Genomic DNA, 42,520 nt, shown 5'->3' on the forward strand with positions numbered 1-42,520 from the left:
CGCTTCTCGCGCACCCGCACCGAGATATGGATCGGGGTGCCGTCGAAGCTGAACTCCTCACGCAGCCGGCGCTCGATGAAGCGGCGGTAGCCCGCCTCGATGAAGCCGGAGGCGAAGAGGACGAACCGCGGGGGCTTGGTGCCGGCCTGGGTGCCGAAGAGAATGCGGGGCTGCTTGCCGCCACGGACCGGGTGCGGGTGGGCGGCGACCAGCTCGCCGAGGAAGGCGTTCAGGCGGCCCGTCGGAACACGGGTCTCCCAGCCGGCCAGAGCGGTCTCGATCGCCGGGACCAGCTTCTCCATGTGACGGCCGGTGCGCGCCGAGACATTGACCCGGGGCGCCCAGGCGACCTGGGCGAGCTCGGTCTCGATCTCCCGCTCCAGGTAGTAGCGACGCTCCTCGTCGAGGGTGTCCCACTTGTTGTAGGCGACGACGATCGCGCGCCCGGCCTCGACGGCCATCGTCACGATCCGCTGGTCCTGCACCGAGATGGACTCGGAGGCGTCGATCAGGATGACCGCGACCTCGGCCTTCTCGACAGCGGCCGCGGTGCGCAGCGAGGCGTAGTAGTCGGCGCCCTGCTGGAGGTGGACGCGCTTGCGGATGCCCGCCGTGTCGACGAACTTCCAGGTGACGCCGCCGAGTTCGATGAGCTCGTCGACCGGGTCACGGGTGGTGCCCGCGAGTTCGTTGACGACGACACGCTCCTCGTTGGCCACCTTGTTCAGCAGGGAGGACTTGCCGACGTTCGGACGGCCGATGAGCGCGATGCGGCGCGGACCGCCGAGAGCGGTGCCGAAGGTCTGCTCAGGCGCCTCCGGCAGGGCCTCCAGGACGGCGTCCAGCATGTCGCCGGTGCCGCGGCCGTGCAGCGAGGAGACCGGGTGCGGCTCTCCGATGCCGAGGGACCACAGAGCGGTGGCGTCGGCCTCGCCGCTCTGGCCGTCGACCTTGTTGGCGCAGAGCACCACGGGCTTGTTGGCCTTGCGGAGCAGTCGTACGACCGCCTCGTCGGTGTCGGTGACGCCGACCTTGGCGTCGACGACGAACACGACGGCGTCGGCGGCCTCGATCGCGTACTCGGCCTGCGCGGCCACGGAGGCGTCGATGCCGAGGACGTCCTGCTCCCAGCCACCGGTGTCGACGACCTTGAAGCGACGGCCCGCCCACTCGGCCTCGTAGGTCACGCGGTCGCGGGTGACGCCGGGCTTGTCCTCGACGACGGCCTCGCGGCGGCCGATGATCCGGTTCACCAGAGTCGACTTGCCGACGTTCGGGCGGCCGACGACGGCGAGCACGGGCAGCGGCCCGTGGCCGGCCTCCTCGATCGCGCCCTCGACGTCCTCGACATCGAAGCCCTCTTCCGCGGCGAGCTCCATGAACTCCGCGTACTCGGCATCGCCAAGCGCTCCGTGGTCGTGCTGCTCGCCCGAGCCGTCGGAGTGGATGTGGTCGTTCATGAAGTCCGTACCTCGTCGTTCATCGTGGTGATCGGTGGACCACCCGGTTTCTCCGGTTTGATCCACTACTTAGTGTCGCTCAGCGCCCGGTCAGGCGCCTGGCGTTTTCCAGGTGAGCGGTGAGCTGCTTCTGGATGCGCTCGGTCGCCTCGTCGAGCGCCTTGCGGGTACGCCGCCCGCTGCCGTCGCCCGCCTCGAAGGGGTCACCGAAGACCACGTCGACACGGCTGCGCAACGGAGGCAGCGCCTTTACCAACCGCCCGGGCCGGTCGGAACTTCCCAGCACGGCGACCGGGACGATCGCGGCGCCGCTGCGGACGGCGAAGTACGCGAGCCCGGCGCGCAGCGCGGCGAAGTCTCCCTCACCGCGGGTGCCCTCCGGGAAGATCCCGAGGACACCGCCGGCCGAGAGCACGTCCAGGGCCTGGGTGATGGCCGTGCGGTCGGTGCCCGACCGGTCGACCTTGACCTGTCCGATGGCGAGCAGGAACGGGTCGAGGGGGCCGATGAACGCTTCCTTCTTGATCAGGAAGTGCGTCGGCCGGGGCGCCACGCCCATGACCATCGGGCCGTCGATGGCATGGGAGTGGTTGACGGCGTAGATCACCGGGCCGGTCGCGGGCACCTTCCAGGCGCCCAGCACGCGCGGCTTCCACAGCCCGTACATCAGGCCGACGCCGATGCGCCGCCCGACCTCTGCACCCCGCTCCGAAGGCACGGTCACTTCCCGGCCCGCTTCTCCTCGACGAGGGTGACGACGCACTCGATGACCTGCGTCAGCGTGAGCTCGGTGGTGTCCACCTCGACCGCGTCGCCGGCCTTGGCGAGCGGCGAGGTCTTCCGGCTGGAGTCGGCCGCGTCCCGCTTGACCAGGGCCTCGCGGGTGGCGTTGACGTCCGCGCCCTTCAGCTCACCGCTGCGGCGGGCGGCACGCGCCTCCGGGGAGGCGGTGAGGAAGATCTTGAGGTCGGCGTCGGGCAGCACGGTCGTACCGATGTCGCGGCCCTCGACGACGATGCCCCGCTCCGCCGAGGCGGCGATCGAGCGCTGCAGCTCGGTGATCCGCGCCCGCACCTCCGGCACCGCGCTCACCGCGCTGACCTTGGAGGTGACCTCCTGGGTGCGGATCGGCCCGGCGACGTCGGTGCCGTCGACGGTGATCGTCGGGTCGGCCGGGTCGGTGCCGGAGATGATCTCCGCCTTGCCGGCCACGGCGGCGATCGCGGTCGGGTCCTCGATGTCGATCCCGTTGGTCACCATCCACCACGTGATCGCCCGGTACTGGGCGCCGGTGTCCAGGTAGCTCAGACCGAGCTGCGCCGCGACGGCCTTCGACGTGCTCGACTTGCCGGTGCCGGAGGGACCGTCGATGGCGACGATCACGGGCGGGGCGGCGCCGTTTTCCACGGGAGGACACCTTCCTGGTGCGGTGTGGTGGGGAGTGCGGGGCGCGATGGGGCCCCGCACAAGGGTACTGGCTCGTCGGCGGCCTCTTTACTGGCGGATGGCCCAGCCACGCTCCCGCAGTGCCGCCGTCAGGACCGGCGCCGTCTGCGGCTCCACCATCAGCTGCACCAGACCCGCCTGCTGCCCGGTCGCGTGCTCGATGCGCACGTCCTCGATGTTGACCCCGGCCCGTCCCGCGTCCGCGAAGATACGGGCCAGCTGACCGGGCTGGTCGTCGATGAGGACGGCCACGACCTCGTACGTGCGCGGGGCGGACCCGTGCTTGCCGGGTACCCGCACCTGGCCCGCGTTCCCGCGCCGCAGCACGTCCTCGATACCCACGGCTCCCTCACCGCGCTTGGCCTCGTCGGAGGACTGCAGGGACCGCAGCGCCCGCACCGTCTCCTCGATGTCGGCGGCGACGTCGGTGAGCAGGTCGGCGACCGGCCCCGGGTTCGCGGAGAGGATGTCGATCCACATCCGGGGGTCGGACGCGGCGATCCGGGTCACATCACGGATGCCCTGGCCGCACAGTCGTACGGCGGCCTCCTCGGCGCTCTCCAGCCGCGCGGCGACCATGCTCGACACCAGGTGGGGCATGTGGGAGACCAGCGCGACGGCGCGATCGTGGGCGTCGGCGTCCATCACGACCGGTACGGCACGGCAGTGCGAGACCAGTTCCAGGGCGAGGTTCAGCACCTCGGTGTCGGTGTCCCGGGTCGGCGTCAGCACCCAGGGGCGGCCCTCGAAGAGGTCGCCGGTCGCGGCCAGCGGGCCGGACTTCTCGCGGCCGGACATGGGGTGCGTGCCGATGTACGAGGCGAGGTCGACGCCGAGCGCCTCCAGCTCGCGGCGCGGTCCGCCCTTGACGCTCGCCACGTCGATGTAGCCGCGGGCCACGCCCCGGCGCATGACGTCGGCGAGCACCGCGGCCACATGGGCGGGCGGGGCCGCGACGATCGCGAGGTCGACGGGCCCCTCGGGCTCCTCGTCGGTGCCGGCACCGAGCGCGGCGGCGGTGCGGGCCTGCTCGGGGTCGTGGTCGGCCAGGTGGACCTGGACGCCCCGGCTGACCAGCGCCAGCGCGGCGGACGTGCCGATGAGGCCGGTGCCGATCACGAGTGCGGTTCTCACTGGGCGATGTCCTTGCGCAGGGCGGCCGCGGTGCCCAGGTAGACGTGGTTGATCTCGGTACGGGACCGGTCGGACTCTATGTGCGCGAGGATCCGCACGACGCGGGGCATGGCGCCCTCGATGTCGAGCTCCTGGGCGCAGATCAGCGGGACGTCCACGATGCCGAGCTTGCGGGCCGCGGCCGCGGGGAAGTCGCTGTGCAGATCCGGTGTGGCCGTGAACCAGATGCTGATGAGGTCGTCCGCGGTGAGGTCGTTCCGCTCCAGGACGGCGGTGAGCAGCGCTCCGACCTGCTCGTCCATGTGACCGGCTTCGTCCCGTTCGAGTTGGACGGCGCCCCGGACCGCTCGTACCGCCACGGCTCTGCTCCTTGCTGATGTACGGCTCTTGGTACATCCAGCCTAGTCAGCCCGCGTCGGGCCGGTGTGCGCCGCCCGCCCGCTGAGACACCTACAGGTTCCGCTGCCCGGCGGGCTCGTCGAGGTCGGCCGGCAGCTGTCCGTCCGGCGTCAGCGTGTCCACGGCCCGCGGCAGCACCTGGGCCAGCTCGTCCGCGGCCCTGCCCGTGGAGACTCCCGTCTCCTCGGCGACCTGCTGGAGGGTCTCGTCGGGCAGCGCCTGCTGGATCTGCGCGCCGGTCACGGACTGGTTGGCGCCGGTGCCGACCCAGGAGTCCTTCTGTTCGGCGAGGCCCGACTTGGCGAGCGTGTCGAGCAGTCCGCCCAGCGGGTGGTTGCCGTGGCCGCCCTGTTTGCCGAGCGCGGAGAGCAGCGCGCCGAGGATGTTGCTCCCGCTGGAACCGTTGCCCGAGCCGAGGAGTCCTCCCAGAAGACTGCCGACGTCGTTACCCGCCATGGTCGTGCCTTTCGCGAGGTCGGCCGAGCCCGGGGGACCCGGCGCCGAACTCTGCCAATGTCACCCAGATTGCCCTGTTCCGCTACTTGTGGTGAGAACGCGCCCGTGCGCCTCTGGACGCAAGGCCCCGGGTCCGCTCTCATGGCAGGAAGCTCGCCTCGGGGGAGGCCCGTATGAAGCGTTCCGGACCACTGCTCACCCTTCTCGCGGGTCTGCTGGTAGGCCTGTTCATGCTGTCGCTGAATGCGACGACCGGCGAGAAGACCACCTCGTCGTCGGTGCGGGAGTCGCCGAGCACGAAGGCGTCACCGAGCCCGACCCCCACGCGGACGACCCCGTCCGCGTCCCCCTCGCCGTCGAAGGTGCCCGTCCCGGACGCCGACTACGCGGGCCGCACCGACGACGACTCCTCCGCGATCGCCGTGTCCCTGCGCGACGGCCGGGCGATCGCGTACTTCTGCGACGGCCGGGACAAGGAGTCGTGGCTCAAGGGCGACGTCGAGGACGACGGCACCATGAAGCTCACCGCCAAGGACGGCTCGAAGCTGAACGGCACCCTCAAGGAGGGCGTGGGGGTCCCCCCGCTCGAGCGGAGCCGAGAGTGGGGGAGGATCAGCGGCACGGTCGACATCGGCGGCGGGCACTACACCTTCACCGCCGACAAGGCGATCAAGCCGTCCGGCCTGTACCGGGCGACCGCCACCGTGCGCGACGCGAAGTTCGACGGCGGCTGGATCGTGCTGAAGGACGGCAGCCAGGTCGGCATCCTCAAGAAGGACGGCAAGCCCTCCCCCGCACCCGAGATCGACCCGGAGACCGGCGTGGTGACGGTCGACGGACAGCAGCTCACGGCCCGCCCCGTCACCCCCTGAACTCCAGTCCGTACGAGGGAGCCGACATGACCGCCGACCCGAACGCCGCCACCCAGGGATTCCCCTCTCCCCAGCCCTCCGAGCCGCGGCCGAGCCCGGCGCGCTATCTGGTCCCCGCGCTGGCCGCCGCCGCGGTGGCGGTCGCCCTCGGTGTGTACGGCAAGGTCCACGACCCGGCGGGGACCGCCTTCAACCTCGCCGGTTTCAGCAGCACGGGCGCGGTGAAGTCCTGGCTGGCGACGGTCGCGATCTTCTTCGCCGTCGTCCAGTTCTCCTCGGCGCTGATGATGTACGGCAGGCTGCCGGGCCCGAGCTGGTCAGGGGTGCTGCACCGCTGGTCGGGGCGGGTGGCGTTCCTGGTGTCGGTGCCGGTGGCGGTGCACTGTCTGTACGCGCTGGGCTATCAGACGTACGAAACACGCGTTTTCTGGCACTCCCTCCTGGGTTGCTTCTTCTTCGGAGTGTTCAGTGCCAAGATGCTGCTGCTCCGCTCGGAGCGACTCCCCAACTGGCTGCTGCCGATCGTCGGCGGGCTCGTCTTCACCGCGCTCACGATCGTCTGGCTGACCTCCGCCCTCTGGTTCTTCCGCACCTTCGGAGTGACTACATGACGACTCACGGCCCGACGCGACGCACGGTCCTCCTCGCGACGGGGGCCGCGGCGTTCACCGTCGGCTGCGGCGAGTACGGCAACGAAGGCGACAGCGACTCCGGGTCCGACACCGTCGAGGCCTCCGCCGGTCAGGAACTGGCGAAGACCAGTGAGATCCCGGTCGGCGGCGGCAAGATCTTCAAGGACGAGAAGGTCGTCGTCACCCAGCCGAAGAAGGGCGAGTTCAAGGCCTTCACCAACATCTGCACCCACCAGCAGTGCCCGGTGGCCAACGTCGACGGCGGCACCATCAACTGCACCTGCCACGGCAGCAAGTTCAGCATCACGGACGGCTCGGTGGCGAACCCCCCGGCGACCCAGCCGCTGGCCGAGAAGAAGATCGCGGTGCAGGGCGACTCGATCAAGCTGGCCTAGTCCCAGAGGGCGCCGAGCGTCGCCAACTCGCTCTGGTACTCGATCCGGTCCGCCCACTCGGTGGGCCATACCTCGGCCCCGTGGTACGCCCCCGCGAAGGCCCCCGCCAGAGCGGCGATCGAGTCGGAGTCCCCGGCGGTGCAGGCGGCCCGCCGCAGGGCCGTCACCGGCTCGTCGACGAACAGCAGGAAGCACAGCAGCCCGGTCGCCAGCGCCTCCTCGGCGATCCACCCCTCGCCGGTCGCCAGACACGGATCGGTCTCCGGGGACACCGAACGGACCGCCGCCTGAAGGCGCTCGAGGATCTCCAGGCACTCGTCCCAGCCGCGCGCGATGAAGTGCTCGGCCGTCGGGTCCTGGCTGCGGGTCCACAGGTCTCCGAGCCAGCGGTCGTGGTAGCGGGTGCGGTTCTCGACGGCGTACGACCGCAGCAGCCCGACCAGTCCGGTCGGCTCGGCACCCTGGGCGAGCAGCCGTACGGCGTGCGCGGTGAGGTCGGACGCGGCGAGCGCGGTCGGGTGCCCATGAGTGAGCGCGGACTGCAACTGGGCGGCGCCGGAGCGCTGTTCGTCGCTCAGGCCGGGGACCAGGCCGACGGGGGCGACGCGCATGTTGGCGCCGCAGCCCTTGGAGTGGATCTGACTGGCGTCCTGCCACAGCCGCCCTTCGCTCTTCAGCAGATTGCACGCGACGAGACAGGTCCGGCCCGGCGCGCGGTTGTTCTCCGGCGACTGGTACCAGTCCACGAACTCCTCGCGCACCGGACGCTCCATCCGCTTGGGCGCGAGCAGCCCACGGTCCATGGCCGTCCGCAGCCCTCGTCCCAGCGCCAGCGTCATCTGCGTGTCGTCCGTGACGATCGCCGGCTTCGGCAGCTCCATCTCCCGCCACGGCCCGCACTTGGCGAGGATCGACGGCACGTCGTTGAACTCGGTCGGGAAGCCCAGCGCGTCCCCCAGGGCGAGCCCCAGCAGGGCTCCCGTGGCGGCGCGCTTCCTGACGGTCGTGGCGGTCATGCGGGACGTCCTTCCCGAGGCGTTCGGAGCAGAGGCGGATGGAGCGTGGTGGCCGTGCCCGCGCGGTAGAGCGCGGCCGGTTTGCCGCGGCCGCCGGTCAGTCGCGCGGCGCCCGGGACCGGTTCGACGAAGCCGGGTGTGGCGAGCACCTTGCGCCGGAAGTTGGGGCGGTCGAGGGCGGTGCCCCACACGGCCTCGTAGACCTGTTGCAGCTCGCCGAGCGTGAACTCGGGTGGACAGAAGGCGGTGGCGAGGCAGGTGTACTCGAGTTTGGCGCCGACGCGTTCCCGGGCGTCGGCCAGGATCCGGTCGTGGTCGAAGGCCAGGGGTCGCGCCGAGGCGTACGGCACCCAGCGGGCGTCCGCGGCGTCGCTGCCGCCGTGCGGCTCGGGCGGGTCCGGCAGCAGTGCGGCGAAGGCGACGGACACGACGCGCATCCGGGGGTCGCGGTCGGGCTCGCTGTAGGTGCGCAGCTGTTCCAGGTGCAGCCCGGAGACGTCCGAAAGGCCGGTCTCCTCGGCGAGTTCACGCCGGGCGGCCGTCTCGGCGGACTCGTCCGGCTGCACGAAGCCGCCGGGCAACGCCCAGTGCTCGGCGTACGGCTCCTGTCCGCGCTCCACGAGCAGGACGCGCAGAGCGCCCTCGGTGACGGTGAGGACGGCGAGATCGACGGTGACGGCGAAGGGTTCGTAGGCGTACTTGTCGTATGCGTCCACGTGCACCCACCCCTTTAATAGTCACTACGACTATAAAGTCGCCGGATGGGATCGCACAACCCGGGTAACCGCACCGCATGAGCGAGATCCTGGTGGGCACGTGTTCGTGGACGGACCGGGCGTTGACCGGCAGCGGCTGGTATCCGCCGGGGCGACGGGACGCCGAGGGACGGTTGCGGCACTACGCCGAGCGATTCCCGGTCGTCGAGGTCGACTCGGCGTACTACGCGCTGCCCGGCGCCCGCACCAGCCGGCAGTGGGCCGAGCGGACGCCCCCGGGCTTCGTCTTCGACGTGAAGGCGTTCTCGCTGCTCACCGGGCATCCGACACGGAGTTCCGCGATGCCGGGCGGGCTGCCCGCCGAGCCTGGGAACCCGGCGGTGCTGGACGAGGTGTGGGCGCGCTTCACCGAGGGGATCGAGCCCCTTCGGACGGCCGGACGGCTCGGCAGCGTGCTGTTCCAGTTCCCGCCGTGGTTCCGCCCCGGACAGCGGGCCGGGGAGTTCCTGCGGGAGTGCGCCGAGCGGACCGCCGGGTGGCCGGTCGCCGTGGAGTTCCGGCATCCCGGCTGGTGGCGCAGGGAGTGGGCGGACGTGACCTGCGCGCTGCTCACCCGGTACGGCATGACCGCCGTGGCCGTCGACATGACCCAGACACTCCCCTCCTCGATCCCGCCCGTCGCCCCCGTCACCTCACCGCGGCTGTCCGTCGTCCGCTTCCACGGTCGCAGCGCCGCCTGGGGATCGGGGAGCAAGGAGGACCGCTTCCGGTACGAGTACGGCGAGGACGAACTCGCCGAGTGGCTGCCCCGGTTGCGCTCGCTCGCCGAGCGGGTCGAGCAGCTCCACGTCCTGTTCAACAACTGCTGCGGCACCGCGTCCGTCCGTGCCGCGGAGACGATGCGGCGCCTGCTGGCCGGCGCCGGTCGGTCCCGGGCGCTCGACGACGGTGAGCCCGCCCGGAGCGCGGGCCCGCGGCCCTCAGGGCAGGCGGCCCGGAAGTCCTAGCCTCCGAGGAACCCACCGGACTCATCCCGGGAAGGGATCGCACCGCCCCAGGAAGGCCAGGAGCCGGGCGTCGGGCGGCGCGCAGGGCGGGACGGCGGCCGGCTCCGCGAACCGCACCCCGCGGTCCTCCTCGGTGACCACGCACCGCGCGATGGGCAGCAACTCGGCCGCGAGAGCGACCGGAAAGGGCCGCGACCGTCCACAGGCCTGCGCGACGTCCCAACCGTGCACGGCGATCTCGACGGCGCCGACCGCGCCCATCACCCGTACGTCCAGCGGCCGTTCTGCGACCTGGACCAGATCACGAGGGCCGGCCGCCCAAGCACCGAGCACCGCACACGCGCGCGTACGGAAGCCGCACACGCGGTCGCTCTGCGGCAGTAGTCCGATCCGCCCGCCGGTCAGCCCCTCGTGCAACGCGTCCAGGGAATCATCGAGATGCTCGAGCAGCTCCCCCAGATCCCACGCGGCACAGGGCGTCGCCCGGCCCGGTCCGGCAGACCCCACCAAGGCCACGCTCCCCAGCGCGTACGCAAGCGAACGCTCCAGCAGCTCCCCCGGATTCATGACAGCACCCCGTCCCGCAACCACCCGAGCGACTCGGCGGCCTCAGGCATCCGCCCGGCCGGCCACGGGACCCCCGCAGCGACCCTCAGTGGCTTCTCAGGCGCCTCTGACGGCCCGCCGGGCCCGGAGGGCAGCGGACGCCGCGCGTGGCTCTCCAGGGTCGTCAGACGCGTGCTGGTGGCGCTCGGATGCGGCCCGGTCCGCGAGGACGCCCGGCCCTCGCCCTCGTCGTGGCCCCGCCGGGCCCGCAGATCCGTCGTCGCGGTCATGCCCACTCCCCTCGTCCGTGTGGGATGAAGACCGGCGGGAGCGCGAAAACGAATCGGCCGGCCCCGGAAAGAGTCCGGAACCGGCCGTCGTACGGACGAAACGGCGAGACCTAGAGGTCGACTTCCTTCATCAGCATCCCGACCTCCGTGTTGGACAGCCGCCGCAGCCAGCCCGACTTCTGGTCGCCCAGGGTGATCGGGCCGAAGGCGACCCGCACCAGCTTGTCGACCGGGAAGCCGGCCTCCGCCAGCATGCGGCGAACGATGTGCTTGCGGCCCTCGTGCAGGGTGACCTCGACGAGGTAGTTCTTGCCGGTCTGCTCGACGACCCGGAAGTGGTCCGCCTTCGCGTACCCGTCCTCCAGCTGGATGCCGTCCTTCAGACGCTTGCCCAGATCCCGCGGGATCGGGCCCACGATGTGCGCGAGGTAGACCTTCTTCACGCCGTACTTGGGGTGGGTCAGCCGGTGCGCCAGCTCGCCGTGGTTGGTGAGCAGGATGACACCCTCGGTCTCGGTGTCGAGCCGACCGACGTGGAAGAGCCGCGTCTCACGGTTGGTGACGTAGTCGCCGAGGCACTGACGGCCCTCGTTGTCCTCCATCGTGGAGACGACGCCGGCCGGCTTGTTCAGCGAGAAGAACTGGTACGACTGCGTCGCGACCGTCAGGCCGTCGACCTTGACCTCGTCCCTCTCCGGGTCGACGCGCTTGCCCTGCTCCAGGACGATCTCGCCGTTGACCTCGACCCGCGCCTGCTCGATGAGCTCCTCGCAGGCCCGCCGGGAGCCGTAGCCCGCGCGCGCGAGGATCTTCTGCAGCCGCTCGCCCTCCTGCTCGGCGCCCGGGAAGGTCTTGGGCAGCTTGACGTCCTTCTTGTTCGCGTACCGCTCGCGGTTGCGCTCCTCGGCCCGCGCCTCGTACTCGCGGGAGGTGGCGGGGACCCAGCGGCCGCGCCCGGTGCCCTGGCCCTGCTTGGGCCCGCCCTTGGCACCGCCGCGCGCGGAGGCGCCGCGCCCGGACTTCGGGCCCTCGTGAGACCCGCCGGGGCCCACGTCGTAGCGCCGCTCCTCGGGGCGGGGCTTGCTGGGACGGCCGCCCTGCTTGTCGTCGCGGTTGCCACCGGCGCCACGGGGATTACCGCGGCCACCGCTGCTCCCGCCGCGGCCGCCGCTGTTGCCACCACGGCTCCCGCCGTTGTTTCCGCTGCTGTTCCTGCCGCTGCTGCTTCGCATCAAAGTTCCGTCTTGTCGTCTGCGTCCTCGGAATCCGGAGCGTCCGGATCGAACGACGGGACCCCTTCCAGCGTCTCGGCCTCGATCGCCTCCGCCTCGGGGAGAAAGGGCGCGAGCTCCGGGAGCTCGTCCAGGCCTCGCAGGCCCATCCGCTCCAGAAAGTAGTTCGTCGTCACGTACAGGATCGCACCTGTTTCGGGTTCCGCGCCCGCCTCCTGGACCAGACCGCGCTGGAGGAGGGTCCGCATGACCCCGTCACAGTTGACTCCTCGTACGGCCGAGACCCTGCTGCGGCTCACCGGCTGACGGTAGGCGACGACGGCCAGGGTCTCCAGCGCCGCCTGGGTGAGCCGGGCCTGCTGGCCGTCCAGCACGAAGCCCTCGACGGCCGCCGCGAACTCGGGCCGGCTGTAGAAACGCCAGCCCCCGGCGATCAGCCGCAGCTCGAAGCCGCGCCCCTGGACGGTGTACTCGTCGGCCAGTGCCCGCAGCGCGTCCGCGATCTGCCGTCTGGGCCGCTGGAGGATCTTCGCGAGGTGTTCCTCGGTGGCGGGCTCGTCCACGATCATGAGGACGGCCTCCAGGGCGGGCTTGAGATCGAGGTCGGCGACGGTGCGCGGCCCGGCCGGAACGTCGGTGGTCTCCTCGCTCACGCCTTGTCCTCCTTGGGCGGCTCGGGCGGTCGGTCGAACTCGTCGGTCACCATCGGTTCGGCGTCACCCTCTCCGCCGGTCCACCGCACGATGAGGTCACCGAGGGCCGTCTCCTGGTCCAGCGCGACGGCCCTCTCCCGGTACAGCTCCAGCAGCGCCAGGAATCGCGCCACTACGGTGAGGGTGTCGTCGATGTCCTCGACCAGCGTCCGGAAGCTGGCCTCGCCGAGCTCCTTCAGCCGGGCCACCACGATCCCGGCCTGCTCCTGCACGCTGACCAGCGGCGCATGGATGTGGTCGACGTACACCTGCGGCTTGGGCTTGGGCTGCATCGCCTTCACGGCGAGCTTCGCGAACCCCTCCGGGCCGATGCTGATGACGACCTCGGGCAGCAGTTCGGCGTGGTGCGGTTCGAGGCCGACGGTACGGGGGTAGCGGCGGGCCTCCTCGTCGAGGCGGTGGTTGAAGATGTCGGCGATCTGTTTGTAGGCGCGGTACTGCAGCAGCCGCGCGAACAACAGGTCCCGCGCTTCGAGGAGCGCGAGGTCGGCCTCGTCCTCGACCTCGGCGGAGGGCAGCAGCCGGGCCGCCTTGAGATCGAGGAGCGTGGCGGCGACCACGAGGAACTCGGTCGTCTGGTCCAGATCCCAGTCCGGCCCCATCGCCCTGATGTGCGCCATGAACTCGTCGGTCACCTTGGACAGGGCGACCTCGGTCACGTCCAGCTTGTGTTTGGAGATCAGCTGGAGGAGGAGATCGAAGGGGCCTTCGAAGTTGGAGAGACGGACCTTGAAGACACCGTCGCCGGGTTCCTGGGGTTCGGTGGGGGTCTCACGAGGCGGGGCCTCGGGCTCCGGTTCGGGTTCCGGTACGACGACCTCGGGCTCCGCGACCTCGGGCTCCGGTTCCGCCGCGACCGGTACGGGTGGGTACAACGGCCCACCGGCCTCGGCCTCAGCCACCGACGCGCTCTCCGGCTCACCCCGCAGAGCGCCCCGCCCCAGCACACGCCGACGGCCGGCAGGTGCGCCGGGGGTGGGAACGTCGTTCGAGGTCATGGCCCTCGCAGGCTACCGCTACCGCCCGCGCAGTCGGCGTACGAGGATGCTCGCGTCTCCCCGGGACTCCAGATCGGCCAGCACCACGGCGACCGCCTCGCGGACGATGCGCCCGCGGTCGACGGCCAGCCCGTGCTCGCCGCGGAGCACCAGACGGGCGTGCTCCAGATCCATGAGCTCCTCGGCGGAGACGTACACGGTGATCTTCTCGTCGTGCCGCTCACGCCCGCTGGGCCGACGTGAGGCCGCCCGGCCCCCACCACGCTGCTTGCGCGGCGCGGCAGAACCTTCCTGCGCGTCCTGACGTCGCCCGGAGCGCTCCGCGTCCCGGCTGCGGGACTCGCCGGCCGCGGCCGGTTCCGTGGCCACATGCTCCGCCCCGTCGCCGTCACCGCCCTGCGCGGGCACCGACTGCGGCGCGTCCTCGGACGACCCGGCCGCGGCGCCGTCGCTCTCCCCCGCGGGTGCGGGCACCCGGGCTTCGCCGTTGGCCCCCCGCCGCGGAGTGGACGGCTGGAGCGCCATTCCCCCTGTCGTACGGAAGAGTTCGTCGGCCCCCGGCAGACTCACTCGGCGTGACACCGGGCGAGCACCTCCCTGGCGAGCTGGCGGTAGGCGGCGGCGCCGACGGAGTTGGAGGCGTACGTGGTGATCGGCTCACCGGCGACCGTGGTCTCCGGGAAGCGGACCGTGCGCCCGATGACCGTGTGGTAGACGTGGTCGTCGAACGCCTCGACGACACGCGCGAGCACCTCACGGCTGTGCACGGTGCGCGAGTCGTACATCGTGGCGAGGATCCCGTCGAGCTCCAGATCCGGGTTGAGCCGCTCCTGGACCTTCTCGATGGTCTCCGTCAGCAGGGCGACACCACGGAGGGCGAAGAACTCACACTCCAGTGGCACTATCACCTTGTGCGCGGCCGTCAGGGCGTTGACCGTGAGCAGACCCAGTGAAGGCTGGCAGTCGATCACGATGTAGTCGTAGTCGGCCATGAGCGGCTTCAGGGCCCGCTGCAATGTCGACTCGCGCGCGACCTCGGAGACCAGCTGGACCTCCGCCGCCGACAAGTCGATATTGCTCGGCAGCAGGTCCATGTTGGGGACCGCGGTCTTCAGCAGGACCTCGTCGGCCGCCATGCCCCGCTCCATGAGCAGGTTGTAGACGGTGAGGTCGAGCTCCATCGGGTTGACACCGAGGCCCACCGACAGCGCGCCCTGCGGGTCGAAGTCCACGAGCAGCACGCGACGTCCGTACTCCGCGAGCGCGGCACCCAGGTTGATGGTCGACGTCGTCTTGCCGACGCCGCCCTTCTGGTTGCACATCGCGATGATCTTCGCGGGTCCGTGATCGGTCAGCGGACCCGGGATCGGGAAGTACGGCAGCGGGCGACCGGTCGGGCCGATGCGCTCACGGCGCTGGCGGGCAGCGTCGGGAGCGAGCGTGGCCGCGTACTCCGGGTCGGGCTCGTATTCGGCGTCGGGGTCGTAGAAGTGCCCCTCGGGCAGTTCGTCGTAGTCGGCGAACTGGCTGTGGGGCGCGCCACTTCCGTCGCCGGCCATGGCGTTCACGTGATGGCCATCCATGCTCTGGTGTGCTGACAGAGTCACCCTTCGGTTCAGGTGGCTCTGGTGGGCTGCGAAGGTGCGCACCGCGACGGAGCCGACAGCCTCGAACCCCGCGGGGCCCTCAGCCCGTGCAGGCGTTCCTGGTTGACCACCTCCGGGAGTAAATGTCGACTCATTCACAAGTCGTCTTACCTCCTTGGTGACCAGGAAACTTCTAGACAAGGTCAGCGTGGCACCATGCCGACGGTTGGCGACTCTATGGCGTGTCGGGTGTTCACAGCAACACAATCCGCCGGACCCGGCAGGATGTGTCGGCAATCAAACATCGCGCTGTCAAGGGCGTACGGCCGTCGCACAGCAGGTTTCACCGGTGTGCGAATCGACCAAAGGGTTACGTTCGAGGCGAGTTGACCGAGCGTCGCAAAGTGACCATACACACATGTGGCCGGACCTTGTCGGGCAAGGTCCGGCCACATGTGAGTGGTTGACGCGCCTTGTTGACGTATCGCCTTTACGAAAAGGTGACTTAGCCGATCAGGGCCTCGAGCTCCACGTGCTCCAGGCCGTGCGCCTCGGCGACCTCCTTGTAAACGACCTTGCCGTCATGGGTGTTGAGACCCCTGGCGAGCGCGGCGTCACGGCGCAGCGCCTCGACCCAGCCGTGGTCGGCGAGTTCGACGATGTACGGCAGCGTCGCGTTGGTGAGCGCGTAGGTGGAGGTGTTGGGCACCGCGCCGGGCATGTTGGCGACGCAGTAGAAGACCGAGTCGTGGATCTTGAAGGTGGGCTCGGCGTGGGTGGTCGGCCGGGAGTCCTCGAAGCAGCCGCCCTGGTCGATCGCGATGTCGACAAGGACACTTCCGGGCTTCATCCGCGACACGAGCTCGTTGGTGACCAGCTTCGGAGCCTTGGCGCCCGGGATGAGCACCGCGCCGATGACGAGGTCGGCGTCCAGGACGGCCTTCTCCAGCTCGAAGGCATTGGACATGATCGCCCGGACCTTGGTGCCGAAGACCTTGTCCGCCTCGCGCAGCTTGTTGATGTCACGGTCGAGCAGCGTGACGTGGAAGCCCATGCCGACGGCGATCTGCGTGGCGTTCCACCCGGAGACGCCGCCGCCGATGACGACGGCCTTCGCGGGCTGGGTGCCGGGCACGCCACCGGGGAGCACGCCACGGCCGCCGGCCGAGCGCATCAGGTGGTAGGCGCCGACCTGCGGGGCGAGCCGGCCCGCGACCTCGGACATCGGGGCGAGGAGGGGCAGCGCGCGCGAGGGCAGCTCGACCGTCTCGTAGGCGATCGCCGTGGTGCCGGACTCGATGAGCGCGTCGGTGCACTCCTTGGAGGCGGCCAGATGCAGGTAGGTGAAGAGCGTCTGGTCCTTGCGGAGGCGGTGGTACTCCTCGGCGATGGGCTCCTTGACCTTGAGCAGCAGGTCGGCGGTGGCCCACACCTCGTCGGCCGTGGCAAGGATCCGCGCGCCCGCGGCGACGTACTCCGCGTCCGGGATCGACGAGCCGAGACCGGCGTTCTGCTCAATGAGGACCTGGTGGCCGTGGCGCACCAGCTCGTGCACGCCGGCGGGGGTGATGGCCACCCGGAACTCGTTGTTCTTGACCTCGCGGGGGATGCCGACCTTCACGTCGATCACGGTCCTTGGCTCAGAGGGTATGGGGCAATACAACACATACCCGGGCACGCATGAGCACACCGGGATGCACCGCAGGAGAAGGTGCGGCAGAGCCAGTCTAATGAAGGTGTTCCCGCTGTCTAGCCTTTCATTGCATCAATCTTCAGTGGATGCACTACTGATTTCGCAGGCGTCAAGGCCTTGTTTCGCAGGATCAGGCTGTTCCGGTTCCGGTTCCGCCTCCGAAAACTCCTCTCCCAGCAGCCGCTCGGCGGCCCCTCGGTGCAGCCCCGCGGCGGCCGGATCGCCCAGGTGTTCCAACGTGTCGGCCAGCCTCAACTGGAGCGCGGCCTGCAGCCGTACGTCCTCGGCCCGCCGCGCCCATTCGACGGCCTCCTGGCAGGTGCGCAGCGACTCCTCGGGCCGCCCCGCGTACTCCTGGACGCGCGCGAGTTCGCTCAACGCCCGTGCGTGGGCGGCCACATCGCCGTTCTTGCGGTGCCCGGCGACCGCGGCCCGCCACCCGCGCAACGCCTCGCCGTAGCGGCCCGCATAGGTGTGCGCCGCGGCGATACGGCCGTACAGCCGCGCCGCGTCCGCTCGCTCGTCCCGGGCCAGCCGCTGGGCCAGGGCGCGACCGAACCAGTCGGCGGCCCGGTCGTAGTCCGCGAGCTCCAGATGCACGCCGCCTACGGATTCCATCGCGCGACCGGTCGCATACGGGTCATTCGCTTCGCGCCCGGCGTCCAGCGCGGCCCGGTACCGGCTCAGCGCCTCCTGCGTGCGACCGGTCTGCGCGTCCAGGTCCCCGAGGTTCAGCAGCGCCGCCGCCTTCTCCCGGGGCAGCTCCCGGCGCTCGGCCACATCCAGCACGAGCCGGTGCAGGCCGTACAGGTCGGCTGCCGCGGCCTGGGTGCCGAAGTGCGCGGCCATCGCCCTGACCAGCTGGGACATCAGACGGCGGGCGAGCGTGTCGAGCTCCCCGTCGGCGACGGCCAGGCGGGCCGAGGCCAGCAGGGCGGACCTGCGGATGCGCAGCCAGTCCTCGGCGGCCCGGGGGCTGGGGAAGCGCAGGGAGCGGGACATGCCCTGGAGCTTCTCGCGGGCCTCGGGGCTGTCGGTCTCGGTGATCGCGCGGGACGACTGCAGGAGCCGTACGGTCCGCTCCAGCATCCGGGCGCGGGCCAGCTGGACCTCGCCGGGGCGGTCCTGGGTCTCGGTGAGCGCCTTGAGCAGGGGGTGTAGACAGCCCGGCACCACGTACTGCGGCAGCGGCGACTCCACGGCGTGCAGCAGACCGAGTCCGACGAAGTCGTCCAGGGTGGTGCGGGCACCGCCCACCGAGCAGCCCGCGAGGGCGGCGGCGGTGTGCGGGTCGACCAGGCCCGCCGGGGCGAGGGAGAGCAGTCGCAGTATCCGGGCGGCGGGGCCCGGCAGGGCGGAGTAGGCGAACCGGAACACGCGGCTGAGCGGGGTTCCCTCGTCACCCTCCGTGTGCAGCTGCTTGGCGAGGTCGGCGACGGCGGCGTTGGGGCGGGCGGCGAGCCAGCCGCCGGCGAGCATCATGGCGGCGGGCTGGGCCTGGCACTCCTCGACGAGGCCTTCCGCGGCCCGCGGGTCGACGGTGATGCGGACCGAGCCGGTGGAGCGGCTCAGCAGCTCCAGGGCGGACTTGGTGTCGAGGCCGCCGAGCGTGCAGGGCCGGACGTCGGAGATACCGGTGAGCGGACCGCTGGAAACGGCCACGACCAGGCACTCCGGGGTCTCCGGCAGCAGGGCGTCGACCTGGTCCGCGCTCACCGCGTCGTCGAGCAGAAGCAGGGCGCGCCGGTCGGCGAGGGCGTCGCGGAGGGCTGCCGTCAGGTCGTCCTCGGAGGCACCGGCCGGCGTCGGAAGGTCCAGGGCGGCGAGGAGTTCGCGGGCGGTGTGCTCGACGGGGACGGGGGTGCCGTCGGGCTCGCTGAGCCGGGCGCGCAGCACTCCGTCGTCGTAACGCTCCGCGACCTTCCGTACGAGCTCCTCGGCGAGCGCGGTGCGGCCGGAGCCGGGTCTGCCCGCGATGAGCAGCACGCGCGCGCGGGGGGCCTTCTTCCCGGAGAGGGTGTCGAGGCCCGCTCGCTCGATGTCGGCGAGCAGCTCCTTCAACTCCCGTGTCCGGCCCAGGAAATGACCCTCGACCGACAGCTGAACGCCGCCTGTGTCCACCGCCTGATCCGTCACGGGCCACACTCCCGTCCCACCGCACGCGCAAGCCCGCCGGGACTCCGGTTCGGGCAGTTTCAGAGCCTAGTTCACGCTCTGCAACGTTCCGTGAGGAGCGCGGCGGACACGTCGCCCGATCGGATCAGCCGATGGTCACACCACAGGTGGTCTTCGTGTGTTCAGGCTTCGAACGGGCGTGCCGGCCATGGGGCATCCGCGGGCCGCAGGGCGTCGAGGCCGTCGCCGTTCTGCACGGCGATCAGTGAAAGCACGCCCACGACCAGGCAGTTGTTGTGCAGCTCACCGGCGAGTACACCCCGTACGAGCTCGTCGACGGGCACGCGCGCGTACTCCAGGTCGATCTCCTCGTGCTCGACCTCGAAGCGCTCACCGTCGGCCTCCGACAGACCGCGGGCGAGGAAGATCCGCACGGCCTCGTCGCAGCCGCCCGCCGTGGTGTAGACGTCGGTCAGCACCCGCCAGTCCTCGGCCTTGACGTGCGCCTCCTCGTACAGCTCGCGCTGCGCGGCGTGCAGCGGGTTCTCGCCGGGCACGTCGAGCAGACCGGCCGGGATCTCCCACAGCTTCTGGCGTACGGGATGGCGGTACTGCTTGATCAGCAGGACCCGGCCGTCGTCGTCCAGGGCGAGGACACCGACCGAGCCCGGGTGGACCTGGTAGTCGCGGCGGACGACCTTGCCGTCGGGCATGACCACGTCGTCCGTGCGGACGGAGGTCTTGTTGCCCACGAAGGGGGTCTCCGTCGCCCGGATCTCCCATTCCTCGGGGGTGTCCTTGATCGTCATGCCCTGCCCTTCCACACGTTCAAGAAAAAAACCGGGGTGCGACCTTGAAGGTACGCACCCCGGCAACCGTACAAGCTGGTGTGTTACTTGGAATTCTTTCGCTCGACCGAGGCCTTCACGAGCCCGGCGAACAGCGCGTGCGGACGCGTCGGACGCGAGCGCAGCTCAGGGTGTGCCTGCGTGGCCACCAGGTAGGGGTGCACCTCGCGCGGGTATTCGACGTACTCGACGAGCTTGCCGTCCGGCGAGGTGCCGGAGAACAGGATGCCCGCCTTCTTCTCGAGCTCCGCGCGGTAGGCGTTGTTCACCTCGTAGCGGTGACGGTGCCGCTCCTCGACGTACTCCTTGCCCTCGTACACCTCGCGCACGATCGAGCCCTCGGCCAGCTTGGCCGGGTACATGCCCAGGCGCATGGTGCCGCCCATGTCGCCCTCACCGGCGACGATGTCGAGCTGCTCGGCCATGGTGGAGATGACCGGGTGCGAGGTCGCCGAGTCGAACTCGGTGGAGTTGGCGTCCGGGATGTCGGCCAGGTTGCGCGCGGCCTCGATCACGATGCACTGCAGGCCCAGGCAGAGACCGAGCAGCGGGATCTTGTTCTCACGGGCGTACTTGATCGCGCCGACCTTGCCGAGCACACCGCGGTCGCCGAAGCCGCCCGGGATGCAGATGCCGTCGACGTCACCGAGCTGCGCCGCGGCGCCGGCCGGGGTCTTGCAGTCGTCGGAGGTGACCCACTTGATCTTCACGCGGGCCTTGTTGGCGAAGCCGCCCGCGCGCAGTGCCTCGGTGACCGAGAGGTAGGCGTCGGGCAGGTCGATGTACTTGCCGACCAGGGCGAGGGTGATCTCGTGGTCGGGGTTGTGGACGCGGTCGAGCAGGTCGTCCCACGTCGTCCAGTCCACGTCGCGGAACGGCAGGTCCAGCTTGCGGACGACATAGGCGTCCAGACCCTCGCCGTGCACGGTCTTGGGGATGTCGTAGATCGACTTGGCGTCGGGGCAGGCGACCACGGCGGCCTCGTCGACGTCGCACATCAGCGAGATCTTGCGCTTGATCGCGGTGGGGACCTCACGGTCACAGCGCAGCACGATCGCGTCCGGCTGGATACCGATGTTCCGCAGCGCCGCAACCGAGTGCTGGGTCGGCTTCGTCTTCAGCTCCCCCGACGGGCCGATGTACGGCAGGAGGGAAATGTGGACGACGAAGACGTTGTCACGGCCGACCTCGTGGCGGACCTGACGGACGGTCTCCAGGAACGGCAGGGACTCGATGTCACCCACGGTGCCGCCGACCTCGGTGATGACGACATCGACCTCGTCGGTCGCCATACGCCGGATGCGGTGCTTGATCTCGTTGGTGATGTGCGGGATGACCTGCACGGTGTCGCCCAGATACTCGCCGCGCCGCTCCTTGGCGATGACCGTCGAGTACACCTGGCCTGTAGTGACATTGGCACTGCCGTCCAAGTCGCGGTCCAGGAAACGCTCGTAGTGTCCGATGTCCAGGTCGGTTTCGGCGCCGTCGTTGGTGACGAACACCTCACCGTGCTGGAAGGGGTTCATCGTGCCCGGGTCGACGTTGAGGTACGGGTCGAGCTTCTGCATCACGACGCGCAGGCCGCGCGCCTTGAGCAGCATGCCGAGGCTGGAGGCCGTCAGGCCCTTGCCGAGAGAGGAGGCGACACCCCCGGTGACGAAGATGTGCTTGGTCGTCGTAGATTTCGGCGGCATGGCCAAGACGGGGCTCCCGTGGTCGCGATCTGGGGTGCGGGGCGGCGCGGCAACCGGAGATCTCCGGCGTCGCCGTCGCTGCGGTCGGGGGTTTTATCCACCACCGGTCCACGGGCTACCAGGGTATCAGCGCCTCAGCGAGATGGCTTCCGGCCACGCTCCGCGCACGCGTCGACACAGACGCGTACACGTCTCATGGTTCTCACCCGTTGCTCACCCGATCGGCCCATCCGCGTTGCCCGGAGCGGCACACAGATCATCTACGTGCGTCGTATCCTGCTCGGACATTCCCTGCCGAGCCCGGCCGGCCACACGGCACCACCCCCCGCCCGTAAGCACCGGAACAACGTGAGCTCGTCAGTTCGTTGAGTAAAGATTGTCGTTTTGCCTCGCAGCCGAACGGCTGCTTTGCTTCACCGCTCAACGACGCATTACAACGACCCCTTGACCGCAAGAGCGACAGCCCCCTTTTTTCCTCGGGGGGGCGACGTGGCCGTTCGACTGGAGTTGCACGTGGCCGGGCGCATCGAAGACTACGCACTCATCGGAGACATGCAGACCGCGGCTTTGGTCTGCCGGGACGGCACGGTGGACTGGCTGTGCCTGCCCCGCTTCGACTCCCACGCCATCTTCGCCGGTCTGCTGGGCACCGAGGAACACGGCTTCTGGAGACTGGGCCCCGCGCACGCGGCCGACGCGGAGCCGCCCACCGCGGCCCGGCGCACCTATCGCGGCGACTCGCTGATCCTGGAGTCCGAGTGGGACACCCCGCGCGGCACGGTCCGGGTCACCGACTTCATGCCCCCGCGTGACGGCGCCCCGCAGCTGATCCGCATCGTGGAGGGCGTCTCGGGCCGCGTCCCGATGCGCTCCGCGCTCAGGATGCGCTTCTCCTACGGCCGGGTCGTGCCGTGGGTGCACAAGCACGACGGTCGTACGGTCGCCGTCGCGGGCCCGGACTCGGTCTGGTACGACACCGAGTGCGAGACCTACGGCAAGTCGCTGACCACGTACTCCGACTTCACGGTCGCCCCGGGTGACCGGATCGCGTTCACCATCTCGTGGGAGCCCTCGCACAAGCAGCCGCCGCCGCTTCCGGAGCCGGAGCAGTCGCTGGAGGCGACCGAGGAGTTCTGGCGGGACTGGGTCGATCACTGTACGTACCACGGCCCCTACCGCGAGGCCGTCGTCCGCTCCCTGATCACACTCAAGGCCCTCACGTACGCGCCGACCGGCGGGATCGTCGCCGCCCCCACCACCTCGCTGCCCGAGGACATCGGCGGTGTCCGCAACTGGGACTACCGCTACACCTGGCTGCGCGACGCCGCGATCACGCTGTCCTCGCTGCTGCGCACCGGCTACCGCGAGGAGGCCCGCGCCTGGCGCGAGTGGCTGCTGCGCGCGGTCGCGGGCGACCCCGAGAACCTGCAGATCATGTACGGCATCGCGGGCGAGCGGGAGTTGGGCGAGGCCGAGCTGGACTGGCTGCCCGGCTACGAGAACTCCGCCCCGGTCCGGGTCGGCAACGGCGCCGCCCACCAGCTCCAGCTGGACGTGTACGGCGAGGTCACCGAGGCCCTGCACCTGGCCCACATGACGGGCCTGGCCCGCAACGACTACGCGTCCCTGCTCCAGCTCAAGCTCATCCGCTACCTGGAGGACCACTGGGACGAGCCGGACGAGGGCATCTGGGAGGTGCGCGGCCCGCGCCGGCACTTCGTGCACTCCAAGGTGATGGCGTGGGTCGCCGTCGACCGCACCATCAAGCTCATCGAGTCCGGCGACGCGGACGGCCCGCTGGAGCGCTGGCGCGAGCTGCGCGAGGACATCCACCGGGACGTGTGCGAGAGGGGCTACGACAAGGAGCGCAACACCTTCACACAGTCGTACGGCTCCAAGGAGCTGGACGCCTCCCTGCTGCTCATCCCGCAGATGGGCTTCCTGCCGCCGGACGACAAGCGTGTGATCGGCACCATCGAGGCGATCCAGCGTGAGCTGTCCACGCCCGACGGCTTCATCCTGCGCTACCCGACCGAGGGTGAGAGCGAGGGCGTCGACGGTCTGCCGGGTGACGAAGGGGCCTTCCTGGCCTGCTCGTTCTGGATGGCGGACGACCTGGCGATGATCGGCCGCGTGGACGAGGCCCGCAAGCTCTTCGAGAAGCTGCTGGCCCTGCGCAACGACCTCGGGCTGCTCGCGGAGGAGTGGGACCCGGTCCTGCAGCGCCAGGTCGGCAACTTCCCGCAGGCTTTCAGCCACGTTCCGCTCATCGACACCGCGCTGCGGCTGACGGCGTCGGGAGCGTACGGAGGCTAGACGCTCCGCCGGAGAAGCCGTGGAGGCCGTCGCGGTCCTCTGCGGTTTCGTGGTGGCTGGTCGCGCCGTTCCCCGCGCCCCTTCGGGGCGCTCAGCCTAGGCTGAGATGGAACAAATCCCTTCTCGGAAGGGGTGGCCATGGCTTCCCTCTCGAAGGCGGGCGCGGCCCTCACCGCGCTCCGCGAGGATCTGGTCGGCGACGTGTTCGCCCCGGGGGATCCGGGCTACGACGAGGCCCGAACGGTCTTCAACGCCATGATCGACCGCCGCCCTGCGGTGATCGCCCAGTGCGTGGACGAGACCGACGTCGTGCGGGCCGTGCGCTTCGGGCGTGATCTCGACCTGCCGATCGCGGTGCGCGGCGGCGGACACAGTGTGGCGGGCAGCGCGCTCAACGACGGGGGGCTGGTCGTCGACCTGCGGCACATGCGTGCCGTCGGCGTCGACCCCGCGACCGAGGCGGTACGGATCGCGGGCGGCGCCACGATGAGCGACCTGGACCGGGCCTGCGAGCCACACGGCCTCGCCACCACGGGTGGGCGGGCGTCCACCACCGGGGTCGGCGGCTTCGTCCTGGGCGGCGGCTCGGGCTGGCTGGATCGCTGGTGCGGACTCGCCGTCGACAACCTGCTCGGCGTCGAGCTGGTCACCGCGGACGGCTCGAAGGTCCATGCGAGCGCCGACGAGAACCCGGAACTGTTCTGGGCCCTGCACGGCGGCGGAGGCAACTTCGGCATCGCCACCGCACTCACCCTGAAACTGCACGAAATGCCCGAGTTCTCCATCGCCTTGCTGCTGTACCTCCCGGAGCACGGCCCCGAGGTCGCCCGCACCTATCGCGACCTGATCGCGGTGGCCCCGGACGAGGCGAGCGGCGGCGTGATCTACCTCACCGGCCCGCCCGAGGAGTTCTGCCCGCCTCAGCTGCAGGGCACCCTGCTGTGCGGCGCGCTGCTGACGTACGCCGGCCCCGAGGCGGACATGCGCAAGCTGGCCGAGCCGCTGCTCGCACTGCCGCACGAGGCGGAGATCGTCGGGGCGATGCCGTACGCCGACGTCCAGTGCATGCTCGACGATCCGCCGGGGATGCGGAACTGCTGGTCGGCGGAGTACCTGACCGGCGCCCCCGACGACTTCCTGGACGTCTTCTGCTCCCGGGCTCGGTCCATGCCCGTGCCGACCGGCAGCATCCACGTGCTGTTCCCGCTGGGTGGAGCGATATCCGCCGGTCCGCACGAGTACCCGGTGCCTTACCGGGACGCGCCATGGGCCGTGCACCCGTTCGCGATGTGGGAGGACCCGTCCGACGACGAGCGGGTCGTCCAGTGGGTACGGGACGTCCGCACCGATGCCCAGCCGTGGAGCACGGGCGCGGTCTACCTCAACTTCATCGGCGACGAGGGCACTGAGCGGGTCGTGGCGGGCCTCGGTCCCGAAAACGCGCGACGGCTGGCGGAGGTGAAGCGAGAGTTCGACCCCGACAACGTCTTCCGCTTCAACCACAACATCAGACCTGCCTGAGCTACGGAGCCTGACGGAGGGCGGCCGGTCAGCGGCGGTCGGGAGCGAGCGCCGTCAGCGTCCGCTGCCCTCCCGGGTCGCCCGCGGTCGCCGGGACCAGGGCGATCTCGTCGAGCCCCGCCTCGGCGTAGGCCTCGATCCGCGCGTGTACGGCGTCCAGGTCGCCGACCAGGCCGACCGTGGCGGCGGCTTCCGGCGGAAGGGCCCGCACCAGGGTGTCCCGGTCGGCGCCGGACGCGGCCAGCTCCACCGCCTCGCCGAACCCCGCGTCGGCGAAGACGTCGCTGTAGCCCGTCACGGTCAGGTATCCGGCGATGCTGCCCAGCACCTGCGCGAGCGACTCGGGTGCCGGATCGAGAGCCGCCGGCAGCCAGGCGGCCAGCGCGGGCGGCGTACGGCCCGCCTTCTCGGCCGCCCTGTCCAGCGCGCCGCGCAGTTCCCGCACCTGCTCCGGGGAGACGACGTCCAGCAGCATGCGGTCGGCGTGCGCGGCGGCCGTGTCGATGGCGCGGGGGCCGAACGCGGCCACGGTGAGGAGGCCGCCGGGCGCCGGCAGGCGGCGCCGGAAGGCACCGACCTGTGCGCCGGGCAGGGCGTGCAGATGACGCCGTACGGCCTCGGCGCTCTCCTCCAGCACCGCCGCGGGTCGCACGCGGGACCGCCCGTGCACTCCCTCCACCACCCGCTTGCTGGACGTCCCGAGCGCCACCCCGGCCGGGCGCCCGGTGACCGCGGCGACCGAGGCGGCGCCCCGGGCGATGGAGTACGGGTCGCGCACGTTCACCGGCACCGGCCCCGCCGTCACGGCGACCCGCTCGGTGGCGCCGCCGATGGCCGCGGCCAGGACGAAGGAGTCCCATGTCGGCCCCTCCCCCGCCCACACCTCCCGGTACCCGAGCCGGTCGGCGGTCACCGCCACCCGCACCGGCTCCTCGACCGGACTGTCGTCCTCCCGGGCCACGGCCACCACGCTGAAGTCCATGCACGCGCGCGTACCCGGTGATCGTCCCCGCAACCGCTCGGTGATGTCCTGGATGGTCGCGCGCGGGTAGCGTCCGGCTCATGGACAGCAGATTCGACAGCCAGGGCGCCGGTATCACCGTTCAGCGGGCGCTGGAGCTGCCCGGCCTGCGCAGCGGCCTCCCCGAGATCCTCGCGGGCGCCGACCGGCTGCAGCGGCCGGTGCGCTGGGTGCACGCGGGTGAGGTGCCCAACATCGCCTCCCTGCTGAAGGGTGGCGAACTGCTGCTGACCACGGGCTACGGGCTCGGTACCCGTCCGGCCGAACAGCGCGCGTTCGTCCGCACCCTGGCCGAGCGTGGCATCGCGGCCCTGGTCGTCGAACTCGGCCCGCGCTTCACCCGCCTTCCGGCGGCCCTGGTCGACACGGCCCGCACGACCGGGCTGCCACTGGTCCAACTGCACCGCGAGGTGCCGTTCGTGACGGTGACGGAGGAGATCCACACCGAGATCGTCAACGGCCACTACGCCCTGCTCCAGCGGGCCGAGGAAGTGCATCGCCGCTGTACCGAGGCCCTGTTGGGGGGCGGCGGGGTGCCCCAGGTGCTGGGCATCCTGGCCGACTTCAGCGACAACCCGGTCTTCCTGGAGACGACCGACGGCCAGCTGCTGTACGCCGCCGGGGCCGGCCCCGAGGGCGCGGATCCGCTCCAGGTGTGGGAGGGGCTGCGGAGCCAGCACAAGGACACCCCGCCGGCCGGTTCCGTGCTGGTGGACGTGCCGGGCGGCGGCCCGGGCACGGGTTCGGTACGGGCGCGGCTGGTCCTGCTCCCCGTACGCGCTCCCCTCGTCCCTGTGCACCGGATGGCGGCCGAGCGGGCCGCGGGCATCCTCGCCGTGGTGCTGATGCAGGCGCGGCAGGAGGAGGAGCTGGCCGCGCGGGGCCGGGGCGACTTCCTGACCGACCTCGCCGAGGGCCGTATCGCCGCCGAGGACGCGCCCGCGCAGGCGCGCGTGCTGGGCTTCAAACCGGGAACCAGTCCGTTGCTGCCGGTGGTGATGCGGCTCGGCGACGCCCTGTCCCCCGGCGGCGGCTGGGCGGTGCTGGCGCGGGCGGTGTCGGAGGAACTGGCCGCCGTGGGGGTTCCGGTCCTGCTGGGGGTACGACCGGTCGAGGGCCGCGTCCTGGTGCTGCTGGGCCTGCGCTCGGAGTCGGAGCGGGCGGCGGTCGCGGACCGGGTCGCGGCGGCGCTGCGGGCGGGGGTGGAGCGGGCCGGGATGCAGCGGCCGGGGGCACAGCCGCCGGTGGTGGTCGTCGGTGTGGCGGGCGGCTGGGCGGCGGCTTCGGCGGGGCTGCGGCACGCCGCGGAGACGGCGACCGCTGCGCAGGGTCTGTCGGACCGGCCCTGGTACGACGCCCGCCGTCTCGACATCGACCTGCTGCTGTGGCGGCTGCGCGACCATCCGGACCTCGCGGCCTTCGTCGACCGTGCGATCGGCCCGGTCCGCGATCACGACCACCGCTCCAGGCCACCGCTGCTGCCCACCCTGGAGACCTACCTCGCGCACGCGGGCCGCAAGGCGGAGACGGCACGCGAACTGCATCTGAACCGGCAGACGCTCTACAACCGCCTCGCACGCATCGGCGAGTTGCTGGGCACCGACCTCGACGACCCGCAGACGGTACTGGCGTTGAGCCTGGCGCTGAGAGCCCGCCGGCACGTCCTTTAGACGAGGGGCCGCGGCTGCGTCAACTCGTCGTAGACACTGAGCACTTGGGCGACGGTCTCGTCCTCGGACGGCCAGGTGGCAGCCTGGCGTACGCCCTTCGCCCGCAGCTCCTCGCACCGCTCGGGATCGCCGAGAAGGCGTACGACGGTGTCGGCGAGGGCCTCCGCGTCGCCGTACGGCACGAGTTCGGCGGCGTCGCCCACGAGCTCGGGCATGCTGCCGACGTCGGTCGCGACGAGCGGCACGCGCGCGTGGAGGGCCTCCTGGGCGAGGACGGAACGGGACTCCCAACTGCTCGACAGCAGCGCCAGATCGGCGGCCGCGAGCAGCTCGGTCACGTCGTCGCGCCGCCCGAGGAGCCGCACCGGCAGCCCTTCGTCCTCGATCCGGCGCTGCAACTCCGCGCGCAGCGGCCCCTCCCCCGCGATCACGACGAGCGGCACGGGGTCGAGCTCCCGCCACGCGCGCGAGGCGTCCAGCAGGGTGTCGTACCCCCGATGGCTGTCGAGGGAGCCGACGGCCATCAGCAACGGGCGCCCGGTGGCGCCGAGTTCGGCCCGCACCTTGGGCCGCGGCCGATCGGGGTCCTCGAGCCGCACGGACTTGCGGACCCCGGGCAGTGCGACGGCGGCGAGCCGCGCGTCCCGCGCACCCGTCGCCCGCGCCCGGTCGACCAGCGTCGAACTGGCCCCGAGGACCACGGAGGCGGCCTTCACGACCCGCCGCTCCAGCAGTCGCACCAGATGGGCCCGCGCGCCCTCGGCATGTGCCCGGTCGTGCCATGTGACGACGAGCGGAGTCCGCCGCCCGCTGAGCGCGAGCACCGCGCGGAACGAGGCGTGCAGCCCGTGTGCGTGGACGAGGTCGGCGTCCGCGCAGGCAGCCCGCAACGCGGCGACGGCCCCCGGGTCGCTGCTGCGCGGCACGTGCACATGTTCGGCGCCGGCACCGCTGAAGTCGTAGGTGCGATCGGCGTCGACAGGGGCGCATACGGTCACCCGCACGCCCCTCGCGGCCAGCCCGGAGGCCAGGGACCGCACATGCGCGCTGCTGCGGGCGTTGCCACCGCCGAGCACCTGAACGGTGCGCAGCGGCGACTGGCCGTGCGGTGAGTGGCTGCTCACGGGGGTCACGTGGCCGGGGCTCCTGGTTCGGGTCGGGCGGTCACGAGGAAACGTACAGAAGGTGTCGAGCGGAGGGGTGTACCGCGCGCTTCCTACGCGTACTGCGTTCTGGGCCAAGGATGCCAGCACGTACGGGTGTTCCGGGAACGCCGGGAGTGTGGGGGTTCTGGGAGGAGAGGGAGTGGGTCACTCACACGGGTGAGAAACGGGGCGTTTTCGGAGCGAGCGAGGTCACTCGGGGAGCCCGAGCGGCAGCGATCGCGCGACCTCACTGACTCTGTCCCCGTACACGGCAGCGGCCACGACAGCGGCGGCATGGGCGACCAGACCCGCCCGCCCGTTGCCCGCCACCACAGCGGCGCCCAGAGCCGCGCCCAGCGCGTGCGCCCCTGTGTCGCCGATCATCGTGCGCTCACCGAGATCCTCCGGCAGCACGGCAGCGGCGGCTCCCACGACCGCGGCGGCCAACTCTCCCCCGGGCCCCTTGCGCAGCATCCCCGGCACCCCGAACGCGACCACCGAACCGGCCGCCCGCCCCGGCCGCACATCCACGAGGTTGACGAAGTGCGCGGCCCCGGCGATGACCACCCCCGCCAGTACCTTGTCGACGGCCCGCTCCTTGAGGAACGCCCCCGCGACGAGCCCGGCGGCCGAGATGCCGAACAACTTGACGACGCCGCTGGTGACTTCGCCTTCCCGCAACGCGGAGAGATGCGCACGGAAGCCACGGCGCGGGTCGTCGGCACCGGCCACATCGTCGTACGCCCCACAGACCCCGGCGGCAGCCACGGCGAGCCCGGCGGCGGGGTGGACGCGAGCGGCGACGAGCGCGGCGCCCGCCGCGGAGGCGGGGCCGGCGTACAGCTCGACGGGGCGCCCGGCGTAGTTCTTCCGCTCCCAACGGTCACGTCCGCCAGGAGCCTGGGCCCGCAGGGCGCCGACGGCGGCGCGGGTGAGGACGGCGGCGAGAGCGAGGGAGACGGGGCGGCTGGTCATCCGGCCACCCTAGTCCGCACGTCCCTTGAAGGGCCCTGTGCGCGAAACGCCCTGCGCGTGAGGAGCCCTCTGCGCAAAGAGCCCTACGCGTCCGCCCGAGCCGCCTCCAGCAACTCCTCCGCATGCGCCCGCGCGGTCTCCGAGTCCTCCTGTCCGGCGAGCATCCGGGACAACTCCCGTACCCGCTCCTCGCCTTCGAGGACCTTCACACCGGAGCGCGTGACAGAACCGTCGTTGGTCTTCTCGACCAGCAACTGCCGGTCGGCGAAGGCGGCCACCTGCGGCAGATGCGTCACGACCACGACCTGCGCGGACTTCGCCAGCTTGGCGAGCCGTCGCCCGATCTCGACCGCGGCCTTGCCACCGACGCCGGCGTCGACCTCGTCGAAGAGATAGGTAGGCACAGGATCCGTCCCCGCGAACACGACCTCGACGGCGAGCATCACGCGGGAGAGCTCACCACCGGACGCGCCCTTGGCGATGGGCCGCGGCGGCGCCCCGGGATGCGGAGCGAGCAGCAGCTCGACCTCGTCGACACCGGACGGCCCGTACGCGACGGCTCGCCCGCCGACCTCGACACCCTCCGGATCCTCGGTCTGCCGGATGTCGAAGGACACGCGCGCGTGCGGCATCGCGAGCGAGGCCAGCTCCGCGGTCACGGCGGCGGCGAACCGCGAGGCCGCCTCCGAACGCGCATCCGTCAACGCCTGCGCCAGCCCGCCCAGTTCCGCCCGCAGCGCGTCCCGCTCGGCGGTCAGCTCGTCGATCCGCTCGTCGTCGCCGTCGAGTTCGGTGAGCCGCGCGGCCCCCTGCTCGGACCAGGCCAGCACCGCGGCGACATCCTCGCCGTACTTCCGCGTGAGCGCCGTGAGGGCCGCCCGCCGCTCCTCGACGGCCGCCAGCCGCAGCGGATCGGCGTCGAGGTCGTCGGCGTACCCCGCCAGCTCCCCCGCGACATCGCCCAGCAGGATCCCGATCTCCCCGATCCGGTCGGCGAGCGCGGCCAGCGCCGGGTCGTGCGACCGTACGGCCTCCAGGGCCCGCTGAGCGCCCGCGACGAGCGTGGCGGCGTCGATGCCCTCGGGGTCCTCGGGATTCCCGGCGAGAGCGGCGTGCGCGACCGTGGCGGCGGACGACAGAGCCTCCGCGTGCCCGAGCCGCTCGGCCTCCTCCGCCAGTTCGACGTCCTCCCCGGCACGCGGCTCGACGCCGGCGATCTCGTCGAGGCCGTAGCGCAGCATGTCGGCCTCCTGGGCCCGCTCACGCGCACGCGTGGTGATCTCGTCGAGCTCCACGGCCACGGCCCGCAGCCGCCGATAGGCCTCGGTGTACTTGGCCAGCGGCACGGCGACGGCGTCCCCGGCGTACCGGTCGAGCGCCTGCCGCTGCCGGGACAGCTTCAACAGCCCCTGCTGATCCGTCTGCCCGTGCACCGCCACCAGCTCATCGGCGAGCTCGGCCAGCACGCCGACGGGCACGCTCCGCCCACCCACATGCGCCCGGGACCGCCCCTCGGCGGAAACGGTACGGCTGATGAGCAGCGCCCCGTCATCGAGCTCGGCCCCGGCCTCCTCGGCCCGCACCACGACCGCGGAGCCCGCGGGAACGCTGATCCGCCCCTCCACGACCGCCTTCTCGGCCCCGATCCGCACGAGCGCCGGGTCCGCCCGCCCACCGAGCAGCAGCCCCAGGCTGGTGACCACCATGGTCTTGCCCGCACCCGTCTCACCCGTGACAGCGGTGAACCCGGGCGACAGCTCGACGACGGCGTCGTCGATGACTCCGAGCGACCGTATCCGCATCTCTTCCAGCACGGTGAAGACCTTACGAGGTAAGGGCAGCCAAGTGCGAGGCACCCTGTCACCCGGGGGAGGGAAGCGCCCCGAAGGGGCGCGGGGAACTGCGCGAGCAACCACAATCCACCCGCACCCGCCGACGCTCCCCGAACGCCCCCACAGATGGCTAGTGAGGCGCCCCCCGCCACCCGGAGACGGGCAACGCAAACTTGGCCACCAGCCGGTCAGTGAACGAAGCGTGGTGCAGCCGAGCCAACCGCACCGGCACAGCCCCCCGCCGCACCTCGACCCTGGCCCCGGGCGGCAGCTCAACGGTCCGCCGCCCGTCACACCAGAGAACCCCCGGCGGAATGTGTGGCAGAACCTCCACAGCCAACACAGAATCCGGCGACGTCACCAACGGCTTCGCGAACAGCGCATGCGCACTGATCGGCACCATCAGCAACGCCTCCACCTCGGGCCACACCACAGGCCCACCGGCAGAGAAGGCATAGGCGGTGGACCCGGTCGGGGTGGACAACACGATCCCGTCACACCCGAACCCCGTCACAGGGCGCCCATCGATCTCCAGCACCACTTCCAACAGCTTCTCGGCGCCGGCCTTCTGCACCGCCGCCTCGTTCAGCGCCCAGTCCGTGTGCACGATGTCCCCGTTGCTGTGCACGACGACATCGACGGTCATCCGCTCCTCGACCTCGTACGCCTTCGTCACCACCCGGTCGACGACCTTGTCGAGATCATCCCGCTCGGCCTCGGCGAGGAACCCGACGCGCCCGAGGTTGACGCCCAGCATCGGCACCCCGGAAGCCCGAGCGAACTCGGCCCCCCGCAACAGCGTCCCGTCCCCACCCAGCACGATCAGCAGCTCGCACCCGTCAAGGCACAGCGGAGTCGCCTCCTTGACCAGCTCCACCTCGTCCGGCAACGGCAGATCGGCGGCCTCGTACTCCAGCACCCGTACGCCGATGCCCTCACGCAGCAGCCCCTTCACCACCAGCTCGGCGCTGCGAATGGCCGCGGGCCGGCCGGTGTGGGCGAGCAGGAAAACAGTACGAGCTCGGTTCTGTGTCAACGGGGCCCCTCCGCCACTGCACGGTCAACGTCGGCCGGATCCAGGACAGGCGCCCCGGCACGCAGCCACAGAAAGTATTCGACATTGCCCGAGGGCCCGGGCAACGGACTTGCCGTGACGCCCTTCACCCCGAGCCCGAGTTCCCATGCCTTCTCGGCCACTCCACGCACGGCCTCCGCCCGCAGCTGCGGACTCCGTACGACTCCCCCACTGCCCAGCCGTTCCTTCCCCACCTCGAACTGCGGCTTGACCATCATCACCAGATCGGCGTCCGGCTTCACGCACCGCGCCAGGGCGGGCAGCACCAGCCCGAGCGGAATGAAGGACAGATCCCCCACTACAAGATCCACGGGCTCCCCATCGATCGCTTCAAGCGTCAACTCGCGTACGTTCGTACGGTCCTTGACGGTGACGCGTTCATCGCTCCGAAGAGTCCACGCGAGTTGCCCGTACCCGACGTCGACGGCGACGACGTGCGCGGCCCCCGACCGCAGCAGCACATCGGTGAACCCGCCGGTGGACGCACCGGCGTCCAGCGCCCGCCGCCCCTTGACGACGAGCCCCCGCGGTACGAACGCCTGCAGCGCGCCCGCAAGCTTGTGCCCACCCCGGGACACATAACCGGGATCGCCGTCGTCGTCCGAGACCACGATCGCCGCCGCGGTCTCCACCTGCGTGGCCGCCTTGGTCGCGACGGTCTTGCCGACACTGACCCGCCCGGCGGCGATCAGCTGGCTGGCGTGCTCGCGCGAGCGCGCGAGCTTCCGCCGGACCAGCTCCGCGTCGAGACGTTGGCGTGCGACTCCTGCCACGTTCGGTTCAGCTCCTATTGCCATACGAGGGTGAAGGCGCCCTCTGCTCATACGACGATGGGGGCGCCGGAGGTCCCGGGCGGACGTCGAGCGCGGTGAGCGCGTCGCGCAGCCCCCGGTGTACATCCTCGTACACCTCGACGTGTCCGTCGGTGGCGAGGTGGTCGGCGTCGCCGAGCCGCTCCAGGTGGGCGTCCACCTCGGCGTTGCCGGTGGGGGTGCGGGAGACGTCCAGCGGGGCCGGGGCGGCGGGTCCGGGCTCCGGCGCCACCGCCTCCTCGAGGGTCTGCGTCTCCGGTGCTGCGTCGCTCATGCCCAGACGCTACCCCGAAGGGCTGGGGTACCGTCGATCTCGATGGCCACGATCGAGGAGTGCCGCGCCGCACTCGAAAAGCTCTCCGACACCATGCAGCGCACCGAGGGGGACGTCCGCACGGCGGCGACCATGGACCGCTCGGTCAGCTGCCGGATCACCGACCTCGACACCACCTTCGTCGGCCGGATGACGGGCGGCCGGATCGTGGTGCACGACACGGTCCAGGGCCCTCCTCCCGAGAAGGCCCAGATCAGACTGACCATGAAGGGCGACGATCTGGTGGCCCTGGTCGACGGCGAGCTGAACTTCGCCAAGGCCTGGGGCTCGGGCCGGGTCAAGCTGGAGGCAGGCCTGCGCGACCTGCTCCAGCTGAGGAAACTCCTGTAGCTCAGGAGACCTCGGCGGCGGCCGCCTTCCGCACGTCCGTCTTCCTGTCCTCCACCCGCGCCTTCCGCGCCGCCGGCACCACGAGCGGCGTCCCCGTCTCCGGGTCGGCGATGACCTGGCAGCGCAGCCCGAAGACCGCCTCGACCAGCTCGGCCGTGACGATGTCGTTCGGCGCCCCCTCGGCGATGACGCTGCCCTCCTTCAGGGCGATCAGATGCGTGGCGTACCGGGCGGCGTGGTTGAGGTCGTGGAGAACGGCCACCAGCGTGCGGCCCTGCTCCTCGTGCAGCTCGGCACAGAGGTCGAGTACGTCGATCTGGTGCTGGATGTCCAGATAGGTGGTCGGCTCGTCCAGGAGCAGCAGCGGGGTCTGCTGGGCGAGCGCCATCGCGATCCACACACGCTGGCGCTGACCGCCGGACAGCTCGTCGACGTACCGGTCCGCAAGCTCGACGACACCGGTCTGCGCCATCGACTCCTGCACGACCCGCTCGTCCTCGGTCGACCACTGGCGCAGGATGCCCTGGTGCGGATAGCGCCCGCGCCCCACCAGGTCGGCGACGGAGATCCCGTCGGGCGCGATGGACGACTGCGGCAGCAGGCCCAGGGTCCGCGCGACCTTCTTCGCGGGCATCGACTGGATGACCTGCCCGTCGAGCAGCACCCGCCCCTGGTTCGGCTTCAGCATCCGCGACAGCGCCCTCAGCAGCGTGGACTTGCCGCACGCGTTCGGGCCGACGATCACGGTGAAGGAGTTGTCGGGGATCTCCACCGACAGCTGCTCGGCGATGACGCGCTGGTCGTAGGCGAGGGTGACGTTCTCGGCGGAGAGGCGGTTCACGGTGCTCCTTCGGGTGTTCTGGTTCGCCCGGGTGTTGTTGTTCGCCGAGCCGCTCCTGTCCGGCTTCCGCGAGCCGCTCATATCCGGCCCGCCTTCCGTTCGGTGACCAGCAGCCACAGCAGATAGACACCGCCGAGCACACCGGTGACCACGCCCACCGGCATCTGGTCGGCGCCGAAGACCTTCTGCGAGATCCAGTCGGCGCCGACCAGCAGGGCGGCGCCCATGCACAGCGAGGGCAGCAGGTTCGGTCCGGGCGAGCGGGTCAGGCGCCGGGCGAGCTGCGGCGCGGTGAGCGCCACGAAGCTGACCGGACCGGCGGCGGCGGTCGCGGACGCGGTGAGCAGGACTGCGGCGATCATCAGCAGCCCCCGCACCCGCTCCACGCGCACACCGAGGGCGTTCGACACGTCGTCGCCCATCTCCATCATCCGCAGCCCGCGCGCGTTGGCGAGGACGAGCGGTACGAGGAGGGCGCACAGCCAGAGCAGCGGCCACACCTGATCCCAGTCACGGCCGCTGAGCGAGCCGGTCATCCAGACCATCGCCCGGGCCGCGTCAACGATGTCGGACACGGTCAGCAGATAGCCGTTGACCGCCGTGAGGATCGCGGACACACCGATGCCGACCAGCACCAGCCGGTATCCGTGCACACCCTGCTTCCACGCGAGCAGATAGATGGAGAGCCCGGCCACCAGACCGCCCACCAGCGCCCCGACGGTGACCTCGGCCGCGCTCCCGGAGAACAGCACGATCATCACGAGCGCACCGGCCGTCGCCCCCTGTCCCAGGCCGAGGATGTCCGGGCTGCCCAGCGGGTTGCGGGACACGGCCTGGAACAGCGCGCCGCCGAGCCCGAGCGAGGCACCGACCAGCAGCCCGACGAGGACCCGGGGCAGCCGCAGCTCGTTGACGATGAACTCCTGGCCCGCGTTCCCGTTGCCGAGCAGCGTCTTGAGCACGTCGCCGGCCGGGATCGGGAAGTCGCCGGTGCCGATGAGCACGACACTCGCGGTGAGCGCGGCAGCCAGGAGCAGGAGTACGACGGTGAAGGCACGGACGTCGAGGCGGACCGACAGCCCGCCGGGCGTCCTGATGGCACGGTTGGTCCTCACAGCTGCGCCGTCCTCCGCCGTCGTACGAGAAAGATGAAGACCGGGCCACCGAGGATCGCGGTGACGATGCCGACCTGAAGCTCGGAGGGCCGGGCGACGATCCGGCCGATGACGTCGGCGCCGAGCAGCAGCACGGGCGACAGGACGGTCGCGTACGGCATGATCCAGCGCAGGTCGGGCCCGGTGAAGGAGCGCACGACGTGCGGCACCATCAGGCCGACGAACACGATCGGTCCGCAGGCGGCGGTCGCGGCCCCGCACAGCACGGTGGCGGCGAGCATCGACAGCGCCCGGGTGCGGTTGAGGTTGGCGCCGAGAGCCTTGGCGGTGTCGTCGCCCATCTCCATGGCGTTGAGCGGCCGGGCGAGCGCGAGAGCGAGGAGCGTGCCGACCGCGAGGAACGGCAGGACCTGCAGGATGGTCGACTCGCTGGCCGAGGACAGCGAACCCACCGTCCAGAAGCGCATCTTGCCGAGCGCGGCCTCGTTCGTGATCATCACGGCCTGGAGATAGCCGTAGAGCGCGGCACTGATCGCCGTGCCGGCGAGCGCGAGCCGCACCGGCGTCGCCCCCCGGCTGCCGCCGAGGAACCACACCAGCGCCCCGACCGCCGCCGCGCCGAAGAAGGCGAACCAGACGTAGCCGGTCAGGCTCGTGACACCGAAGTACGTCATGGCGGTGACGACCGCCGCGGACGCACCCGCGTTGATGCCGAGCAGTCCGGGGTCGGCCAGCGGATTACGGGTGAGCGCCTGGAGGACCGCGCCGGACAGACCGAGCGCGGCACCGGCCAGCAGACCCAGCAGGGTCCGCCAGAGCCGCTCGGTGACGACGACATCGCCGTACGTCCCCGAGTCCTCGAACAGGCCGTGCCACACCTGCCCCATCGACAGCTCTTTCGCCCCGATCGCGATGCTCGCCAAGGCGACGAGCACCAGGATCGCGACGGACACGAGCAACCCAAGGGCACGTATCGCCCGGCGGGTTGGGGGCGCGGGGGCGGTCTCCGCGCGCTGTTCGGGAGGACTGTCGACCAACACGCAGTTAGGTTAGCCTACCCTCGGATTGAGCCACGATCCCGCTGCGCGGGTTCACAGGGTGGGCACCAGGCGCCCCCTCACAGGCCCAGCCGCGCGAGTGCCTTCCCGCCGTCCAGCTCGCACGTTCCCGCACCGGCCGCCGTCCACGCCGCCGCACACAGCGCCCGCAGCCCGTCCAGGGCCTCACCCTCACCCTCCAGTTCCAGCCGCGCGGCAGCGGCCGTCGCCGTCCAGCCACCGCACCGGAAACCCCCATCCACCTCGGTGACTTCGGGCTGCCCCGTGAGCATGCCGCGCAGATCGGCGTCGACATACGTCGGCCGGTGCTGTGGTGGCGCGGCCAGCAGCTGCGCCCCGTCGGTCACGCCGGTCAGGACGAGCAGCGAGTCGACCTCCCCGTTGAACGCGCCCTCGATGTCCGTGTCCAGCCGGTCCCCGACCACCAGTGGCCGCTCGGCGCCGGTCCGCAGGATCGTCTCCCGGTGCATGGGAGGCAACGGCTTGCCCGCGACCTGCGGCTCGGCCCCGGTCGCGATCCGCACGACCTCCACCGCCGCCCCGTTGCCCGGCGCGATCCCGCGCCCGCTGGGAATCGTCAGATCGGTGTTGGACGCGAACCACGGCACCCCGCGCGCGACGGCGTACGAAGCCTCAGCGAACCGCCCCCACGGCAGATCCGGGCCCCCGAACCCCTGCACCACCGCGGCCGGATCGTCATCGGCCGACTCGACAGGCTCCAGCCCCCGCTCCCGCAGCGCGACCCGCAGCCCCTCCCCGCCGATCACCAGCACCCGCGCCCCCGCGGGCACCTGCTCACTGATGAGCCGCGCGACGGCCTGAGCCGAGGTGATGACGTCACCGGCTTCCGTCGGTATCCCCAGCTCCGTCAGATGCTCGGCGACGGTGTCCGGCGTCCGCAGCGCGTTGTTGGTGACGTACGCGAGATGCATGCCGCCGGCCCGAGCCGTGGCCAGCGACTCGACGGCGTGCACGATCGCGTTCCCACCCGCGTACACCACCCCGTCGAGGTCGAGCAGCGCGGTGTCGTACGCCTCGCTCAGGGCCTGGCCACTGCCCTCGGGCCTCGTCCTGACGCTCTGGCTCATTCCACATCGCTCCTCGCTCGACGGCTTTCCCCCGATCATCCCTCACGCCACTGACACACGTACGATGCCGGGATGAACACCGCAGGTCACTCGGAAGCAATGGCGCGCCGGGGCCTGGAACTCACCCCGTTCCGAGGCCTTCGTTACGACCCGGACCGGGTCGGCAGCCTCGCGGCCGTGACGTCCCCGCCGTACGACGTCGTCGTACGCCCCGACGGCGTCGTCCATCTCCAGTCCGCGGACCCGCACAACATCGTCCGACTGATCCTGCCCCAGGCGATCACTCCCACCGCCCGCAACGAACAGGCGGCCGACACCCTGCGCCGCTGGCTCGCGGAGGGCGTCCTGACCGCCGACCCCGATCCCGGCCTGTACGTCTACGAACAACGCGCGACCGACGGCATGCTCCAACGCGGCGTCATCGGCACCCTGCGTCTGTCGGATCCGTCGGAGGGCGTGGTCCTGCCGCACGAGGACGTCATGCCGCACGTGGTCGCCGACCGCGCGGCCCTCATGCGCGCCACCTCCGCGAACCTGGAGCCCCTGCTCCTCACGTACCGCGGCAACGGCTCCCCGGCCGACACGACAGCCGTCGTCGAACGCACGGCCGAGCAGGAGCCACTCCTGGCCACCACCACCGAGGACGGCTACCGCCACCGCCTCTGGGCGATCACCGACCCCGCCGACCTGGCCGCGATCCAGACCGACCTCGCCCGCCACCAGGCACTCATCGCCGACGGCCATCACCGCTGGGCGACGTCCCTCCGTCTACGCGCGGAGCACCCCTCCCCCAGCCCCTGGGACCACGGTCTCGTCCTCCTGGTCGACACGGCCCGCTACCCCCTCCGCGTCCGCGCCATCCACCGCCTTCTGCACGGCCTGCCGACAGCGGACGCCCTGGCTCCACTCGAGGGTCTGTTCCGCATACGCCGTCTCGACGTCCCCCTGACCGAGGCCCTGGACGCCCTCGCCGACGCGGCCTGCGCGGGCAACGCCTTCCTGCTCGCCGGAGACGGCGCCTTCCACCTCATCGACCGCCCGGACCAGGACCTCCTCGCCCGCACGGTCCCCACGGACCGTCCCGCGGCCTGGCGCACCCTGGACGCGACGGTCCTGCACGCCACCCTCCTCCACCACGTCTGGCACGTCCCCGAGGACGACCCCACCCGCATCGCCTACATCCACGACACCGCCGCCACGGTCCGCAAAGCGGAGCGCGACGGTGGTACGGCCGTCCTCATGCACCCGGTCCGCGAGGAGGTCGTCCGCGACCTGGCCCGCCAGGGCGTCACGATGCCCCGCAAGTCGACGTCGTTCGGCCCCAAGCCGGCGTCGGGCCTGGTGCTGCGCGCGCTGGAACTCTGAGCCGTCGTAAAACGACAAAGGGCGGGATCCCGCCAACGGGATCCCGCCCTTTGTCACTTACGGACGTCAGTCCTTGTCGTCCTCGTCCGCTTCCACGTCGTCCGCTTCGGCGACGTCCGCTTCCACGTCGTCCGCTTCCACGTCGTCCGCTTCGGCGACGTCCGCTTCGGCTTCCGCTTCCACCTTCTCGGAAACGCCCTCGGCTTCGACGTCGCCCTCTTCACCGAGCGCGTCGACGAAATCGACACCGTCCATCTCGGCGAGCCGGTCCGAGGCGTCCGTGCTGCCGTCCTTGTCGGACTCCACGGCCTTCGCGAACCACTCCCGTGCCTCGTCCTCCCGGCCTGCGGCGAGCAGGGCGTCGGCATACGCGTATCGCAGACGCGCCGTCCACGGCTGTACGGAGTTGGAGGCCAGCTCGGGGCTCTGCAGCGTCACGATGGCCGCGTCCAGCTGCCCCAGGTCACGCCGGGCACCGGCCGCGACGAGCCGCATCTCGACCTGACCGGCCTTGTCCAGCTTGTTCACGTCGGGCGCCCCGGCCATCTCCAGCGCCTTCTCCGGCCGCCCGAGGCCACGCTCGCAGTCGGCCATGATGGGCCACAACTCCACACCGCCGGTCATCCGCCGCGCGGCCCGGAACTCGGCGAGCGCCTCGGAGTACTTCTGGTTCGCGTACGCCGCGAATCCGGCCGCCTCCCGTACGGCGGCGACACGCGACGCCAGCCGCAGAGCGATCTTGGAGTAGGCGTACGCGCCCTCGGGGTCCTCGTCGATGAGCCGGGCGACCATCACCAGGTTCTTGGCGACGTCCTCCGCGAGCGTCTTCGGGAGACTCTGCAGCTCCTGCCTGACGTCCTTGTCGATCTCGTCGCCCGTGACGTCCTCGGGGATCGGCAGCCTCTTGATCGGCTCGCGGTCCCTGTCCCGCTCATCACGGAAACGGCCGCCACCGCGCCGGTCGTCTCCGCGGTCGTATCCACCACGGCTGTCGTCACGCCGGTCGTCGCGCCCACGGAACCCTCCGGGACGGCCACCGCGGTCGTCCCCACGGGCCCCTCCAGGACGGCCGCCTCGGTCGTCCCGACGCGGTCCGCGGTCACCCCGGTCGTCCCGGCCACGGAAGCCACCACGCTCTCCGCGACTGTCTCCTCCCCGGTTGTCGTCCCGACGGAACGCCGGACGCGGCCCGCGGTCGTCGCCCCGGTTGTCGTCCCGACGGAACGCCGGACGGGACCCGCGGTCATCGCCACGGTTGTCGTCCCGACGGAACGCCGGACGGGACCCGCGGTCATCGCCACGGTTGTCGTCCCGACGGAACGCCGGACGGGACCCGCGGTCGTCACCGCGGTTGTCGTCCCGACGGAACGCCGGACGCGGCCCGCGGTCATCGCCACGGCGGTCGTCCCGACGGAACGCCGGACGCGGCCCGCGGTCATCGCCACGGCGGTCATCACGCCGGTCGTCGCGACGCTCGTAGCCGCCACCGCGGTTGTCGCCGCCACGGTTGTCATCGCGACGGAAGCCGCCACGGTCACCACCGCGCTCGCCCCGGTCGTCGCGACGGAAGCCACGGTCGCGGTCGTCGTTCCGGAATCCGCCGCGGTCACGGTCATCCCGGCGGAAGCCGCCCCGGTCACTGTCACGACGGTCGTCGCGCCGATCGAATCCACCGCGGTTGTCGCCGCCACGGTTGTCATCACGGCGAAACGCCGGACGCGGCCCGCGGTCGTCGCCACGGCGGTCATCACGCCGGCCGTAGCCACCGCCACGGCTTTCGCCGCCGCGGTTGTCATCGCGACGGTTGTCATCGCGACGGAAGGCCGGACGAGGTCCGCGGTCGCCCTCACGGCGCTCCCCACGGTCACGGTCGTCCCGACGGACTGCGGGACGAGGTCCGCGATCGTCGTCCCGACGGAAACCGCGGTCACCGTCGTCCCGACGCGGCCCACTGGGACGGTCGTCCCGGCGGAAGGCCGGACGGGGTCCGCGGTCGCCCTCACGGCGGTCATCACGCCGATCGTCTCGTCGGGCGTAGCCGCCACCGCGGTTGTCGCCGCCACGGTTGTCATCACGGCGGAAACCACCGCGGTCGCCACGGTCGTCGCGTCGGCCGTAGCCACCGCCCCGGTTGTCGCCACCCCGGTTGTCGCCACCCCGGTTGTCGCCAGCCCGGTTGTCGTCACGGCGGAAGCCGCCTCGGTCGCCGCCTCGGTCGTTACCGCGGTCGTTGTCGCGCCGGAAGCCACCGCGGTCGCCACGGTCACCGCCGCGGTATCCGCCTCGGTCACCGCGGTCGTTGCGGTCACCACTGTCCCGTCGCCGCTGGTCGCGCTCCGGTCGGTCGTCGGGAGAGTTGGTGGACATGGGTGACTCCTGTCTCGGTACTGCAAATCTCGGTACTGCAAACATTGTAAAAACAAAAGGACCCCTGGTCCCAGCTGAACGCTGGGACCAGGGGTCCTTCCAAAGATTGTTCGGCGGCGTCCTACTCTCCCACAGGGTCCCCCCTGCAGTACCATCGGCGCTGTAAGGCTTAGCTTCCGGGTTCGAAATGTAACCGGGCGTTTCCCTCACGCTATGGCCACCGAAACCCTAATGGTTTCGAGCGAACAAGCACACTTTTTTGTTATGCGTTCTGCTCTAAAGCCGGCAACAGTCGTTGCCTCAGAACTAACACAGTGGACGCGAGCAACTGAGGACAAGCCCTCGGCCTATTAGTACCGGTCACCTCCGCACGTTACCGTGCTTCCAGATCCGGCCTATCAACCCAG

Annotated in this window: 39 protein-coding genes, 2 rRNA genes and 2 pseudogenes (1 of these 43 running past the window's edge); 9 read left to right on the forward strand and 34 right to left on the reverse strand. The window is 71.1% G+C overall.

From position 1 onward, the window contains the following. The 6 genes and pseudogenes from der to TN53_RS03095 form a co-directional block, all read right to left on the reverse strand. Nucleotides 1-1,460: the 5' portion of a ribosome biogenesis GTPase Der gene (gene der / locus TN53_RS03070; RefSeq protein ID WP_046256733.1), read on the reverse strand. It extends 19 nt beyond the left edge of the window; 1,460 of the gene's 1,479 nt are visible here — the first part of the coding sequence; the start codon lies at nucleotides 1,458-1,460; its stop codon lies off the left edge, out of view. Between the two features lie 79 nt (nucleotides 1,461-1,539). Continuing rightward, entirely contained in the window at nucleotides 1,540-2,127 is a 588-nt protein-coding gene (locus tag TN53_RS03075; RefSeq protein WP_046256782.1) for a lysophospholipid acyltransferase family protein, read from the reverse strand. Between the two features lie 53 nt (nucleotides 2,128-2,180). Next, nucleotides 2,181-2,867 carry a (d)CMP kinase gene (gene cmk, locus TN53_RS03080; RefSeq protein WP_046256734.1) on the reverse strand — a complete coding sequence of 229 codons (687 nt, stop codon included), beginning with the start codon at nucleotides 2,865-2,867 and terminating at the stop codon, nucleotides 2,181-2,183. Nucleotides 2,868-2,954: 87 nt separating this feature from the next. Next, nucleotides 2,955-4,040: a prephenate dehydrogenase gene (locus tag TN53_RS03085; protein WP_046256735.1), complete on the reverse strand. Its 1,086-nt coding sequence runs from the start codon at nucleotides 4,038-4,040 to the stop codon at nucleotides 2,955-2,957. Further along, the gene (gene aroH, locus TN53_RS03090) at nucleotides 4,037-4,399 is read right to left on the reverse strand and encodes a chorismate mutase (protein WP_046256736.1); all 363 of its coding nucleotides are present in this window, start codon (nucleotides 4,397-4,399) and stop codon (nucleotides 4,037-4,039) included. The genes TN53_RS03085 and aroH overlap by 4 nt, the downstream gene beginning before the upstream one ends. A 91-nt stretch (nucleotides 4,400-4,490) precedes the next feature. Beyond that, nucleotides 4,491-4,898: pseudogene (locus TN53_RS03095) on the reverse strand (YidB family protein); the annotation flags it as partial. Nucleotides 4,899-5,068: 170 nt separating this feature from the next. Between TN53_RS03095 and TN53_RS03100 the strand changes: the two are divergent. From TN53_RS03100 to TN53_RS03110, 3 genes are read left to right on the forward strand one after another with little or no spacing between them, the layout of a single operon-like run. Continuing rightward, the gene (locus TN53_RS03100; RefSeq protein ID WP_046256738.1) at nucleotides 5,069-5,767 is read left to right on the forward strand and encodes a hypothetical protein; all 699 of its coding nucleotides are present in this window, start codon (nucleotides 5,069-5,071) and stop codon (nucleotides 5,765-5,767) included. Between the two features lie 26 nt (nucleotides 5,768-5,793). Next, nucleotides 5,794-6,378, forward strand: a complete 585-nt coding sequence (locus TN53_RS03105; RefSeq protein ID WP_046256739.1) for a DUF6529 family protein — start codon at nucleotides 5,794-5,796, stop codon at nucleotides 6,376-6,378. Next, nucleotides 6,375-6,794, forward strand: a complete 420-nt coding sequence (locus TN53_RS03110; RefSeq protein ID WP_046256740.1) for a Rieske (2Fe-2S) protein — start codon at nucleotides 6,375-6,377, stop codon at nucleotides 6,792-6,794. Before TN53_RS03105 ends, TN53_RS03110 begins: the two co-directional genes overlap by 4 nt. Here TN53_RS03110 and TN53_RS03115 read toward each other — a convergent pair. Both TN53_RS03115 and TN53_RS03120 read right to left on the reverse strand, forming a co-directional pair. Beyond that, nucleotides 6,791-7,810: an ADP-ribosylglycohydrolase family protein gene (locus TN53_RS03115; protein ID WP_046256741.1), complete on the reverse strand. Its 1,020-nt coding sequence runs from the start codon at nucleotides 7,808-7,810 to the stop codon at nucleotides 6,791-6,793. The genes TN53_RS03110 and TN53_RS03115 overlap by 4 nt on opposite strands. Continuing rightward, nucleotides 7,807-8,526: an NUDIX hydrolase gene (locus TN53_RS03120; RefSeq protein WP_046256783.1), complete on the reverse strand. Its 720-nt coding sequence runs from the start codon at nucleotides 8,524-8,526 to the stop codon at nucleotides 7,807-7,809. Before TN53_RS03120 ends, TN53_RS03115 begins: the two co-directional genes overlap by 4 nt. Nucleotides 8,527-8,603: 77 nt before the next feature. On the opposite strand from TN53_RS03120, the gene TN53_RS03125 reads away from it, so the two are divergent. Continuing rightward, nucleotides 8,604-9,533: a DUF72 domain-containing protein gene (locus TN53_RS03125; protein WP_046256742.1), complete on the forward strand. Its 930-nt coding sequence runs from the start codon at nucleotides 8,604-8,606 to the stop codon at nucleotides 9,531-9,533. A gap of 21 nt (nucleotides 9,534-9,554) precedes the next feature. Here TN53_RS03125 and TN53_RS03130 read toward each other — a convergent pair whose 3' ends face one another. From TN53_RS03130 to TN53_RS03180, 11 genes are all read right to left on the reverse strand, one after another. Then, a complete protein-coding gene (locus TN53_RS03130; RefSeq protein WP_046256743.1) occupies nucleotides 9,555-10,100 on the reverse strand; it encodes a TIGR03086 family metal-binding protein in 546 nt (181 codons plus the stop codon). Beyond that, nucleotides 10,097-10,369: a hypothetical protein gene (locus tag TN53_RS03135; protein WP_046256744.1), complete on the reverse strand. Its 273-nt coding sequence runs from the start codon at nucleotides 10,367-10,369 to the stop codon at nucleotides 10,097-10,099. The genes TN53_RS03130 and TN53_RS03135 overlap by 4 nt, the downstream gene beginning before the upstream one ends. Before the next feature lie 110 nt (nucleotides 10,370-10,479). Further along, a complete protein-coding gene (locus tag TN53_RS03140; RefSeq protein WP_046256745.1) occupies nucleotides 10,480-11,601 on the reverse strand; it encodes a pseudouridine synthase in 1,122 nt (373 codons plus the stop codon). Continuing rightward, nucleotides 11,601-12,254, reverse strand: coding sequence for an SMC-Scp complex subunit ScpB (gene scpB / locus TN53_RS03145; RefSeq protein WP_046256746.1), 654 nt, complete (start codon nucleotides 12,252-12,254; stop codon nucleotides 11,601-11,603). The genes TN53_RS03140 and scpB overlap by 1 nt, the downstream gene beginning before the upstream one ends. Further along, nucleotides 12,251-13,312: a segregation and condensation protein A gene (locus TN53_RS03150; RefSeq protein ID WP_095046256.1), complete on the reverse strand. Its 1,062-nt coding sequence runs from the start codon at nucleotides 13,310-13,312 to the stop codon at nucleotides 12,251-12,253. Before TN53_RS03150 ends, scpB begins: the two co-directional genes overlap by 4 nt. An 18-nt stretch (nucleotides 13,313-13,330) precedes the next feature. After that, nucleotides 13,331-13,894, reverse strand: a complete 564-nt coding sequence (locus tag TN53_RS03155; protein ID WP_095046257.1) for a hypothetical protein — start codon at nucleotides 13,892-13,894, stop codon at nucleotides 13,331-13,333. Then, nucleotides 13,879-15,057, reverse strand: a complete 1,179-nt coding sequence (locus TN53_RS03160) for a ParA family protein (RefSeq protein ID WP_095046258.1) — start codon at nucleotides 15,055-15,057, stop codon at nucleotides 13,879-13,881. The genes TN53_RS03155 and TN53_RS03160 overlap by 16 nt, the downstream gene beginning before the upstream one ends. Before the next feature lie 346 nt (nucleotides 15,058-15,403). Then, nucleotides 15,404-16,528, reverse strand: a complete 1,125-nt coding sequence (ald, locus tag TN53_RS03165; RefSeq protein WP_046256750.1) for an alanine dehydrogenase — start codon at nucleotides 16,526-16,528, stop codon at nucleotides 15,404-15,406. Nucleotides 16,529-16,663: 135 nt separating this feature from the next. Beyond that, on the reverse strand, nucleotides 16,664-18,727 hold the full coding sequence (locus tag TN53_RS03170; RefSeq protein WP_046256751.1) for a tetratricopeptide repeat protein: 2,064 nt from the start codon (nucleotides 18,725-18,727) through the stop codon (nucleotides 16,664-16,666). Nucleotides 18,728-18,888: 161 nt separating this feature from the next. Continuing rightward, a complete protein-coding gene (locus TN53_RS03175; protein WP_046256752.1) occupies nucleotides 18,889-19,515 on the reverse strand; it encodes an NUDIX domain-containing protein in 627 nt (208 codons plus the stop codon). A gap of 83 nt (nucleotides 19,516-19,598) precedes the next feature. Beyond that, a complete protein-coding gene (locus TN53_RS03180) occupies nucleotides 19,599-21,248 on the reverse strand; it encodes a CTP synthase (protein WP_046256753.1) in 1,650 nt (549 codons plus the stop codon). 513 nt (nucleotides 21,249-21,761) lie between these two features. On the opposite strand from TN53_RS03180, the gene TN53_RS03185 reads away from it, so the two are divergent. Both TN53_RS03185 and TN53_RS03190 read left to right on the forward strand, forming a co-directional pair. Then, nucleotides 21,762-23,564 carry a glycoside hydrolase family 15 protein gene (locus TN53_RS03185; protein WP_046256754.1) on the forward strand — a complete coding sequence of 601 codons (1,803 nt, stop codon included), beginning with the start codon at nucleotides 21,762-21,764 and terminating at the stop codon, nucleotides 23,562-23,564. Between the two features lie 138 nt (nucleotides 23,565-23,702). Further along, the gene (locus TN53_RS03190; RefSeq protein WP_046256755.1) at nucleotides 23,703-25,085 is read left to right on the forward strand and encodes an FAD-binding oxidoreductase; all 1,383 of its coding nucleotides are present in this window, start codon (nucleotides 23,703-23,705) and stop codon (nucleotides 25,083-25,085) included. A 28-nt stretch (nucleotides 25,086-25,113) separates the two neighbouring features. On the opposite strand, the gene TN53_RS03195 is transcribed toward TN53_RS03190, so the two are convergent. Continuing rightward, nucleotides 25,114-26,067, reverse strand: a complete 954-nt coding sequence (locus tag TN53_RS03195; protein ID WP_046256756.1) for an LLM class F420-dependent oxidoreductase — start codon at nucleotides 26,065-26,067, stop codon at nucleotides 25,114-25,116. 80 nt (nucleotides 26,068-26,147) lie between these two features. Between TN53_RS03195 and TN53_RS03200 the strand changes: the two genes are divergently transcribed. Continuing rightward, entirely contained in the window at nucleotides 26,148-27,776 is a 1,629-nt protein-coding gene (locus tag TN53_RS03200; protein WP_046256757.1) for a PucR family transcriptional regulator, read from the forward strand. Here TN53_RS03200 and TN53_RS03205 read toward each other — a convergent pair. The 6 genes from TN53_RS03205 to TN53_RS03230 form a co-directional block, all read right to left on the reverse strand. Next, nucleotides 27,773-28,909: a glycosyltransferase family 4 protein gene (locus TN53_RS03205; RefSeq protein WP_046256758.1), complete on the reverse strand. Its 1,137-nt coding sequence runs from the start codon at nucleotides 28,907-28,909 to the stop codon at nucleotides 27,773-27,775. The genes TN53_RS03200 and TN53_RS03205 overlap by 4 nt on opposite strands. 222 nt (nucleotides 28,910-29,131) lie before the next feature. Further along, nucleotides 29,132-29,896, reverse strand: a complete 765-nt coding sequence (locus tag TN53_RS03210) for a hypothetical protein (protein ID WP_046256759.1) — start codon at nucleotides 29,894-29,896, stop codon at nucleotides 29,132-29,134. Between the two features lie 83 nt (nucleotides 29,897-29,979). Beyond that, nucleotides 29,980-31,698, reverse strand: coding sequence for a DNA repair protein RecN (gene recN / locus TN53_RS03215; RefSeq protein WP_046256760.1), 1,719 nt, complete (start codon nucleotides 31,696-31,698; stop codon nucleotides 29,980-29,982). A 160-nt stretch (nucleotides 31,699-31,858) separates the two neighbouring features. Continuing rightward, nucleotides 31,859-32,764 carry an NAD kinase gene (locus tag TN53_RS03220; RefSeq protein WP_046256761.1) on the reverse strand — a complete coding sequence of 302 codons (906 nt, stop codon included), beginning with the start codon at nucleotides 32,762-32,764 and terminating at the stop codon, nucleotides 31,859-31,861. Beyond that, nucleotides 32,761-33,576 carry a TlyA family RNA methyltransferase gene (locus TN53_RS03225; protein ID WP_046256762.1) on the reverse strand — a complete coding sequence of 272 codons (816 nt, stop codon included), beginning with the start codon at nucleotides 33,574-33,576 and terminating at the stop codon, nucleotides 32,761-32,763. Before TN53_RS03225 ends, TN53_RS03220 begins: the two co-directional genes overlap by 4 nt. A 7-nt stretch (nucleotides 33,577-33,583) precedes the next feature. Beyond that, a complete protein-coding gene (locus TN53_RS03230) occupies nucleotides 33,584-33,889 on the reverse strand; it encodes a hypothetical protein (RefSeq protein ID WP_046256763.1) in 306 nt (101 codons plus the stop codon). A gap of 42 nt (nucleotides 33,890-33,931) precedes the next feature. On the opposite strand from TN53_RS03230, the gene TN53_RS03235 reads away from it, so the two are divergent. After that, nucleotides 33,932-34,279, forward strand: coding sequence for an SCP2 sterol-binding domain-containing protein (locus tag TN53_RS03235; protein ID WP_046256764.1), 348 nt, complete (start codon nucleotides 33,932-33,934; stop codon nucleotides 34,277-34,279). 1 nt (nucleotide 34,280) lies between these two features. On the opposite strand, the gene TN53_RS03240 is transcribed toward TN53_RS03235, so the two are convergent. From TN53_RS03240 to TN53_RS03255, 4 genes are all read right to left on the reverse strand, one after another. Next, complete coding sequence (locus TN53_RS03240) at nucleotides 34,281-35,201, reverse strand: ABC transporter ATP-binding protein (RefSeq protein ID WP_046256765.1); 921 nt, start codon at nucleotides 35,199-35,201, stop codon at nucleotides 34,281-34,283. Then, a complete protein-coding gene (locus TN53_RS03245) occupies nucleotides 35,198-36,235 on the reverse strand; it encodes a FecCD family ABC transporter permease (RefSeq protein WP_046256766.1) in 1,038 nt (345 codons plus the stop codon). The genes TN53_RS03240 and TN53_RS03245 overlap by 4 nt, the downstream gene beginning before the upstream one ends. After that, entirely contained in the window at nucleotides 36,232-37,275 is a 1,044-nt protein-coding gene (locus TN53_RS03250; protein WP_046256767.1) for a FecCD family ABC transporter permease, read from the reverse strand. The genes TN53_RS03245 and TN53_RS03250 overlap by 4 nt, the downstream gene beginning before the upstream one ends. A 77-nt stretch (nucleotides 37,276-37,352) precedes the next feature. Next, nucleotides 37,353-38,381 (reverse strand): HAD hydrolase-like protein, encoded by a 1,029-nt coding sequence (locus TN53_RS03255; protein WP_046256768.1) that lies wholly within the window; start codon nucleotides 38,379-38,381, stop codon nucleotides 37,353-37,355. A gap of 72 nt (nucleotides 38,382-38,453) precedes the next feature. Here TN53_RS03255 and TN53_RS03260 point away from each other — a divergent pair, with 72 nt between their 5' ends. Further along, nucleotides 38,454-39,746: a DUF1015 domain-containing protein gene (locus TN53_RS03260; RefSeq protein WP_046256769.1), complete on the forward strand. Its 1,293-nt coding sequence runs from the start codon at nucleotides 38,454-38,456 to the stop codon at nucleotides 39,744-39,746. Between the two features lie 66 nt (nucleotides 39,747-39,812). Here TN53_RS03260 and TN53_RS46710 read toward each other — a convergent pair whose 3' ends face one another. From TN53_RS46710 to TN53_RS03285, 4 genes and pseudogenes are all read right to left on the reverse strand, one after another. Then, nucleotides 39,813-40,646, reverse strand: coding sequence for a tetratricopeptide repeat protein (locus TN53_RS46710; RefSeq protein WP_107080537.1), 834 nt, complete (start codon nucleotides 40,644-40,646; stop codon nucleotides 39,813-39,815). Nucleotides 40,647-41,186: 540 nt separating this feature from the next. After that, nucleotides 41,187-42,158, reverse strand: a pseudogene (locus tag TN53_RS49450) (hypothetical protein); the annotation flags it as partial. Nucleotides 42,159-42,221: 63 nt separating this feature from the next. Continuing rightward, nucleotides 42,222-42,338 (reverse strand): 5S ribosomal RNA (rrf, locus tag TN53_RS03280). 105 nt (nucleotides 42,339-42,443) lie between these two features. Beyond that, nucleotides 42,444-42,520, reverse strand: a 23S ribosomal RNA gene (locus TN53_RS03285); the annotation flags it as partial.

Source organism: Streptomyces sp. WM6386 (genome assembly GCF_000972385.1).
Classification (GTDB): domain Bacteria; phylum Actinomycetota; class Actinomycetes; order Streptomycetales; family Streptomycetaceae; genus Streptomyces.

What these genes read in the sequence shown, in the direction of transcription:
- TN53_RS03075 (WP_046256782.1), bottom strand. Translation starts at nt 2,127, where the DNA reads ATGTACGGGCTGTGGAAGCCGCGCGTGCTGGGCGCCTGGAAGGTGCCC.
- TN53_RS03100 (WP_046256738.1), top strand. Translation starts at nt 5,069, where the DNA reads ATGAAGCGTTCCGGACCACTGCTCACCCTTCTCGCGGGTCTGCTGGTA.
- TN53_RS03105 (WP_046256739.1), top strand. Translation starts at nt 5,794, where the DNA reads ATGACCGCCGACCCGAACGCCGCCACCCAGGGATTCCCCTCTCCCCAG.
- TN53_RS03110 (WP_046256740.1), top strand. Translation starts at nt 6,375, where the DNA reads ATGACGACTCACGGCCCGACGCGACGCACGGTCCTCCTCGCGACGGGG.
- TN53_RS03115 (WP_046256741.1), bottom strand. Translation starts at nt 7,810, where the DNA reads ATGACCGCCACGACCGTCAGGAAGCGCGCCGCCACGGGAGCCCTGCTG.
- TN53_RS03125 (WP_046256742.1), top strand. Translation starts at nt 8,604, where the DNA reads ATGAGCGAGATCCTGGTGGGCACGTGTTCGTGGACGGACCGGGCGTTG.
- TN53_RS03130 (WP_046256743.1), bottom strand. Translation starts at nt 10,100, where the DNA reads ATGAATCCGGGGGAGCTGCTGGAGCGTTCGCTTGCGTACGCGCTGGGG.
- TN53_RS03135 (WP_046256744.1), bottom strand. Translation starts at nt 10,369, where the DNA reads ATGACCGCGACGACGGATCTGCGGGCCCGGCGGGGCCACGACGAGGGC.
- TN53_RS03140 (WP_046256745.1), bottom strand. Translation starts at nt 11,601, where the DNA reads ATGCGAAGCAGCAGCGGCAGGAACAGCAGCGGAAACAACGGCGGGAGC.
- TN53_RS03150 (WP_095046256.1), bottom strand. Translation starts at nt 13,312, where the DNA reads ATGACCTCGAACGACGTTCCCACCCCCGGCGCACCTGCCGGCCGTCGG.
- TN53_RS03175 (WP_046256752.1), bottom strand. Translation starts at nt 19,515, where the DNA reads ATGACGATCAAGGACACCCCCGAGGAATGGGAGATCCGGGCGACGGAG.
- TN53_RS03180 (WP_046256753.1), bottom strand. Translation starts at nt 21,248, where the DNA reads ATGCCGCCGAAATCTACGACGACCAAGCACATCTTCGTCACCGGGGGT.
- TN53_RS03190 (WP_046256755.1), top strand. Translation starts at nt 23,703, where the DNA reads ATGGCTTCCCTCTCGAAGGCGGGCGCGGCCCTCACCGCGCTCCGCGAG.
- TN53_RS03195 (WP_046256756.1), bottom strand. Translation starts at nt 26,067, where the DNA reads ATGGACTTCAGCGTGGTGGCCGTGGCCCGGGAGGACGACAGTCCGGTC.
- TN53_RS03200 (WP_046256757.1), top strand. Translation starts at nt 26,148, where the DNA reads ATGGACAGCAGATTCGACAGCCAGGGCGCCGGTATCACCGTTCAGCGG.
- TN53_RS03210 (WP_046256759.1), bottom strand. Translation starts at nt 29,896, where the DNA reads ATGACCAGCCGCCCCGTCTCCCTCGCTCTCGCCGCCGTCCTCACCCGC.
- recN (WP_046256760.1), bottom strand. Translation starts at nt 31,698, where the DNA reads ATGCGGATACGGTCGCTCGGAGTCATCGACGACGCCGTCGTCGAGCTG.
- TN53_RS03230 (WP_046256763.1), bottom strand. Translation starts at nt 33,889, where the DNA reads ATGAGCGACGCAGCACCGGAGACGCAGACCCTCGAGGAGGCGGTGGCG.
- TN53_RS03235 (WP_046256764.1), top strand. Translation starts at nt 33,932, where the DNA reads ATGGCCACGATCGAGGAGTGCCGCGCCGCACTCGAAAAGCTCTCCGAC.
- TN53_RS03240 (WP_046256765.1), bottom strand. Translation starts at nt 35,201, where the DNA reads ATGAGCGGCTCGCGGAAGCCGGACAGGAGCGGCTCGGCGAACAACAAC.
- TN53_RS03255 (WP_046256768.1), bottom strand. Translation starts at nt 38,381, where the DNA reads ATGAGCCAGAGCGTCAGGACGAGGCCCGAGGGCAGTGGCCAGGCCCTG.
- TN53_RS03260 (WP_046256769.1), top strand. Translation starts at nt 38,454, where the DNA reads ATGAACACCGCAGGTCACTCGGAAGCAATGGCGCGCCGGGGCCTGGAA.